We start from the raw sequence: 57218 nt of genomic DNA on the forward strand, positions 1-57218 counted from the left end.
AGAATAGCTCGGCGCAGAAGCCGAAATCGAAAAAGGAGAAGGCATCGTCTTGACCCGCAAATGAAACTCGAAAGATAGTCTAAAGGCGGGTCAGTTCTCGATGGAAACCCCGGGTCAGTTCTCAGCAGAAATCAACAGCCATCCTCCTTGAAGAGAGGCCCGGGCGGGAGCTTGTCGAGCAGGTTCATCACGGCCTCGCTCGGGCGGCACAGGCGCACGCCTTTCGGGCTTGCCACGATGGGCCGGTTTACGAGGACAGGGTGCTCCAGCATGGCGTTGAGGATTGCCTCATCGCTGACGCTCTCGTCCAGCAGGCCAAGGTCCTTCGCCGGAGATTTCGTTTCGCGCAGCGCCGTGCGCGGTGTAAGGCCTGCAGCCGCAAACAGCGCCAGAAGTTGAGGCCGGGTCCAACCTTCCTTGAGATAGTCGATGACGACCGGCGTCTCTCCGCTCGCCTCGATGATGGCGAGAACATTGCGGGAGGTTCCGCAGTCAGGATTGTGATGGATGACGATCATGGCGTGGCCTCGCTGTTTGTGTCCGGATCTGGAAAGGCGTTCCGCGTGCGGTTTGCAAAGGCGACCAGCGAGAGCATGACCGGCACCTCCACCAGCACCCCCACCACGGTCGCAAGCGCGGCTCCGGAATTCAGGCCGAACAGGCTGATCGCAACGGCCACAGCAAGCTCGAAAAAGTTCGATGTGCCGATCATGGCGCAGGGCGCGGCGATTTGGTGCGGCACTTTCCACGCCCACGCCGCTGCATAGGCTAGGGCAAAGATGGCGTAGGATTGGATCAGGATCGGCACCGCGATCAGCGCGATGATGAGGGGTTTGGCGATCAGGGTGTCACTCTGGAACCCGAAGAGCAGCACGACCGTTGCCAGTAAGCCGACAACCGAGATCGGCTTGATCGTTCCCGTCAAGGAAGACACCGCCTCTGCGCCGCCGTGCCGCGTGAGCATGTTCCGTGTCACCACGCCGGCGATCAGCGGGATCACCACATACAGCGCGACCGAAAGGAGCAGCGTCTCCCACGGGACAGCGATCTCTGTGACGCCGAGCAGGAAGGCCACGATCGGGGCGAAGGCGAACACCATGATTGCATCATTCACGCTGACCTGAACCAGCGTGTAATTTGCGTCGCCTCGGGTGAGCTGGGACCAGACAAACACCATGGCCGTGCAGGGCGCCGCGCCCAGCAGGATCAGCCCTGCGATATAGCCTTCCGCGTCGGCGGGCGGGATGAAGTCGGCGAACACATAGCGAAAGAACAGGACGCCGAGCGCGGCCATGGTGAACGGCTTGATCAGCCAGTTTACAACCAGCGTGATGATCAATCCCTTTGGCTTTTCGCCAACCCGCGACATGGCGGAGAAATCCACCCCGATCATCATCGGCCAGACCATTGCCCAGATCAGGATCGCGACAGCAAAATTGACATTGGCGTATTCGAGGCCCGCAAGCGCTTCGAAGACATCGGGAATAAGCAGACCCAGTCCTAGGCCTGCGAGAATACAAAGGCCGACCCAGACGGAGAGATATTTCTCAAAAATGCCCATGAGCTGGTCTTTCTAGAAGGTGAACGTGAGTTGGGCATATCCAAACAGCGTCCTGTTGCCCTCGGGCCCGCCGGGGACGGTTTTTGGATATGCGCCATAGACCAGGGCCGAGGTGCCGAGCTCCAGACGCAGGCTGTCGGGCACGACCCAATAGCGCGCCCGCGCGTCCAGCGCGTGCCCGATAAAACTGCCCGACTGTCCAGTTGGGTCCCGCAGTCGCGCAATGACCCAGCTGTCTGTCTCGGATGCCAGAGAGGCGGCGTGATACTGGAACCAGCCATCCCAGCGCTCACCCGGTGTCACCTGAAGGCGAAACCCAGGTGCGCTAAGGTTTGCTGGCGTTAGAGGACCATGGATCGAGGTGTTGTTCAGATCGGTGCGCCGACCGCCAAACAGGCGCTCATGCTGGTCGAAGGCGAGATCATCCGGATCCTCGTCGCCGCTGGCGTAATAGTATTCGAGAGAGAGGCGCGGCTGCCATGGTGCATCGAATGTGTAACCAAGCGCCGCAATCATCATGGCCGCGTCGACTTCGAGGCTTTGCGTATCTGCCGGGCTCGTGCTGGCATAGCGCGTTCCCTTCCGCAGGGCGGCTTCGAGGTCAATGTCCCATTGACCTACTTGTGGCTTGCGATAGAGCCGGAAGCCGGGCGCGATATAGGAGCGATCCGGAGTCTGGAAGTCTTCTGTGTCTTCTTCTTCGAGGCCATAGACGAATACTTCGCCCCAGAGGTCCGGAACCGCTCCCGGCAGGATGTCGGCGCGGCGATAATGGACGCCCCAGATGCGGCGGCCCCACTGTTCCTCATCGCCTGACAGCCGGTTGTCGTCCAGCTCCGGGCGTGAGTTCGGGAAACGGGCCGTGGGCACGACATAGATGAGGTGCAGTTCATCACCCCGGTCCGCCTCGCTGATGAAATGTGCGCCGGTATAGCTGCGAATGACATTGGCGTATTCGACCCGTTCGATCTGGCGCTTCGAGCCGATGGACACCGTCTGGCGACCAAGAATGAGCTGGCCATTGGCGTTGCCTCCTAGCAAGCCGGGCAGGTCGTCAAACCGGGCGTAAAGCTGGAGGACATCGAGCGGATTGGTGAAGCTGCTCGAAAGTGGCGTGCCGACATCGCCAAGATAAGTCCGGCTATCCTGAAGTTCGACGCCAAAGGAAACGGGTCCAGTATCAGCTTCGGCGAGCAGGAGCGTGCGGATCAATAAAAGCTGATCACTGTCTGCACGGCCTGCACGGAACTGACCGTCAAGGCTTTCATAGCGCACGCGCGTCTCGCCCTTAAGCGTCAGCCAGTCGGGCGCCTTCACGTCCGACTCAAGCCGGAACGGTTCCTCAGCGCCTGCGGAAGCGGCGCAGACGCAGAACAAGAGCGAGGCTATCAGAACAGGTTTCATCGCATCTCCCCACCGCGAGGTAGACGCGGTCACGTGTTCCTAGGGGAGTGCGCGGATTATTTCAACATTCTATCGAATATTGATCTAACAGGACACTTTTGAGAGGCCCGCAAGCGGCGCGCAGACCTCCGGATGACCGTTGCAGCAGGTCTCGACCAGCATGGAGAGCAGGCTGTTCACCGCCTCGATTTCGGCCCGGTAGATCATGCGCCGCCCATCGCGTTCGACACTGACGAGACCGGAATTGACCAGAATGCCGAGGTGACCGGACAGCTTGTTCGGCGCGAGTTCAAGCTGCTCGGCAATTGCCCCGGCCTGAAGACCTTCCTGTCCCGCCTGCATCAAGGCGCGAAATGCCAGGAGCCGCGTTTCCTGCGACAGGGCGGAGAGTTGTTTCAGGGTTTCGGTCAGTTCGGTCAAAGCTATGTTTTCCAACTTGGCACTATGCAGCAATATCGGCGGACAATGCGCGAACGACAAGCTACGTCGAGTCTTTCACCCCACCCTCGGATCAGCTGCATAGACCGCCATGCTCTCCGGGATGATATTCGGCTTGCGGCTTTCGCCGGCAGCCCAGGCGTCGATCATGTAGGCCCATTCCTGCATCATGTGGCGGCGCTGGTCGGCATATTCCGCTTTGTTGTAGACCCCACGCGAAGAACGCCGGTCCTCATGGGCAAGGCTCTTCTCGATCCAGTCGCGATTAAAGCCAAGCTCATTGAGCAGCGTCGATCCGGTACGCCGCAGGTCGTGAACCGTGAACGGCTCCAGCGGCAGCTCCATTTCGCTCGCCAGCTTATGAGCGCTGTCGGTGATCCGGTTGAAGGTCGCGTTAGAGATCGGGCGGAACGTGTCGTAGCGCGACGGGAAGACGTATTTCGATCCGCCTGCGCAGGTTTTCAGCGCCACCAGAATATCGAGCGCTTGGTTCGACAGATAGACATTGTGATCAAGGCCCGTCTTCATCCGCTTCTTTGGGATGGTCCAGACCGCGTCCTGAAAGCTGACTTCATCCCAGGTCGCATGGGCGACCTCGGTCTTGCGCTTCATCGTCAGCAGGATGAATTTCACGCCGAGCTTCAGCGTCGGATTGGCGGTGATGTCTTCGAGAACGCGATAGAGAACCCGGATCTCGAGCGGCGTCAGCGAGCGGTCGCGGGGGCGGACACGTGCGATCGAACGAGGATCGACCTCTTCGGCGGGATTCTCGACGCGAATGCCGTGCAAATTGGCGAAGGCGTAGATGAGCTTGATGAACTCACGGGCGTGGAGCGCCGTTGAAGGCGCGCCCCGCTTCTTGATCCTATCGCAGAGCTGACGGACGTCCTCGCTCGTCACTTCGCGCAAGGTGTAATTGCCCAGCGCCGGGATCAGGTCACGGTCTACAATGTGACGACGCATGTCGCGGGTCGAATCCGACATCTCGCCCTCAGCGAGCCAGCGCTGAGCAAGCTCCCCGAATGTCCCTTCGGATGTCGCCTTGGCCTTGGCCCGTTTCTTTTCCTTGGCAGGTGAGACACCCTCATCCACGAGCTTCTTCGCATCGATCAGCTTCTCGCGGGCAGCCGCCAGCGTGATCCCATACTTGCCATAACGCCCGATGGTCAGCGTCTCGCGGCGCCCGTTCACACGGTAATCGTAGCGAAAGGTCTTGGTGCCCGTCGGGGCGACCGACACATAGAGACCGTCCCTGTCTGCTACCTTGAAAGGTTTATCCTTTGGTTTCAATGACTTGATTGCGATATCGGTCAGCACAGAGCGCCTCCTTCCCATACATTTTACCGTCAGGCCAAAATGGCCGGTTTTCGACAATGAAACGCTTGTTTTTCAATGCGTTACGTCGAAAAAATACCGTCAGGCCGCCAAAATGGGCTGACGGTATTTTGACTTTAGGCAGGAAGAGGCAATTTGTATACCGTCAGGCGATACCGTCAGAATGTTCCGTTGGGCTGCGATAGAAGGCGATAAATAGCGAACGATAATCGGTATCAGGCCATTGTTTTTGTTGGTTTTAATGATCGCCCGCGATAGCCCGCGAGAGACGTGGAATCATTCCCATTCGATCGTGCCGGGTGGCTTTGACGTGATGTCGTAGACGACACGGTTGACGCCTTTAACCTCGTTGATGATGCGCGTGGCGACGCGGCCGAGGAAAGCGTGGTCATAGGGATAGTAATCAGCCGTCATGCCATCGACGCTCGTGACCGCGCGCAGGGCTAGAACGGACTCATATGTCCGCACGTCCCCCATCACACCGACTGTGTTGACGGGCAGCAGAACGCTGAACGCCTGCCAGATCTCGTCGTAGAGACCGGCTTTCCGGATCTCTTCGATATAGATCGCGTCCGCCTTGCGCAGCGTGTCGGCTTTCTCGCGCGTGATCGCGCCCGGAATACGGATCGCGAGGCCGGGCCCCGGGAACGGGTGACGGCCGACGAATGCCTCCGGCAATCCGAGTTCCCGGCCCAGCGCGCGCACTTCGTCCTTGAACAGTTCGCGCAGAGGTTCGACCAGCTTCATCTTCATGCGCGCTGGCAGGCCGCCCACATTGTGGTGGCTCTTGATGGTCATGCTCGGGCCACCGCTCACCGAGACGCTTTCAATGACGTCCGGATAGAGCGTGCCCTGCGCCAGGAAATCCGCGCCGCCGATCTTCTTCGCCTCTTCGTCAAACACGTCGATGAACAGGCCGCCGATGATCTTGCGCTTGGCCTCGGGGTCCGTGACGCCGTCCAGCTTGCCCAGGAACAACTCGGACGCGTCCACATGGACCAGCGGGATGTTGTAATGCTCGCGGAACAGGCTCACGACCTGTTCGCTTTCACCGGCGCGCATCAGGCCGTGGTCAACGTAGACGCAGGTCAACTGGTCGCCGATCGCTTCGTGGATCAGCACAGCGGCCACCGAGGAATCAACGCCGCCCGACAGACCGCAGATCACGCGGCCCTTGCCGACCTGCACGCGGATCTTGTCGACGGCTTCTGCACGGTAGGCCGCCATCGTCCAGTCACCCTTGAGGCCCGCGACACCATGAATGAAGTTGCGCAGGATCTTTGCACCGTGGGTCGTGTGCACGACTTCCGGGTGGAACTGCGTGCCGTAGAAGCGCCGCTCGGGATCTGCGATCACGGCGAACGGGGCGCCGGGCGATTTGGCGATGACGCCGAAGCCGGGCGCCATTTCAGCGACGTGGTCGCCATGGCTCATCCAGACCTGCTCGTGATTGCCGCCTTCAAACAGGCCGTCGAGGAATGGATCCTTCACAACAGGCTCGATGAATGCCCGGCCGAATTCACGGCTGGTGTCACCTTCGATCCGGCCGCCGAGCTGGTGCATCATCACCTGCTGACCGTAGCAGATGCCGAGCACCGGGATGCCGGCCTCGAAGATCGCCATGTCGGCCATAGGGGCATCATCCCAATACACGCTGGATGGACCACCCGACAGGATGATCGCCTTCGGGCCGTAGGCCTTCAGGAATGCGGCGTCCGCCTTGTTATACGGATGGATTTCGCAATAGACGCCGCTTTCGCGCAGGCGCCGTGCGATCAGCTGGGTCACCTGGCTGCCGAAATCGACGATCAGGACGCGTTCGTGGCTTGCTTGAGTCATGCGGCGCCTTAGCCCGGCGCAGCGGATTCGTCCATATGGATCAGACGCGGCGTTCCAGAAGCGCAAAAAAGAAGCCGTCGGTGCCGGCGCGGCGCGGGGTGAGCCGTACGCTGCCTGTCGGCCCGCGGAACTTGCGGACAACGCTGGCACCATGCGCTGTAAGCGCGCCTGATGCGACGGCGGCTTCGGCGGCGTCACGCTCGACGAATTCCGGCGCCCCCGCCAGGAACTCCGCCACGCGGTCCTCGTCCTCTTCGATCAGGAAGCTGCACGTCGCGTAGAGCAGTCTGCCGCCTGGCTTCACGTAGGTTGAGGCCGCCTGCAGGATCTCCCGCTGGTCCTGGATGCGTTTCTCGAGCTGGGCAGGCTTGATGCGCCATTTCGAATCCGGCCGGCGGCGCCAGGTGCCGGTGCCGGTGCACGGCGCATCGACGAACACGAGATCCATCTGGCCGACCAGTGGTTCAAGGCTGTTGCCCTCGCTGGGATGGACCAATTGCACATTGTGGGCGCCGGAACGCTTCAGGCGCGGAATGAGCGCCGACAGCCGCTTTCCGTCGATGTCATAGGCATGGATCTGACCCTTGCCCTCCATCTGCGCGGCCAGGGCCAGCGTCTTGCCACCGCCGCCGGCGCAATAATCCATGACCTGTTCGTCGGGCCTGGCATTCGCCGCCGCAGCCGCGATCTGGCTGCCGGCATCCTGAACTTCGACCCAACCCCTGGAGAAAGCCGGGATGCCCTCGATGCTGTCCTCGCGCATCGTCGGGTCGCGCGCCGGAATGTGGTATGCATTCACCAGCAGCTTCGAGGGTTCGGCTTTCACCGACTTCAGCGGCAGCGCAGCCTTCTCGGCATCAGACTTGAGTGTGTTGACGCGCAGGTCGACGTCCGCCCGCACAGCCATGGCCTGCGCCTCGATCACCATGTCCGGGCCGAACACGCGCTGCATGTAGGGCGTCATCCATTCGGGATAGTCGCCCTGCGCGTGCAGCGGAGCGGCCGGATCCGGCGCCATGATGAGACGGCTGCGCTCGTCATTGGTCAGCGGCGTGGGCCCATGGTCGTCGTAGCAGGCCTGCTCGATATCCCGGGCGTTCCAACCCCAGGCGATGCTGAGCGTGCCAAGCACGAGCGCCCGGGCGTCGCCATGGCCCATATGGTGGGCCGCCGAATTGCGCCGCCGCAACGCATCAAGAACCAGTCCAGATACCCAGGCCCGGTCAGTGGACCCGGCATAGCGCGCCCGCTTGCCCCAGTCGCGCATGGCGACCTTGATCGGCTGGTGCCGCTCCAGCACGTCGCGCAGCACGTCTATTGCTGCGCTGATCCGGCCGCCATTACGCATGGAAAGTCCTCAATCCTGTTTCTGCGCACGCCTTAGCCTCGCCGGGCGCGCAATGAAACCGTTGGACACTGCATTATTCAAACTCTTACGATGCGCGGGCACACGCACTGAGGCCGCGCCATGACCGCTTATATCGTCGCCAGAATCACGATCACGGATCCCGCAACCTACAGCGTTTACGGTGCCGGCTTCATGGAGATCTTCAGCCGCTATGGCGGCAAACTCCTCGCGGTCGACGAGGCGCCCGAGATCATCGAGGGCGAATGGCCCTGCACACGCACCGTGCTGCTCGAGTTCCCGGACAGGGACGTGATGCGCGAATGGTACACCTCGCCGGACTACCAGGCCCTTGCGCAGCACCGTTTCGCGGCCTCCACGGCGAATATCGTGCTGCTCAGCGGCTTCAATCCACCTTCTGCTTAAGGCGTCCCATGGATATCCATCTCCCTGAAGGACTGCGCCCGGCTTCCCGGGCCGACTGGAAACAGCTTGGCGACATCACGGCTGAGGCCTTCTACGAAGACCCAGTGAACCTCTGGATCTTCGGCAATGCCGACGCGATGCCGCCCGTGTTCCGCACGCTGGCGCGCACCGTGTACCTGCCAAGGGGCATCTGCCATCTCAGCGGTGATGATGCTGCGACGATGTGGAGCCATTCCTCGGCGAGCCGTGAACTGTCGGCATTGGCTACGATGCAGCTTGTTTGGGTGTTGCTGCAAAAGGGATCGAAAGGCGCCGCCCGGCGCGCGCTCGCAGCTGGCGAGGCGATGGCGCGGGAACACCCGCATCAGCCGCACATGTATCTGTTCACGATCGGCACGCGTAAGGCGGCGAGGGGGCAGGGCCATGGGAAACGGATCATCCAGCCGATGCTGGACGCAGCCGACCGCTCTGCCCTGCCCTGCTACCTGGAAAACTCCAATCCGGCGAACACGGGTTTCTACATGAGCCACGGGTTCGAGCGGATGAAGCTTTTCGAACTGGGCCCCGGCTCACCTCCGATGGAAGCGATGTGGCGGAAGCCGCGTCAGCCCCGCGGCAGCGAATAGTTCGGAGCTTCGCGCGTCATCATCACGTCGTGGACGTGACTCTCCTGAAGCCCTGCCCCGGTGATCTGCACGAACTGCGCTTTCGCGTGCAACTCCGCAATCGTCTTCGCGCCCACATAGCCCATTGCTGCGCGCAGGCCGCCGACCATCTGGTGTACGATCGGGTTCAGCGAGCCCTTGTACGGCACCTGCCCTTCGATACCTTCCGGCACGAGCTTGTCGGCTGCAGCATCCTTCTGGAAGTAACGGTCGGCCGATCCGCGCGCCATCGCACCAAGCGAACCCATGCCGCGATAGGCCTTGTACGAGCGGCCCTGGTACAGGAACACTTCGCCCGGGCTTTCTTCCGTGCCCGCGAACATCGATCCCATCATCGCGGTGGAGGCGCCGGCGGCGAGCGCCTTGGCAAAGTCGCCAGAGAACTTGATGCCGCCATCAGCGATGATCGGCACGCCCGATGCGGCGGCGGCGTTGGCGCAATCCTCGATCGCGGTGAGCTGCGGCACACCGACACCCGCCACGATGCGCGTGGTGCAGATGGAGCCGGGGCCGATGCCGACCTTCACAGCGTCGGCGCCCGCATCGATCAGGGCCTTGGTGGCCTCAGCGGTCGCGACGTTGCCGGCGATGATCTGCACAGCATTCGAGATTTTCTTGGCGCGCAGCACCGCGTCGGCCACGGCTTTCGAGTGGCCGTGCGCCGTATCGATGATGACCGCATCGACGCCGGCTGCAATCAGCGCCTCGGTGCGCTCGTAGCCCGCATCGCCGACCGTAGAGGCTGCCGCTACGCGCAGGCGTCCGGCGAGGTCCTTGGCGGCGTTCGGGTTGAGCGAGGCCTTGTCCATGTCCTTTACGGTCAGCAGGCCGATGCAGCGCCCGTCATTGTCGACGATCACAAGGCGCTCGATCCGGTGCTTGTGGAGCAGGCGCCGGGCTTCTTCGATCGGTGTATCGATCTTCACCGTCACAACTTCGCGCGTCATCAGGCTGGCGATGGAGGCGTTGGCATCGTCGGCAAAGCGCGTGTCGCGGTTGGTGATGATGCCGGCGATCTTGCCGTTCTTCTCCACGACCGGAATGCCCGAGAAGCCGGTGCGCTGTTTCAGCTCGCGCAGCTCGCGCAGCGTTGCTGTGGGCGCGATCGTGACGGGGTTCATCACCACGCCGCTCTCGTACTTCTTGACCATCGCGACTTCGCCAGCCTGCTGTTCGATCGACAGGTTGCGGTGAATGACGCCAATCCCGCCAGCCTGGGCCATGGCGATGGCGAGACGCGCTTCGGTGACCGTATCCATGGCCGCCGAGAGCAGGGGGATATTCAGCGGAATTGCCTTAGTCAGGAAGGTCGAAACATCGACTTCCGAGGGCATGACCTCACTGGCGCCGGGCTGCAGGAGCACGTCGTCAAACGTAATGGCTTGTCGGATTTTCATGTGGGGAGCTCCCTTTTTGGCCTAGTAAGGGAGTCGCGCTGGCTTGTGAAGCCCCTTCCCCAGCACGTCTCTGCAGAGCTGCTTTGACAGCCCGCACGACGCAATCGATACAGGGAAAAATTGTTACATCTGCAACCATCGCACTCTGGGGAGGAGTTTTGATGAACCTGTCCGATTATGGCATGAGCGCTGAGCGGGGCTTTCTTTCGAGCTTTGATCCAGCTTCCGTTGCCCTTCCGGCCGAGCTGCAGCCCGTCCGCGAGATGGCCCTGCGCCTGCCCGAATTGATCCCGACCGGGCGCCTGCGCAGCTTTCTCGAAACCCTGCCCGAACTGGATCTGGCCGATTTCTGCGCGAATGCAGGCGAGCCTGAACGGCGCATCGCGATGCTGCACTACAGCTTCATGGTACAGGCCTATGTCTGGGGCGAGCCGGAAGCGCCGAACAAGCTGCCCGCCTGTCTTGCCGTTCCAATCTGGCAGATCGGGCAGGCCATCGGTCAGCCGCCCCTCCTCCCCTATTCCAGCTACACGCTCGAGAACTGGGCGCGCTTCGACGAGAAGGGGCCCATCGACCTGTCGAACATCCACACGATCCAGCACTTCGAAGGCGGTATGGATGAGGCCTGGTTCATTCTCGTCCACGTGGCGATCGAGGCGCGTGCGGGCAAAATGTTGATGGAAGCCACTAAGCTCGTCGGCGCCGCGAAAGAGGAAGATGCCGCAGAGATTGAACGCGCGCTCGGTGTGATGAGCGCCGTCTGGGATGACGTCAATGCGATCTTCGACCGGATGCCGGAGCGCTGCGACCCTTACATGTATTTCCACCGCGTGCGCCCGTGGATCCATGGCTGGAAGGACAATCCGGCCCTCGGCGAGGGGTTGGTGTACGAGGGGGTCGCGGAAACCGGCGGCAAACCGCAAGCGTTTCGCGGACAGACCGGCTCCCAGTCCTCGATCGTACCGGCCATGGACGCGCTGCTGGGCATCGGACATGCCGGCGATCCGCTCAGGGCCTTCCTCGACGAGTTGCACGCCTACCGCCCGCCGCTGCACCGGCAGTTCGTCGACGATCTGCGCGCGCAAAGCGTCGTGCGCGAGGTGGTTCAGAAGCTGGGCAATCGGGCGCTGCGCGAGGTCTACAACGACAATATCCGCAAGCTCGCCCGGTTCCGCACGCGTCACCTTGAGTATGCGGCGACCTACATCAACCGGCAGGCCTCAACCGCCGCCGGAAACGATCCGGATGTCGGAACAGGTGGCACGCCGTTCATGCGCTACCTGAAGAAGCATCGCGACGAAGCCGAAGCGCACCTGCTCGCCTGACGACGGATCAGTCCACGCAGAGCGCATGCTGCAGCCGGCCATCCTCGACGGTCGCGTAGCAGCCGAAGGGAACGTCGACGACCTGGCAGGCGCCCGTCACGCGCGTGCCGGGCTCCACCACTTCGCCCTCGTAACGGCAGGTGCCCAGGCAATCGGCTTCACCAGAGCAGGCCTTGCCAGCATCCGGATAGGTCTGCACGCAGTGTTCCCAGCCCAGCATGCCTTCACGGCGGATCGAACCGCCGACGGCCTCGCAGGCGGCGTGCTCGGCCGGTGTCGCGATCTCTCCGGCAACGTCGATATGCGTGTAGCTGGATTCCGCCGCGCCCGGTTCGGGATCCGGCGTGGCCGGTGCGTGGAACCAGGCACAGCCCGAGAGCGTGATGGCTGCGAATAACGCGAAAAGGAATTTCATGCAGGACGCCTCCGAGGATTGATGCCGGTTGGGGGAAGGTAATCGTTGCGCAAGAACGGCTTCAAGCCGTCCATAAGCTGTCCACAACGGACTGTGGACTAGTCCACACAAAGCGTGTGCGCGATCTGGCCGTTTTCGACCACCGTTCGGCAGCCAAAACGGGCGTCGGTTACCTGGCAAGTGCCGGCAACTGGTGTGCCGGGCGCAAGCTCGGCTTCACCCTCGTAGCGGCACTCGCCAAGGCAGTCACGATTGCCTGCGCAAGTCTTGCCGGCGTCGGTGAAGGTCTGAACGCAGTTTTCCCGTTGCAGCCGGCCGCTGGCGACGATTTCGCCGCCAACCGCCGTGCACGCAGCCCGTTCGGAAGTTGCGGCCATTGCGCCTTCGAACTCAATTCGCTGATAGGCCTCGCCCGGCGCCGACACCTCCCCCTTCCCCGGATGAAACAGTGAACATGCGGGCAGGGCGACGAGCGCCAGGCAGAAGAGGGCGGTTCTCATCCGGGAAACCGTTCGAAAGCAGGAACACCCGGCGGGATGTGATGGAAGCTCGGTGCGTCGGCCGTCTGCATGATGACTTGCGGCTGGCCGAACACGCTTGTGTCATCCAGCGAGCCCACCTTGAGAATGACCGCCTGCGGGAGGGCCGGTGCGCGGGTCAGGATCGGCGTGCCGCACGTGCCGCAGAATTCGCGCGTCACGGCATGGGGCAGGTCGGCGCGCGTGTAGGATTTCGGCGTGCCCTTCGTGTAGCGGAAGCCGGCTGCCGGCATGGCCATGAAGTCATTCGCCTGCCCGCCCGTGATGTACTGGCACTCGCGGCAGTGGCACTCCGCTTTCATGATCGGCTCACCCTCGGCTTCGTAGCGAAGCTCTTTGCAATAGCATCCACCTTCCAGTTTCATTTTCTTCCTCCCTTGAAGCCTTTTGCGACGACATAGATTTCTGGGCTACCTGCCCGGCTGGCTGGCGGCTTGATGTGTTTCACCGTCTGGAAATGGGATTTCAGCGTGACGAGCAAGTCGCGCGTCGTGCCGCCCTGAAAGACCTTCGAGCAAAAGGCACCGCCCGGTGCGAGATGCGCGATGGCAAAGTCGACGGCGAGTTCGACCAGCGCCACGGTGCGCAGGTGGTCGGTTTGCTTGTGCCCGGTTGTGTTGGCTGCCATGTCCGACAGGATCAGGTCCGGAGGCCCGCTGAGCGCAGCGAGAACCTTTTCGACATCTGCCGGATCGTTGACGTCTCCCTGGAAGATCGTTGCGCCATCAATCGGCTCGACCGGAAGAAGGTCGATCCCGACAACCTCGCCCGCGCCCCTGTGCAAGGCGACCTGCATCCAGCCGCCCGGCGCACAGCCGAGATCGATCACACGCTGTCCGCGCTTGAGGATGTGCGCCGACTCATCGATTTCGAGCAGCTTGTAGGCCGCCCGCGACCGGTAGCCGGCATCCATGGCCTTGCGGACATAGGGATCCTGAAGCTGGCGCTCGATCCACTTCTTCGAGCTCTCGGTGCGGGCGTTGCGCGCAATGACCTTGCGTTCGGTCGTGCTTCGGCCGGACCCGGGCTTCTCGGTGGTCGGCTTTTTCCAGCGCCGCTTTTCTTCATCCGACATCGCCACCTCCGCCGGCTGGTCTGCGCTTCTTCGGGCGCCTGCGCCGCTGCGGCCGACTCCCATGCATCATGGACAATAGAACGCCTTCGCGCAGTCCGCGATCAGCAACGCGCAGTTTGTGGGCGTCGAACACTTCCCAGACCGCTTCCATGATCGCGCAGCCAGCCAGCATAAGGGGCGCGCGTTCTTCGCCGATCGTGGGCAGTTTTGCGCGCCCGGTGACTCCCAGATCACGCAGCAGGGTCATCGTCGCGGCGCCGTCCGCCCGCGTGAGCCAGCTGCCATCCACCCTGTCGCGCCGATAGCGATCGAGCTTCAGGTGAACCCCAGCCAGGCAGGTGACGGTGCCGGAGGTGCCGATCAGGTAGCCGCCGTCATCGGCGAGCCGCCGGGCAACCGCGGGAAGGCCCTGCCAGCTGCGCACTTCTGTGCGCGCCCGTTCGAGCATGGCCGGCCAGATGGCGGTCTCGTCAGAGAGGTCGAATGCTTCAGACAGCGTGACCACGCCCACCTTGAGGCTGGTCCAATCGATGATGGGTGCATCACGCAGGATGCCGGCCAGGCCGCCGGACTGGATCGGCCGGGCGTCAACCAGCGACAGCTCTGTCGAGCCGCCGCCGACATCCACCACGAGCACCGATTTGGTGTCAGCCTCGATCAGATCGTAGCACCCTATGGTCGCAAGTCGGGCTTCCTCCTTGGCGCCGATCACCTTGAAGGTCAGACCCGTTTCTGTTTGGACGCGGCGGATGAAATCGGCGCCGTTCGAAGCCTTGCGGCAGGCTTCCGTCGCAATGCAGCGCACCCGTCCGACACCATGATGCTTCAGCTTGTTCCGGATCGCGTGCAGGGCGCTCATGGCCCGCTCCACAGCCGCATCCGAGAGACGGCCGGAGTCGTGCAGGCCTTCGCCCAAACGGGCGATCTGGGAGTAGGAATCCACGACGCGAAACGACTGCCCGCGGGGCTCCGCGACCAGCAACCGGCAGTTGTTCGTGCCAAGATCGACCGCTGCATAGAGCGGCCGCACCCTTTGGGAACCGGGCGGGCCACGCCTGCGACCGCCGGTTCCGTCTTTTTTGTCAGCCATGGTGTGGCCCGAAATCGAAACTTGAGGCATTCTCTACCACAGGAGCGGACAATGACCAGTCGACGTGGACCCTCATCATGGCTGCGTGCTTGGTTTGGCCGCAAGCCCGCAGCGCCGCGTGAGCCTTTGGTGCTGACGGACCGCATCGATGAGCGCTACCGGTATGGCGCGATTTCCAAGCACATCGCCAAATTCCAGATCGGGCAGGTTGTACGGCACCGGATTTTCGCGTTCCGGGGGATTATTTTCGACGTCGATCCGCAATTCGCCAATACGGACGAATGGTATGAATCGATCCCGGAAGAAGTCCGCCCGCGCAAGGACCAGCCGTTCTACCATCTTTTCGCCGAGAATGAGCGGACCCATTACATTGCCTATGTGTCCGAACAGAACCTTGTTCCGGACGATTCCGAGCTGCCGCTGAGCCATCCAGACATTCCGGAATGGTTTGATGTGACCGGACGTGGCACGTACGAGCTGAAAAAGCACTCGACCAACTGAACGGCCGGGGCAGGGCCCCTGCCCTAGTTCGGAATTCCGTCCGGATCGTGCTCTCCGGACAATATGGCGGCTACCTCGTCCCAATGCGCCAGGGCCTCGACGTCGCCCATCGCCGCGACTTCGGCTGCGCGCAGCGTGGCAATGACGACGGCATCATCCCCGTATTGCCTGAACAAGGAGGCCGCAACCTGTGCAGCCTGGCTCATGAACCATTCCTCGAGCGGGCAATGGTCGACGTGGTCGAGTGACCCGGCACAATCGGCACGACCACGACGTCGCCGCCTCGGGCTTCGACAAAATCAGCCCCGACAATGGTGTCCCGCGTGTAGTCGCCGCCTTTGATCAGGACGTCGGGTTTCAGTGCCGTGATCAGGTTCAGAGGCGTATCTTCCTCGAAGATCACCACGCCATCGACAGACGCGAGCCCGCACAACACCTGCGCGCGCGACTCCGCATCGTTGATAGGCCGCTGCGGACCCTTGAGGCGTTTGACGGATGTGTCGGAGTTCAGTCCGACGACCAAGCGGTCGCACCGGCTGCGGGAGTCCTCGAGTACGCGGATGTGGCCGGGATGCAGGATGTCGAAGACCCCATTGGTAAAGCCAATGCGCAGCCCCCCTTCCCGCCAGCGCTCGATCTGCCCCACCATCGCATCAACGGAGAGCGTGCCGGCCTTGCCGGACCACTGTTCCAGCGCCGCCGCATCGATCAGTTCGGCGGCGGAGACGGTCGCCGTGCCGGACTTCCCGACGGCGATGCCGGACGCAAGGATCGCGACCTGGACCGCTTCCTGCAGGTTTGCGCCCGCAACGACCGCCATGGCCAGCGCCGCGAGGCTTGTGTCGCCGGCGCCGGACACATCGAAAACCTCGCGCGCCTTTCCGCTGACGTGCTCAAGGACCCCGCCTTCGGCTATGCAGGACATACCTTGCGCTGCGCGGGTGACGACGATGGACTTGGCGGGCAGCGCTGCCTGAGCGGCTTTGAGGGCCCGTTCCACATCGGGCGTCGAACCGGTGGGCAGGCCGGTTGCGGCCGCCAGCTCGCTGGCATTCGGTTTCAGGATATCGACCGCGCCGTATCGCGCGAAATCCTTGCCTTTGGGATCGGCAATGACGGGCAGGTTGTGCTGCGCGGCGCCCGTGAGCACCGCGTTGATAACGGCCTCGGAGAGCAGACCCTTGGCGTAGTCAGAGATCAGGACCGCTGAAACGGTCGGGATCAGGGCGGCAATTTCCGCAATCAAAGCCCGTTCGCTCTCCGGATCCGGCGATCCAACCTCTTCGGCGTCGAGGCGCAACAGTTGCTGGCCGCCGGCGACCATGCGGGTCTTGAGCGTTGTGGGACGGTTCTTGAGGGTCACAAGGTGCGAAGAAATGCCGGTCGAGTGGTCGAGCAGGGCCGCCAGTTCGCGTCCGGCCTCGTCGTCGCCGGCCGCTCCGACAATGACGGCTTCGAGGCCGAGGGAAGCGAGGTTCCGGGCCACGTTGGCAGCGCCGCCGGGCATGCTGGCGGCGCGCGACTGGCGAAGGACCGGCACCGGCGCTTCGGGCGAGATGCGTTCGACCACCCCGTAAACGAATCGGTCGAGCATGACATCGCCGACGCAGAGGACACGCTTGTGTCGCGCCGTTTCAACAATCTGGCGAAGGCGGGCAGGCTGCATGCGGCGCTCTTTCTGGGCTCGGCCGGGGTATAGCGGGCTGCTGGCGGGGTTGAAAGTCCGGCCGGGCAGGCCGGATTGATCCAAAGCCCGTATTGGCTCGTAACAAACGAAACCCGATGACAGGATTCGGCCCCGCTTTATGTCTCTTTCGCCCCCTACCCTCGTCTGGTTCCGCGAAGATCTGCGTCTGGCCGACAATCCGGCGCTGGCCGCTGCGGCGAAGGCCGGCGGCCCTGTTGCATGCGTCTATATCCGCGAAACGGGTCTCGCAGGGGCGCGGGGGATGGGCGGAGCGTCGAAATGGTGGCTCGACAAGAGTTTGAAGGCCCTGGCGGCCGCGCTGGACACCCGAGGCGGCCAGCTGGTGCTACGCACCGGGCCAGCAGAGGCCGTGATCCGGTCACTCGTAGCCGAAACCGGCGCTAGGTCTGTGGTCTGGAACCGGCGCTATGGCGAACCTGAAAAGAGCCATGACGCCGACCTGAAAGCTGTGCTGAAAGCCGACGGCCTGACGGTCCAGAGCTACAATGCGCGCCTGCTGATGGAGCCTTGGGAGCTCAAAACGGGGTCGGGCGGGTACTACCGGGTATTCACCCCGTTCTGGCGCGCCTTGCGCGCGAACTACGCTCCCGCCCCTGCTCTGCCCGCGCCCGCGCGGTTGGAGACGATCAAGGTCGAAAGCGAAGCTTTGGACCACTGGCGGCTGCATCCCGCAGCGCCGGACTGGTCCTCCGGCTTTGCAGAAAACTGGACGCCGGGCGAGGCAGGCGCACAAGCGCGGCTTAAGGCTTTTCTTGCGGGACCGGTCAACGGTTACGCTGAGACCCGCAACCGGCCCGACATTGCCGCTTCGACGTCGCGGCTCTCTCCCTATCTCCGTTTCGGCGAAATCGGTCCGGCGCAGATCTGGCGGGCAGTCACTGCGGGTGTCGAAGCCGGCCGCATCGATGAGCGGAGTGCAGAGGTCTTCCTGTCGGAGATCGCGTGGCGGGAATTCTCGCACGTCCTTCTGAACTTCAATCCAGATCTGGCGCGCGCAAACTACAATCCGAGTTTCGACCGGATGCCCTGGCGCAAGGACCCGGAGGGCTTGCGCGCCTGGCAAAGGGGATTGACCGGTTATCCGATGGTCGACGCCGGCATGCGTGAGCTTTGGCACACGGGCTGGATGCATAACCGTGTACGGATGATCGTTGCTTCGTTCCTGACGAAGCACCTTCTGCTGCCCTGGCAGGCCGGTGAGGACTGGTTCTGGGATACGTTGCTGGACGCGGACCCGGCAGCGAACGCGGCGAGCTGGCAGTGGACGGCAGGCAGCGGCGCAGACGCAGCGCCATATTTCCGCGTGTTCAATCCGATCACGCAAGGCAGCAAGTTCGATGAAACCGGCGCATACGTGCGAAAGTGGTGCCCCGAACTGCGCAAGATGCCGGACAAGTTCCTCCATTCGCCGTTTGACGCACCAGACGCGATTCGGAAGGCTGCGGGCGTGACACTCGGAAAGAATTATCCGAGACCGGTTGTGGATCACAGTTCAGCGCGCGAACGCGCGCTCGATGCTTATAATAAAACTAAAGAGGAGCAGGCGGCGGAATGATGAAAGTAGCCATCATCGGTTCAGGTATTTCCGGGCTCGGCGCCGCCTGGGCCTTGCGCGATACCGCAGACGTCACCGTATTCGAACAGGACGATCGCCTGGGCGGGCATGCCTGTACGCACACGTTCGACTATGACGGCGCGTTGTTGAATGTCGATCTTGGCTTCATCGTCTATAACGGCCTCAACTACCCTAACCTGATCGGCTTCCTCGATGCATTGGACGTCGAGACGGAAGCTTCTGATATGAGCTTTTCCGTATCGGATCCGGCGGGATGGACCTGGGCCTCAACGTTGACAGGCATCTTTGCGCAGAAGCGCAACTTCCTGAATCTGCGCTTCCACAAATTCTGGCGCACGATCCTCACCTTCAACGACCTAGCCCGCACTGATCTTGCTGAAAACAAGATCAATGACACAACCCTGGGCGCATGGCTTGACCGGCACGGGTTCGATAAGGATTTCCGCACGAACTACATCCTGCCGATGGGCGCAGCAATCTGGTCAACGGCAGAAGACCGGATGCTCGATTACCCGGCTCTGAGTTTTTTCCAGTTTTTTGACAATCATCGCCTGATGCACAAGGAGCGCCCCAAATGGCGCACGATAAAGGGGGGCAGCCAGAACTATGTGCGCAAGGTGGGCGAGGCGCTCGGCGAACGGGTTCGCCTCAAGGCAGCGGTATCCCGGGTGCACCCGTTCGGGGAAAAGGTTGCTGTCGTCGCCGGCGCCGGCAAAGCGGAAATATTCGATCACGTCATCTTTACCTGCCATTCGGATCAAGCGCTGAAGTTGGTTGAACGGGATTACGAAACACCAGCCTTCTACCTTCGCTCCGTACGATATCGTCCGAACACGATCTATCTGCACCGCGACCCGTCGCTTATGCCCGCGCGAAAAGCAGCGTGGGCGAGTTGGAACGTGCTCAAGCAATCGAATGGCGATATCTGCCTTACCTATTGGATGAACCGTCTGCAGAACATTGATCGGACGCGGCCCGTGTTCATAACGCTGAACCCTGAGCGCGCCCCTGCCCCGGAGTTCACCTTTCACGAATACCGCTTCGATCATCCACAATTCGATGCGGCGGCCGAAGCGGCAGTCCGTTCGCTCAAGCGGATTCAGGGGCAGGACGGATTGTGGTTCGCCGGCGCCTGGATGGGGCGCGGTTTCCATGAGGATGGGCTCAAATCGGGACTCTCGCCAGCATTGTCACTTGGTGGATCTGTTCCCTGGGAAGCAAAAGGCGTGGACATCGTCACGCCGCGGCGCAACACTTCAGGACCGGATCTGAAGGCCGAGGTAACTGCGTGACACGACCCCCGCTGAGGCTCTGGAAGGGGCGGACTCATCACAAGCGATTTGTCCCCTTCGAAAGAGCGTTCAGCTACGAGATTGCACTGATCGATCTGGACATAGACCGGCTTGCGGAAGCTGGCCGCATGTCCTGGCTGTTTCGCGTCAACAGGCCCGGATTATTTTCGTTTCGGGAAGTCGATCATGGCGCGCTCGATGCGTCGATCAGCCTGCGGCAGTGGGCAGATGGACTGTTTGCAACCGCCGGCGTGGACCTCAAGGGCGGGACTATCCGGCTTGTGACGTTCGCGCGCCATTTATTCTACAAGTTCGCGCCACTCTCCCTTTGGTATGGCTATGCGCAGGACGGACACCTCGCCGGTGTTATTTACGAAGTGCGCAACACGTTCGGCGAACGACATTGCTATGTCGCTGCGATTGCAAGCGCACGGTCGGTGCACGCGGCGCCGAAGGCTTTTCACGTCTCTCCCTTCTTCGATGTCAGCGGCCAATACCGGTTCACGCTGCGTGAACCTGTCTCAACCCTGGATGTAGTGGTCGAAAACATAAAAGATGGCGAGCGCTCACATCTGGCGAACATCAAGGCGCGTATACAGGACGCAACAACGGCCAACCTGATGAAACTCGCCCTCACCAATCCACTTTCCTCCGTCGGCGTGACGTTTGCCATTCATTGGCAGGCCTTGCTTCTTTGGCTGAAGGGCGCAAAATATCATTCACGGCCTTCAAAGCCCGTACCCGTTGCTACCGTTGCTGCTTCAGACCCTCCCGTCACATGACGCCAGAACCGGAAGCCATCGCATGAGTTCAGTTATCCTTGCCGCCCCGCAGACCATCCGCAGCCTCAAGTCTGCGCCTGCAAGCTTTCGTCTGGCTGCAATGGTCTTGCTCCGCACCAGAATTGGCGCGCTGACATTCGTTCTGCCAAACGGCACCCATTTGCAATTCAGGAATGAGGAGGAAGGACCCGAAGCGACGATCTACGTGCACAACTTCCGCTTCGTTAATCGCGCACTGGCGGGCGGCGATGTCGCTTTTGCAGAATCCTACATGGATGGAGATTGGTCCACGCCGGATCTGACAGCAGTGCTGCGCTTCTTCTCAGCCAACTTCGATTCCGCCGCTCGGCTTTCGAAGGGCAACATATTCGTCCGTTCCATGAACATGCTTCGGCATGTCTTCAGCCGGCGGAATTCGAAATCCGGCGCCAGGAAAAACATCATGGCGCATTACGATCTCGGAAATGCGTTCTATGAAAAATGGCTGGATCCGAGCATGACGTACTCGTCTGCTTATTTCCAGAATCCAAACCAGTCGCTCGAACAAGGCCAGACGCACAAGTACAGCGAAATCTGTGATCGCATTCAGGCCGGACCCGACTCCCACATCCTAGAGATCGGTTGCGGCTGGGGCGGCTTTGCCGAATTTGCCGCCAAGAACCGCGGGAGCCGCGTGACCTGCCTCACGATCTCGCCAGCCCAGAAAGCCTATGCGGAGGAGCGCATGCGCCGGAATGGGCTGAGCGACCGCGTCGATATCCGCCTTGAAGACTACCGCGACCATGTTGGCGAATATGACGGCGTGGCGTCCATCGAGATGTTTGAAGCTGTCGGCGAGCCATACTGGCCGAGCTATTTTGCGAAAGTGTTTTCCTCCCTCAAGCAAGGCGCCCGCGCAGCGCTGCAGATCATCACCATCGATGACGATCTCTTTCCGAGCTATCGCAAGCGTGTGGACTTCATTCAGCAGCACATCTTTCCGGGTGGGATGCTGATCAGCGAAAAGGTCCTGAAGGAACAGCTCGGCGCGGCCGGCCTTCGCCATGATGGTGTCGCATATTTCGGTCAGGATTATGCCCGGACGTGCCGCGAGTGGTCGCGGGCGTTCAATGGTCGCTGGGACGATATCCGCGAACTCGGGTTCGACGAACAGTTCCGCCGGCTGTGGAACTTTTACCTGAGCTATTGCGAAGCGGGCTTCAGCGATGGCCGCATCAATGTCGGCCAGTTCCAGCTCACACGTCCCTGACGCGGGCTAGACGAGCCGCGATTGCTTCACCGCTGCTGCGATAAAGCTCGCAAACAACGGATGCGGCTCGAACGGACGCGACTTCAGTTCCGGATGGAACTGCACGCCGATGAACCAGGGATGTTCGGGGATTTCAAATATTTCCGGCAGGGTTCCGTCAGGAGACAGGCCTGAGAACACCACGCCGTGTTTCTCGAGCTCCGGAATATAGGATGCGTTCACTTCGTACCGGTGGCGGTGGCGCTCCGAAATCTCGTTTGCACCATACACCTCGGCTACGCGGCTGCCGTTCTTGAGGCGCGCCGGATAGGCGCCCAAGCGCATCGTGCCGCCCTTGTCGGTGTTCTCGTCGCGCGTGACCTTCTCGTTGCCCTTGGTCCACTCTTCCATGAGGCCGACAAGAGGATGTTTGGTATTGCGGTCATTCTCGGTCGTGTTCGCGTCGGCGAAACCGGCCAGGTTGCGCGCCACTTCGATGACCGACATCTGCATGCCATAGCAGATGCCGAAACAGGGCACACGGCGTTCGCGCGCAAAGCGTGAGGCGCGGATCTTTCCGTGCGCACCGCGCTCGCCGAAGCCGCCCGGCAGAATGATACCGTGCACGCCTTCGAGGATGTCGAGCGGCCGTGCGTCATCGTCGAATTCTTCGGAATTGATCAGGCGGACCGTCACTTTGACATTGTTGGCCACGCCGCCATGGCTGAGTGCTTCGGCGACAGACTTGTAGGCGTCGGGCACGTCCGTGTACTTGCCCACCAGGCCGATGCAGACTTCACCGTCCGGATTGTGGATGGTGTGCGCAATCCGCTGCCAGCCGGACAGGTCTGGCGCCGGAGCATCATTGATCGCGAAATGGCGAAGGACTTCCTTGTCGAGGCCTTCCGCGTGGTAGGCGCCTGGGACATCATAGATGTGGCGCACGTCACGGGCTTCAATCACGCTCGACGGACGAACGTTGCAGAAGCTGGCGATCTTGCCTTTCTCGTTCTCGGGAATCGGCCGGTCGCAGCGACAAAGCAGGATCTGCGGCTGGATGCCGATCGAGCGCAGCTCCTTCACAGAGTGCTGCGTCGGCTTGGTCTTCATCTCGCCGGCGGCCGGAATGTACGGCAGCAGCGTCAGGTGGATGAAGCAGGTGCGTTCCGGCCCCAGCTCCTGACCGAGCTGGCGGATGGCCTCGAAGAAGGGCAGGCCTTCGATATCGCCGACCGTGCCACCAATTTCGCAAAGCACGAAATCTACGCCCTCCCCCGGATCGGAGAGGACGAATTCCTTGATTTCATTGGTGACGTGCGGAATGACCTGAATTGTGGCGCCGAGATAATCGCCGCGGCGCTCTTTCTCTATGATGCGGCTGTAGATCCGCCCGGTTGTGATATTGTCCGACTGGCGCGCGGAAACGCCCGTGAAGCGTTCATAGTGGCCGAGGTCAAGGTCGGTCTCGGCGCCGTCATCTGTCACGTAAACTTCGCCATGCTGGCGCGGGCTCATCGTCCCGGGATCGACGTTCAGATAGGGGTCGAGCTTACGCAACCGCACGCCGTAGCCGCGTGACTGCAACAAGGCGCCCAGCGCTGCCGAGGCGATGCCTTTGCCCAAGGAAGACACCACGCCGCCCGTAATGAAAATATAGCGGATCATGGGATCACACTCTTGCAACGATTCGCGTTGGCGGCTGCCCGCGAAAGCGAGACTGGCCAAATTTACTGGGGATTTGTCTCGGTGGGGGCGGTTTCAGGCGCCGTTTCGGGCGTTGGGGGCAGCGGAACTTCCACGGCCGTCGCGTCAGCCTGCGGGGCCGTTACAACGGGGGTGTCGGAGGTTGAAGCGGGGGCCGGATCGCTTTCGACGAGCGAGACAGACGGGTCGAACAGATCGACCGGATCGCCCGAGGCGCCGGCGGGCGCCGTCTCTTCCAAGGCCTTTTCGATGCCGGAACGGTTGTCGCTGTTCCGGTTCGCAATCGAGGTCAGCGCGAGGCTGGTCGCGAAAAAGATACCGCCGATGATGATCGTGGTCCGCACGATGGCCCCGGCTGCGCCGCGGCCGGACATGAGCGAATTTGCGCCGCCACCGCCGATTCCGAGCCCGCCACCTTCCGATTTCTGGACCAGCACGAGGCCGATCATGGCCAGACAGGCAAGAATATGGATGACGAGGATGACGTTCTGCATGGATCAGGACCCGGCTATTTCAGGATTTCGCGCTCGCTTATCCCTGTTAGGGGCTTTCGCCAAGCCGGTCGTCTCACTCTGTCAGAGCGCACGCCGTCATACAGATGGAGAGAAAGTCCGCTGCCTTCAAGCTTGCGCCGCCGATGAGGCCGCCGTCCACATTGGAAATGGGCAGGATTTCGGCTGCATTTCCGGGGTTCAGGCTGCCGCCATAGAGGATCCGGACGGCATCGCCGGCTTGCCCGTAGCGGCCCATGAGGAACCGGCGGACAAAATCGTGAACTTCGGCAATCTGGTCCGGCGTGGCGACCTTTCCGGTCCCGATCGCCCACAGCGGCTCATAGGCCAGAACAAAGGCCGCAGCGTCCGTCAGGCCGCTGAGAGACCCGCCAAGCTGCTTTTCGATGACCTTCAGGGTCTCGCCCGAGGTCCGCTCATCGAGCGTTTCGCCGATACAGATGATGGGTGTCAGCCCAGAATTGATTGCGCTGAGCGCCTGGGCTGCGACAATTTCGTCGGTCTCACCGTGCAAGGTTCGCCGCTCGGAGTGGCCCACGATGACGTGGGTTGCCCCTGCTTCCTGTAGCATTTGAGCCGAAATATCGCCCGTATAAGCCCCTTTGACCTGCAAATGGCACGTCTGGCCACCGATTTTCAACGCTGAACCTTCTGCGGCAACAGCCGCCTGGGCCAGCAGCGTTGCCGGCACACACAGAAGCACGTCCGGCGCAGTTGCCGTTTTGTTGATGGCGGCGGCGACATCACGCACCGTTTGGAGGTCGGCGCGAAGGCCGTTCATCTTCCAGTTTCCCGCGATAAGCTTCCGGTTCATGCCGCGTTCCCTGTCTTGCAAGTGACCGGATGGTCGCCTAGCAAGCTGTGAGCCAACCGGCAAACCCTATCCAAAAGAGCCGCTGACCATGATTGCCTTTATGAAACGATTGACCAATTCGGTCTTCGGCAAAATCGTGCTTATGGTTGTCATCGTTGGCATGGCCTTTTTCGGCGTCGATCAGGTGTTCAACGTCATCCGTGGCGGTCTGGGCTCCAACATCGCGCAGGCTGGTACGCGCGGTTTCGATTTTGCCGATCTGGATCGCCGGGTCGAGACCGTGCTTCGAAACATGAACCAGACGTCCGAACAGCCGGTCACGAAGACCGAAGCGCTGACGAACGGGCTGATTGACCAAATCTACGCGTCGGAATCGGCCCGCATTACAGTGCTCGGCTATGGCGCCAGCCTTGGCGTGTCACCCAGCACCGAAGCCGTTCTGCAACAGACCAAGTCGATCGAGGCTTTTCAAAACCCGCTGACCGGTGAGCTGGATCCCACGCTCCTGCGCCAGCGCCTGCAGCAACTCGGCTACACGTTGCACGAGTTCGAGGAACAGATCAGCGACGACCTGACAATCCAGACCATGCAATCGGCGGCGACCGCAGCGGTGTCAGCCCCCAAGGTGCTGAGCGACTTGCAGATTCTGTACTTCGGCGAATCCCGCAACGTTTCATGGTTTTTCTTCGATGCGCTCAAAGGCGCGCCGGACAACACGCCGACGACTGAAGAAGTCCGGGCATATTATGACACCCATCTGGATGACCTGAAGCAGCCTGAGCGCCGCGGGATAGACCTGCTCCTCATGTCGGCAGAGGACTTCATCGGCGAAGTCGTTGTAACCGATCAGGAAGTTGCAACGATCTACGAAGCAACAAAATCAGAACGTTTCTCAGATCCGGACCAGCGCACATATGCGGAACTGGCATTCGATAACCGCGATGCGGCCCGAGCAGCGTTTGGCGTACTTGCCGGCGGCGGAGATCCGACTGCCGTCACGGGGGCGGTTTCAAACACACTTAAAACAAGCCGCGCCGCTGAAGTCTCTGACGAAGCGCTCCGCGATGCGATGTTCGGAGCCGGCAAGCAGAGCGGCGCCATGTTCGGCCCACGCGAAGTCAACGGCCAGTGGGTCGTCGCCCGTCTGATTTCGGTTCAGCCTGGCGCCGTGAAACCGCTCGAAGAAGTTTCAGATATCATTCACGACGAATTGGCCCGTGAGCGCGCGCAACTCCTTTTCTCCGAGAAGATGGAAGCGCTCGATCAAGCCCTGGCAGCAGGTTACGACCTCGGCCAGATCGCCAGCGAACTGAAGGTTCCGGTGATGAGTTTCGCCGAAGTCGATGCCACCGGCATGACCAAGACCGGTCGGCAGTTCGGCATGCTCAACGAAGCCAAGGACGCGCTCGCACAAGCCTTCAGACTGAAGGCTGGCGAATTGACGAGCCGGTTCGATACGCCGACGGCCATCTTCGTTGCGGCGACCCGCAACATCGTGCCCGCTTCGACCCCGGCGTTCGAGGAAATTGAGACAGGTGTCCGCGCGCTGCTGCTTTCCGAACGCAAAAGCTCTGCCGCCCAAGCGGCGGTCACCGATCTGATCGACCGCATTTCTGCCGGCACCGAGAGTTTCGACGCGGCAGCCGCCAAGGCCGACACCAATGTCGAGACCCTTCCGCAGCCGGTCACGCGCTCGAACGCAAGCCAGGCTGGCATTCCGGGTCCGATCCTGCAGGCGATGTTCAGCACGCAGCTCGGCAAGGTCGTGAACCTGCCCACGGGCACCACCGGGTTGTACGTGATCCTGAAGGTCGACAGCATCGAGCCGCCAAGCGAATCCGCGATGGCAGGAATCGGCGCCGAACTTTCAGCAGCGATGTCGAACACGCTCGGTCAAGACCTCGTGCAGGCCTTGCAGGGCGAGATCGCCACAGCGATGAAGCTGCGCACCAACCAGGCGGCACTTGCGGCTTACAAACGGTCGATTTCGGAGATACAATGACCGCGCGTCTGATCGTCCGGCGCCGGATTGGAGACATCGAAACACCCGTCGGCGCGATGCTCAAACTCGGCGCAGAATTGCCCGGAAGTTTCCTGTTCGAGTCCATTGCAGGCGGCGAGCGGCTAGGCCGCTATTCCTTCATCGGCATCGAGCCGGGACGGTGGTTCCGCATCAAGAACGGTATCGCAGAGACCAGCGCGTCGGCGGACTTCGCGGACGCCAAGCCTGAGCCTGGCACTCCTATCGAAGCCCTCCGCCAGTTTGTGAATGCCGCGCGCGCCGAAGCCCCCGACGGCATGCCGCCGATGGCATCCGGCGCGTTCGGCTATATCGGCTATGACATGATCCAGTATGTTGAACCGGTCGTCATCACCAAACCAGATGTGTTGGGCGTGCCGGAGACGATACTGATCGTCCCGCGCGTGGTCGTGATTTTCGATCATCTGTATCAGGAACTCCTGATCGTCGGCCGTCAGGAAAACGACGACCTTGAGCAGGTCGATCGATTGCTGGACGAGGTGGAGACACGTCTGGAGCGCCTTGCCTCGATACCGCCAAAGGACAGCGCGGCGGAACCAGTGGAATTAACGTCGGACACCAGCAAGCAGCGCTATTTCGAGATCGTTGAACATTGCCGGGATTACATCAAGGCGGGCGACATATTCCAGGTTGTTCCCAGCCAACGCTTCTCGACGCCATTCAAACGCAAGCCGATCAGCTTCTATCGCGCCCTGCGCCGGCTCAATCCGTCGGCCTTCATGTTCCATATGAATCTCGGCGAAGTCTGTCTCGTCGGCTCCAGCCCCGAAATTCTTGTGCGCGTGCGCGACGGCCGCGTCGCCATCCGGCCGATTGCCGGCACACGGCCGCGCAGCGGCGATGTCGAAGAAGACGCGCGTCGGGCCGAAGACCTGCTCGGCGACCCTAAGGAACGCGCTGAACACCTGATGCTGCTGGACCTCGGCCGCAACGATGTTGGACGCGTTGCCGCCTATGGCAGCGTAACCGTCACGGAGAGCTTTGTCGTGGAGCGCTATAGCCACGTCATGCATATCGTCAGCCATGTGGAGGGCGATCTGCGCGAAGGCCTGGATGCCGTCGATGCGCTGCTCGCCGGGTTCCCGGCAGGTACAGTTTCCGGCGCGCCGAAGATCCGTGCTATGCAGATCATCAATGAGATGGAAACCTCGCGCCGCGGCATCTATGGCGGCGCAGTCGGCTATTTCGGCTGGAATGGCGATCTCGACACCTGCATCGCGCTGCGCACAGCCGTGATCAAGGATGGACAGCTGCACATCCAGGCCGGTGGCGGCGTGGTGCTCGATTCCGTTCCGCAGTACGAATATGACGAGACAGTCCACAAGTCGGGTGCATTGCGCCGCGCGGCTGAGCTGTCGGCGGCTTATGAGTTCGACCAATGATCCTCGTCGTGGACAACTATGACAGCTTCACCTGGAACCTCGTGCACTATCTCGAGGAACTTGGAAGCCGCACGCATGTCATCCGCAATGACGAGTTGACCGTCGCCGAAGCACTAGCACTTAAGCCGGACGCCATTCTTCTTTCGCCGGGGCCTTGCACGCCGAACGAAGCTGGAATCTGCCTCGATTTGATCCGCGGCGCGCCGGACGACATGCCTATTCTTGGCGTTTGCCTTGGCCATCAGGCCATTGGCCAGGCGTTCGGCGGCGAAGTCGTGGGCGCCCGCGAGATCCGGCATGGAAAACTTTCGCGGATCCGCCACGAAGGCGGCGTTCTGTTTCAAGGATTGCCATCGGAGTACGGCGTTGTCCGCTATCACTCCCTCGCCGTTCAAGCTTCGTCGCTGCCGGTTGACCTTATGGCCGATGCGTACACGGAGGATGGAGAGATCATGGCGTTGCACCATCGCTCGCGCCCCATTTTTGGCGTTCAATTTCATCCGGAGAGCATCCTGACCGAGCACGGCCACGCCCTGCTCAAGAACTTCCTGTCGCAGATACCGAAATGACAGAAGGACCACTTTCAACCACACTGAAGGCCATTGCCAGGGGCGAGCCGCTGCAGGACGAACTGCTTGAGCAGGCTTTCGATGCCTTGTTAACCGGCGAAGCCGCGCCCGAAGAAACGGGCGCCTTTCTGATGGGCCTCGCTGTGCGGGGAGAGACGTCTAGCGAGCTCGTCGCAGGGGCCCGCATCATGCGCCGCCACGCCCGCCGAGTGAGCATCGAAGGTCCTTTGCTCGATACGTGCGGAACCGGCGGTCTGCCCTGGAAGAGCCTCAACACATCGACCGCTAGCGCACTGGTGATCGCAGCGGCTGGCGGACGTGTCGCCAAGCACGGCAACCGCTCCGTTCCGCCCAAGTCAGGATCGGCTGATGTTCTAGAAGCTCTGGGGGTCAACCTGGAAATCGACGAACGCACTCTGCAGGATTGCCTTACGCGCGCGGGGGTCGGTTTCATGTTTGCGCGTACCCACCACAGCGCAATGCGCCATGTTGCGCCGATCCGCACGAAGCTCGGTATCCGGACGATCTTCAACCTGCTCGGCCCTCTGACCAACCCTGCAGGCGCGCAGCATCAGGTGTTGGGCGTTTTTTCCCCGCACTGGGTGCGCCCGATGGCTGAAGCGCTGCATGCATTGGGAACAGCGAAGTCCTGGGTCGTGCACGGGATTGACGGCATCGACGAAATCTCGATTTCGGGCACCACGAGGATCTGCGAGGTGACACCGGCGGGACTTCATGAGTTCGTGATCGAACCCGGCGAAGCCGGCTTGCCCAGCCATCCGCTCTCGATGATCGAAGGCGTCGATGTGCAAGGCAATGCGCAAGCCATCCTCGACCTGTTTGACGGCCATCAAGGGCCCTTCCGGGACATGGTGCTGCTCAACGCAGCAGCTGGCCTGCATGTGCTGGGCCGCGCAGAAGACCTCAAGCAAGGCGCCGTGATGGCAGCTGCTGCCATCGACTCCGGCAAGGCCCGAGCGACCCTGCAAACACTCCGGGACGCCTCGAACGAGGTGCCCGCGAAATGACGACCGCTCTCGACCGCATCCTGGCCTACAAGTCAGACGAAGTCCGCGCGCTCAAGGCGCAGCGTTCGGTGTCAGACCTTCTGGCGGACGCCAAGGCGCAAGCTTCAACGCGCGGGTTCTGTGCCGGGCTCGATGCGGTGGCCGCCTCCGGCGAAAACGCTCTGATCTGTGAAATCAAGCGCAAGTCACCCAGCGCAGGCGACATTCTTCCGGGTGCGGTCGCCAGCGAAATCGCGCGCGATTACGAGAAAGGCGGTGCAGCCTGCCTTTCGGTTTTGACCGACGGGCCCAGTTTCGGTGGTTCGCTGTCAGACTTCGAAGACATACGAAATTCTGTCCAGCTACCGATGCTGCGCAAGGACTTCATGATTGATCCTTATCAGATCATCGAGTCGCGTGCGCATGGGGCCGACTGCATCCTGATCATCCTCAGCGCCGTCGATGACGCTTGCGCGCGCGATCTGGGGCAGACCGCAACGGACCTCGGTATGGATGTCCTCGTCGAAACGCACGACGAACCGGAAATCGAGCGTGCGTTGCGCCTATCCTTCCCGCTTATCGGCGTGAACAATCGCGACCTGAAGCGAATGGTAACCGACCTCGGCACAAGCGAGCGGCTTTCGCCTCTGGTACCGGGTGACCGGCAGATCGTTTCCGAAAGCGGAATTTCCGATCCTGAGCACATCATCCGGCTGCGCTCATTCGGTCTTCGCCGGTTCCTGATCGGCGAAAGTCTGATGAAACGTCCGGACCGAACGGCGTTCACGGAGGCTCTTCGGACGGCCAATTAGGCTGGAATCGGACGGAAATGGCTCTCCGGCACCCGCAAACGGTTGACCCGAAACGAGAACACACATAGAACACAAGTGAACATAGAATCACTGGGAAGGCCCCGCCATGCTCACAAGTAAGCAGAAAGAACTGCTTCTCTTCATCAACGACAGGATCCTGGAAACAGGGGTGTCGCCCTCTTTTGATGAAATGAAGGAAGCGCTCGACCTCGCTTCGAAGTCTGGGATCCACCGCCTGATCACTGCACTTGAGGAGCGCGGCTTCATCCGCCGGCTCGCGAACCGGGCCCGGGCACTCGAAGTGCTGAAACTGCCCGACTCCGCTGCGCCGCTTCCGGCAGCACGCCAGAGACGGGATTTCAAGCCAGCCCTGGTCGCAAACCAGGTCACCGAAAGCTACAGACCCGGCATGATCCCGCTCGTTGGTCGCATTGCTGCGGGCTCACCGATTTCCGCTATCCAGCAGGACAACGGCCACGTGCCGGCGCCGACCGAAGTGTCGGATGGCGACGACTATTTTGCGCTGGAAGTCCAGGGCGACTCGATGATCCAGGCCGGCATCCTGAATGGTGACATAGTGGTCCTGAAACGCACAAACAGCGCCCAGACCGGCGATATTGTTGTGGCGCTTATCGACGGCGAAGAAGCGACGTTGAAGCGTCTGCGGCGCAAAGGAGCCTCTGTGGCGCTTGAGGCAGCTAACCCAGCCTATGAGACCCGGATTTTCGGACCCGATCGGGTTGAGGTTCAGGGTCGCCTTGTGTCGCTGGTGCGCAAGTACGACTGAGACGAACCGGCATTGCGGGGCTCGGCGGTGGGCGTGAAACGGACCAGCAACGGACAAACTTCCCGGGCGCGAGTTCAAATCGTCTGGTATTCGTAATCCGGACGAATTGCGGCCAGGACCCGGTCGCACGGCCTGCTGTAGAGTGGGCCCGCAAAAGCAGGCGTGCGCCGCGATTGCCAGGCTCGGTCTTCTGGACCCAATCCTCCAGCATGACCGGTCCGGCTTCTAAGGCGATCACAGGCGCACTGACAAGGCGCATACGAAGACGCGCGGCTGCTAAGCCGAGCGAGATGCCGAACGTGCCCCGAACGAGCGTACTGGCAATGTCGGACGTCCAACATCGCAGAGCGCCACCCTCAAAACAAGCAATGCGGCCGAAGCCCCCGCAATCAGCAGGAAATCCGGTTCGTATGACAGCGAACATAGAGCGCTGCGCCGCCGCAGATTGCGAACGCCGAGGCAAGCGCGCGCCCTTCGATCCCCATGAGAGCATCCAAGACCCTGAGCAACCCGGATCGCGCGCCCCCTCCCCCTTGCACTTGCGGTCACCTTCGTGTTTCTGCACCCCGTCGGCGGCGCTTGCGTTGCCTTTTCGGAGAGTGCCCTGATCATGCGCGTTGTGACGCGGTTCGCCCCCTCCCCTACGGGGATGCTTCATATTGGAGGGGCACGCACCGCACTTTTCAACTACCTGTTCGCGAAAAGATTCGCGGGGCGGTTCCTGTTGAGAATCGAAGACACCGACCGTGAGCGGTCCACGCCCGAAGCGACCGCCGCTATTCTGGATGCGATGAACTGGCTCGGACTGGATGCCGACGAACCGCCGGTGATGCAGTCTGCGCAAGTTGATCGTCATGCGGCCGTGGCCTGCGATATGGTTGAGCGCGGAACGGCCTTCCGTTGTTATGTGAGCGCTGAAGAACTGCAGGCCCGGCGCGACCTGGGCGAAGAAAAGCGTCTCGCCGCGCGCGCTGAGGGACTTGGTGACGCCGAGCGGGCTTCGCTGCTCGAAGAAGCCGGCGCCTTGCTGGCACCGTTTCGCTCGCCTTGGCGCGATGGTGGCTCGCCGCCTTCGGCCGACGCGCCCTACGTTGTGCGTTTGCGGGCACCCGATGGCGACGACCAGATTGTCGAGGACGGCGTCCAGGGAACGGTGAAGGTTCACGCCAGCGAAATCGACGACCTCATTCTGCTGCGCACCGATGGTACACCGACCTACATGCTGGCCGTCGTGGTGGATGACCATGACATGGGCGTCACGCATGTGATCCGCGGCGACGATCACCTGCGCAATACATTCCGTCAGATCCCGATCTATCGGGCGATGGGATGGGATGTGCCGGAGTTTGCGCATTTGCCCATGATCCATGGCAATGACGGCGCAAAGCTCTCGAAGCGCCATGGCGCGCTGTCCACAACGGTCTATCGCGACCTTGGCTATCTGCCGGAAGGCCTGAAGGCTTATCTTCTGCGCCTTGGCTGGAGCCATGGTGATCAGGAGATCTTTACCGAGGAAGAGGCGATCCAGCTCTTTGACCTCGGAGGAATCAACAAGGCACCGGCCCGCCTGGATCTCGAAAAGCTCGGCACAGTGAATGCCCACTTCATTCGCTTGGCCGATGATGAGCGGCTGTTCGGCCTGCTGCAGCCTTTCCTAGAAGCAGATGGCAAGTTGGACGCCGAGACCCAGGAACGAATCCGGCGCGCATTGCCCTTCATGAAGGATCGTGGTTCGACTCTCGTTGAGCTGGCGGCTGCATTCGGGTTCCTGCGAGCTGCTCGCCCCCTTGAGCTCGCCAAAAACGCTCGAAAAGCCCTGTCCGAAGACGGGATTGCCCGTCTGGAGGGATTTTTGCCTGAATTGCGCAAGCTTACAGAGTGGTCCACCGCTAGCATTTCTGAAACGATCGCGACATATTGCGCTGCAACAGGCCTATCTATGGGGCAGATAGGCCCTCCCTTGCGGGCGGCATTGACGGGCGGTTTACCCGCTCCCGATCTGGCGCCGGTAATGGACTGGCTCGGGCGCGACGAAACGCTGGGCCGGATCGGGGATCAGATACAAACACGCGCCGGCTCCGGCGCGACGGGCAATTGAACGAACAGGAAGAGAGCTGATGGAAAACAAGGTAAAGAACGCGGGAACGGCGAAGCTTGAAGTGGCTGGGAAGTCTGTAGACTTACCAGTTTATTCCGGCACACACGGCCCGAACGTCATCGATATCCGAAAGCTCTACGCCGAAACGGACCATTTCACGCTCGATCCGGGCTTTACCTCCACCGGCAGCTGCGAAAGCCAGATCACCTTTATCGATGGCGACGAAGGCATTCTGTTGCACCGCGGATATCCGATCGAGCAACTCGCTGAGAAGTCCAACTACCTCGAGCTCTGCTACCTGCTTCTCAATGGCGAACTGCCGAACCAGGCTCAGGCCGACACCTTCTCGAAGGAAGTGCGCCAGCACACCCTGCTTCACACCCAGCAGGACAAGTTCTTCGAAGGCTTCCGCCGTGACAGCCACCCGATGGCGATGCTGACCGGCGCTGTGGGCGGCATGGCGGCTTTCTACCCCGGTGCCATGGGCAATGAAGACCCCGAAGAGCGCCGCATCAGCTCGATCCGGCTTATCGCGAAAATGCCGACGATTGCGGCCCGCTGCATGAAGTACAATCTCGGCCAGCGGTTCGTGGATCCGCTGAACAAGCTTTCCTACTCGGAGAACTTCCTCAACATGTGTTTCTCGGTCACCGCCGAGGAGTACGAAATCAGCCCGATCCTTTCCCGCGCAATGGACCGGTTCTTCATGCTCCACGCGGACCACGAACAGAACGCATCAACATCGACTGTGCGCCTCGTCGCTTCGTCCGGCGCACACCCGTTTGCCGCCATCGCCGCCGGCGTGGCAAGCCTCTGGGGACCGAGCCATGGCGGCGCCAACGAAGCCGCGCTTCGCCAGCTCCGTGAGATCGGCTCTCTCGATAAGGTGCCCGAGTTCGTCAAGATGGCGAAAGACAAGTCCAGCGGCATCCGCCTGATGGGCTTCGGACACCGCGTCTACAAGAACTACGATCCACGCGCCAAGGTCATGCAGAAAACCTGCTACGAAGTGCTCGACGCGCTCGACCTGCACGACTCGCCGCTGCTGAAGACTGCCATGGAGCTTGAGCGTATCGCGCTTCAGGATGACTACTTCATCGAGAAGAAGCTCTATCCGAACGTCGATTTCTATTCGGGCATCATTCTCGAAGCGATGGGCTTCCCGACCAAGATGTTCACGGTGCTGTTCGCGGTCGCCCGCACGGTGGGTTGGGTTTCACAGCTCAACGAGATGCTTGAGGACCCGACGCAAAAGATCGGTCGTCCGCGCCAGATCTACACCGGCGCCGCGAAGCGCGACTACTCGCCGATCACGAGCCGCTAAGGCCGCCCAATTCTTCGATGATGGCGTCTGCCGCGATTTCTGCGGCGGGCGCTCCGTTGCGGACCAGCGCACGCAAGGCCGCTTGCTGCCGGGCTTTCTGCGCGGCCAATTCAGCCGGGTGATTGATCCAGGTCATCGCTTTGTCGGCGATCAGACGAGCGTCCAGACGCGTCTGGACAAACTCCGGCACGATTTCCGTGTCGTCGTTGAGAATGTTGAGCAAGGTGATGTGCGTCTTCTTGTAAAGCAGGCCGCGCGCTAGCGCCCAGGTGATCCAGCCCGTCTTGTAGCCGACAACCATCGGCGTGCCCTGCATCGCCACCTCACTCGTAACCGTGCCCGAGCAAGCCAAGGCAAGGGTGGAAGCCGCCATGGCGTCATAGCGCTCGGCCGGATTAGTATTCACGTTGGACCAGTCGCCAGCGTCAGGAAAACGTGCGCGAAATTCCAGTTGGATGGATGAGGCCGGCTGAACAACAATGCGCACGTCCGGGCGCCGCGACTTGATCGCCCGGGCCGCTTCCATCAATACGGGCGCCACGCTGGCCACTTCGCTTCTTCGGCTACCCGGGAGCACCAACACAACCGGCGCTGCGTCTCCTATCCCATGCGCCGCGCGGAAGCTTGCGCCGTCGCCCTTCTCGCCCCGCGCAAGGGCCGGATTGCCGATCACAGTCACCTTGAGCCCGAAAGGGTCGTAAAACGGCACCTCAATGTCATGCATACACAGCAGGTGGTCCACGGTTGCAGCAAGCGTTTTGGCCCGGCCAGGCCGCGTGGCCCAGACCTGCGGCCCGATCAGCTTGATAAGCCGGATAGAAGGATCACGCGCACGCACGCGCTGGGCAACCCGCAGCATGAAGCCCCATGAGTCCACAAGCACCACGACGCTCGGTTTCTTCGTGCAGATGTCATCGGCAGCCACGTCTGCGAGTTCGACGACGTTGCTGTAGGCCCTGATGCCTTCGATAAATCCGAGCACGGACAATGGCGCAATATCGATCGGAGACTGTATTCCGAGCGATGCAAGCTCAGCGCCACCAATTCCGTCGAGCGCTGTTCCGGGTGCCTTTTTGAGAACGGCCTCAGCAACCTCCCGGGCCAGAAGGTCTCCGGATGCTTCGGCGGCTACGAAGTAGATCGACATCAGACGGCCGAGCCCAATTCCGGAGCAAATCCGTACAGGAACAGTCCAAGTGACTCGGCTGCCTCGATCATCGCGGGCCGATTCAACATCAACGCGCCGCCAGCTTCGATCCCGATCCCAGCCAATCCGGCCGCGGCGGCGAGTTCAACCGTCGAAACGCCCGTCGTCGGAAGATCGATGCGGCGCTCCTGTAACGGCTTCGGCCGCTTGACCAGCACACCGCGCCGGGCGCCTTCGCGCCCCCGGATTGCCTCAGGCAGGTTGGCGCACCGCCGCAGCATTTCATCGGTGCCTTCCTGGGCTTCGACAGCCAGAACGAGTCCATCGCAAACCACGCAGGCCTGCCCGATATCAAGCGCCCCGCTGGCCGTTGCAACGCGCGCCGCGATCTCCAGGTCTGCGAGCGAAGCCTCCGACGGTGGAGCGCCGGCAATCAGACCCGCAGGCGCCAAAAGGCTCGCATGAGCTTTTTCGCTTCCGATGACCTTGAAGCCATTCTTCTCGAACTCGTTGACCAGCACACGCAGGAGCGCGTCATCGCCCTTGCGGGCTTCGCTAAGCACCTTGGGCAGCAGAGCCGCGCCCTTGAAATCAAGCTTGAGATCCGAAAAGTTCGGACGTTTCACGATGCCGGCAAACACAACGTCCCGGCACCCGGCTGCACGCAAGCGGGTGATCACGGCGCCAATTTCGCCGAGGCCGACCACACTACCTGGATAGGATGCCAGTCGCGGCTCTTCAAAGCCTTTGAGCCTGAGAACGTGGATACCCTGTCCGGTTGCTACGGCATTTTCAGCGATGGCTACTGGCAAGTCGCCCAAGCCCGCGATCAAGCCTAAGGGTTCCGGCATCGGCTCAGCCCGGCTTGCAGATGGGGCGGTCGCCGCCCTCGCGAATGAAGTTGATCAACTCCATGGCCAGCGGCTTGTCCGCAAACGTCTCTGCCGCAGTGTCGAGCCGTTGCTTGAACAGGCCGCCACCTTCAAACACCGCTTTGTAAGCCGCGCGGATTTCATGCAGGTCCGCCTTGGTAAATCCGCGCCGCTTCAAGCCGACCGTGTTTAGCCCGGCCAACTTGGCATGGTTGCCGACCACCGAGCCAAACGGAATGACGTCTTCTACGACGATGGCGCCGCCACCGATGAAAGCGTTGCGGCCAATTCGGCTGAACTGGTGAACTGCCGACAGACCGCCGAACCAGACGTTGTCGCCGACCTCAATATGACCAGCGAGCGAAACGTTGTTGGCCATCACGATGTTGTTGCCGAGGCGGCAGTCGTGCGCCACGTGCGCGCCGATCATGATGTAGCAATTTGTGCCCATCACCGTGAGACCGCCGGTTTTGGGAAGTCCGGTGTGTGCGGTCGCATACTCCCGGAACACGCATCCGTCGCCAACTTCGAGCCGCGACTCCGGATGCTCGGTCATCCCGATCACCTGGGGCAGGCCGCCCAAGGCGGCGTTGGGATGCAGCACGCAGTTCTTTCCGACGCGCGTGTTACCGATGACGCTGGCGTGCGAGATCAGACGCGTGCCCGCGCCCAGTTCGACATTCGGACCGACATGGCAGAACGGGCCAATGCTTACGCCGTCATGAAGTTGAGCGCCGGATTCGACGACTGCAGAAGGATGGACGGTCACTGTCATGGCGCTTCGTTACCAGTGGATCAGCGGCAGCGCCACTGTTCAATCTTTCTTCTTCGGACGGGTCTGCTTGCTGAGCCAGGCCACTTCACGCATCCATTCGCGGATCGGCTTGGCGGGCGTGCCACCCCATGTTTCGCCGGCTGCGACATCCCGGAAAAGGCCGGACGATCCGGCCAGACTGACGCCCTCACCGACCTTGACGTGATCCGCAATGCCGACCCGGCCACCCAGCATCGAGCCATCGCCGACCTTGACCGATCCCGATATACCGCCAAAGGCGGCCACAATCACGGACCGGCCGAGCACTACATTGTGCGCGATCTGGCAGAGATTATCGATCTTCGTACGTTCACCGACGATGGTGTCCGCGAATACGCCGCGATCGATGCAGGTGTTCGCGCCTACCGTCACGTGATCCTGCAAGATCACCCGGCCGAAATGCGGGGCATCCTCAAGGCCGACTGGACCGGGGATGACACCGAATCCGGTTTCTCCGATCCGGGCCCCGGCAAGTAACGTGACGAAATCCCCGACCAGGGCGCAGTTCAGGCTTGCGCCAGCGCCGATATGGCAATGACGCCCGATCTGAACGCCTGGCCCGATTACAGCGTTGGGACCAATGACGGTACCCTCGCCGACGGCAGCCCCTGCCCCGATCACGGCGCCTGGCCCGACAATCGCTTCCGGATGGACCCGCGCGCTTGCGGATATGGCTTGCGTGTCGGCTGGCCCGAGATACCGCGGCCGCAGCAATGCCCTCGCAATCTGACTGTGCGCGTGTCTCGGTCGCTTTGCGATCAGGCAAGACACGCCGGCAGGCATCTGTGGACGCACAGCCTCGCGCACGACAGCCATCTGCAAGTGAGGACTCAGTGTGAGTTGCGCGATGCTGTCGCCTTCGACAAAGGCGAGTTCACCTGCGCCAGCAGTATCAGCAGATGCGACGCCCGAGATTTCGAGCGAAGCATCGCCTTCAAGTGGTGCAGCGGTGAGTGCCGCAGCCGATTCCAGCGTCAAAGCCCCCAATGGCGCGTAAAATCGGCTGTCGACTGCCACCGCTCCAGATCCTGCGACTTACTTCTGCGGAGCCGGTGCGCGTTGACGCACGACGTTGATCGCCGCCGTCTTGGAGTCGAGCTTGCTCACAACATCCGCGCTGACATCAACCGAATCCGCAGAAAATACAGCCTGGCTTTTCGACAGCACGACCTGCGCGCCCTTCGCCTTGATCACGTCGAGCAGGGCCGGCTCCAGAGCCGCGTTGAATTCCGAAAAGGCTTTCTGTTCGGTTGCCGCATATTCCTGGGAGACGGTATTGCGCTTCTGGGCAAAGTCGTTGGACTTCTTCTGGAAGTCTTCGATCTGCTTCACCAGCGCAGTGTCGGCGACAACGGCATCCCGCGTCTTGCCTTGCAGCTTGCCGGCCAGTGCCTGGCGCTCTGTTTCAAGGGAATCGCGCGTCGGCTTCAGCTCGGCGTTGATCTGGTTTTCGATATTCTTCAGTTTGGTGAGCATGTCTTTGCCCGCCTTGCTATCGCCAAGGATGCGGCCTTCATCGATGACGACGACCACCGAACCTTGCGCCATTGCCACAGGGGCAGCGACGAAGAACGATGCCAACGCCAGCGTGAACGCGGCGAGAATGGATTTCATGAGTTTCATTGGAGTTTCCTCTCTGGGGCTATCGAGATCAGAAGTTGGTTGATGTCGAGAAGCGGAATGTCTCTGTACGGTCATATTCTTCCTTGCGGAGAATCTGCGAGAAGTCGAAGCGGATGGGGCCGAACGGCGAATCCCAGAACACGCTGAGACCGGTCGAGGCGCGAAGGCCAGCGCCATCCTTGGGAATACGGACTGCGGATAGTGCCGGAAAACCAAGCTGCGATGCGTCGTTGATAAACACCGGCACGCCCTTGTCCACATCTTCGAGATCGCCAAGTGACCCGACATCTACGAACAACGCGCTCTTGATACCGTATTCTTCCGGCAGGAAGTTGGGCACCGTAAGCTCGAACGTACCTTGGTAATACATGTTGCCGCCAAGGGAGTTGAGACGGCTGGTCTTGACGACCTCGCCGGTATTCGGATCGAACACACGCACGATTTCGCGCGGCCCGAGACCTGCAACATCGAAACCCCGGAACGAGTTGCCACCGCGGAAGAAGCGGTTGTTGATCCGCACGCCCTGCTCGCTGTCGAGCGGCAGCACATATCCCGCCGAGAATTTTGCGCTTGCGATCACATCGCGCCAGATGCCGCGATAGAGCGAGGCGCCCGTCTCCGTGCGCACGTATTGGACGTCGCCCCCGAGGCCGGCAATGTCCTGGCTGATCCTGAAATCGAATCCACGAGTTGGCGTGATCGGATCGTTCGTCTGATCCCAAAAGAAATTATAACCGATGATGCTCGAAATATCGTTGCGCTCAGAGCGGCAGATCGTGTCGCGGAGCAAGTAAGCGGGATCGCAACGATCGACCACAAACTCTCCGGCACCGGCATCGCCTGGCTGCGGCAGCCGGTAGACGTCATCCGAAATATCGTCCGGCGTATCCTGCCCGGCAATCTGCGTTGCGGTGCGCAAGAGCGCGCCGTTTGCATCAATGATGTAGTTGACGTCTGTGATGTTCACGTCGTCAGCCTGCAGACGATAGCTGAGACCCAGCTGCATCCGATCGGTCAGCGGGAACGCGACGCGGAGCCCTCCCCCAATCGTTTCGCTTGTGAAGCCTGTGAACTCTTCAAAGTCCTGACGTGTCGCAAACAGATCTACACCTGCCGAGAGATTCCGGTCGAGGAAGCGCGGCTCAGTGAAGCGCATGTCGACGATCTGCTGCCGGCTGGAAAGAGATGTACGGGCGACGACGGATTGGCCTCTGCCGCGCAGGTTGCGCTGCGATGCACTCAGATCGAACAGGTAGGAGTCGACAGACGAGAAGCCTGCTGCAAACGTCAGTTCGCCAGTCGACTGCTCCGTGACTTTGATATCGACTGTGGTGCGATCCGGCTCTTCCGACGGTGTTTCGACGACTTCCACATCCTTGAAGAAGCCGAGCGCGCGGATGCGATTGCGCGAACGGTCCAGCAGGATGCGGTTGAAGGCATCGCCCTCGGAGATCCGCAACTCGCGGCGGATGACGCGGTCAAGCGTCTGGGTGTTCCCGACGATATTGATCCGGTCGATATAGACGCGCGGACCTTCATCGATGGCAAAGGTAATATCAATCGCGCCTGTCTGTTCGTTGACACTGATCTGCGGACGGATGTCGACGAAGGCATAGCCGGCAACACCTGCAGCGTAAGTCAGGGCGTCGATGGTCGACTCAATCATGTCGCCTCGGAACAGCTCGCCCTGCTTGATCGGCACAACAGCCTGCAGCACTTCACCGTTCAGCTTTTCGAGCGCCGTTTCGACCCTGATCTCTCCGAAGTCGTACTGGCGCCCTTCGTCCACCGTGAAGGTGATGTAGAAGTCCTTCTGGTCCGGTGTCAGTTCGGCGACGGCCGAAGTCACGCGGAAATCGTAATAGCCGTTGTTCTGATAGAACTCGCGCAGCTGCTCGCGGTCATATTCAAGACGGCCGGAATCGTAGTTGTCGTTCGAGCTAAAGAAGCGCCAGGCGCGCGACTGGCGCGTAACGATCTCACTCCGCAGGCGGGAGTCTGAATATTCCCTGTTGCCGATGAAGTTGATCGCGCGAACGCCCGTCACTGGGCCCTCGGTGATCTCGAAGATCAGATCGACGCGGTTCTGCTCCAGTGGCTTGTATTGCGGCTCTACCTTGGCGGCGAAGCGACCGGAGCGGCGGTACATTTCGAGCACGCGCTGCACGTCGGCCTGCACGCGGGCAGCCGTGAAGACACCTCGCGGCGAAGCCTGAATCTCTTCGCGCAGCTTGTCGTCCTTCAAGGCGCGGTTGCCCTCAAAAATGACGCGGTTGATGATGGGGTTTTCGACGACGCGCACGACGAGGTCGTCGTCCCGGCGGTCAATCGACACGTCCGCAAACAGGTTCGTCGCAAAGAGGGTCTTCAGCGACAGATCGATCCGATCCGGATCAAATGCATCACCCGGTTCCACAAGCAGATAGGACTGAACCGTGCGCGCTTCGATGCGCTTGTTGCCCTCGACAATGATCGAGCGGATTGTTCCGCCATAACGCGCATCTTCCTGAGCGTGGGCGGTTGAGAGCTGACCGCTTGATCCAAGTGCAAAAGCACTGGTAGCGAAAACTGTCGCTGCGAGGAATTTACGCATTCTCGAATACTCTTTCGTTCCTGGAGCTGAACCGCGTCAGCTGCTTCCCCGTGTGAAAACGCCGGTCTCGAGAATATCTCCCCACGTGATCACGATGACCATCAAGAGCAACACTCCCATACTCAGCGCCACCGCCTCTTTCTGGCCTGGCATTTTCGAGCCTAACACTGCCTCGTATGCATGAAAGACAACCCGCCCGCCATCCAGCACTGGCAGTGGCAGAAGGTTGAAGAAGCCGACGCCGACCGAGATTGCGGCGCACAGGCTCAGCAGCACCCAAAACAGGCGCTCGAACCGTGCCGTCAGCGGCACTTCCGGTTGATCCATCACCCGGTTCACGACCCGGCGCGATACGTCCGCAACGCCAACCGGGCCTGAAAGGGTGTTGAATGACATTTTGCCGGTCACGATCCGGCCAAGCATTGTGACCGTCCGGTCAATGGTCACACCGGTTTCGCGCACGCCCGCCACAACCGATTCGACCGGTCCGTAATGAACGGTCTCGAATGTGTCTGCGAGATACATCTGCACCCCGATCGTGCTCTGGGCGACCATTTGACCAAATTCGTTCTCGCGAACGACCTCCTGCGGCGTAACGGTCACCAAAGTTTCTGCCCCGTTCCGGTCGAGCGTGAGTTCAACAGGCGTTTTAGGGCTGAGCAGGACCGCGACCGTGACATCGGATGCATTGGTGACAGGCTTGCCGTTTACGCTGACGATCTGATCGTCGGCCAGGATTCCAACCTGTTCAGCAGGGCTTCCGGCGATCGTACCTGCCACCTTCACGACCTGCACCGTGACGCCGTGCACACCAATTGTGGCCGAAAAGATCATGGCTGCGAGCACGAAATTGGCAAAAGGGCCCGCAAGGCTGACGATGATCTTCTTGAGCGGTCCGATCTCATCGAACGGCACCCCAGCTGGCGGCGCTTCGCCTTCTTCGAGAGCGTCCATCGACTGGCGATCTCCAAAGTTCACGAAGCCGCCCAGCGGAATCCAGTTCAGGCGCCAGCGTGTCCCGCGCTTGTCCCGGATCTCGGCCACGGGGCGCCCAAATCCCACCGCGAACGATTCAACGGCCACGCCAAAGCAGCGCCCGGCAAGATAGTGCCCCAACTCATGAATCACGATCACGATGCCCATCAAGAAGATCAGGCACGCGAGAAACAAAGGACCCTGGCTGATCACCCCTTCCAAGCTGGCATCCCTCCTGCCCGGCTTGGGGCGCGTTTCAGTGCTTCTTCAGCGAATCGGCGCCCCATCTGGTCCAGAAAGGCCACTTCATCCAACGTTGTGCACTTGGTAGAGGCGAATTCCGAGGATGAAAAGCGGTCGAGTGCGTCTTCAACAGCCCATCCGATGTCCAAGAAACCGCATTCATCCCTCACGAACGCAGAAACCGCTGATTCATTAGCAGAATTTAATATCACAGGGCCTGACGAACCCATGCCACACGCTCGTCGGGCGAGTTCGATCGAACGGAAGCGGCGGGTATCCACCGGAGCAAAGTCAAGCTGCCCCACCATAGCGAGATCGAGCCGCTCCACGAGTGTTTCGACCCGGTCCGGCCAGCCGAGTGCCAGCGAGATCGGGGTGCGCATGTCGGGCATCCCCAGCTGCGCCATCACTGTGCCGTCGGTGAAGTGCGCCATTCCATGAATGATCGACTGGGGATGCACCAGCACGTCGATCCGCTCGGCCTGCACGCGGAAAAGAATGGCCGCTTCAATCAGCTCCAGCGCCTTGTTCATCAGGCTGGCGCTATCGATCGATATCTTCAGACCCATGCTCCATTTCGGATGCGCGGCCGCTTGCGCGGGCGTGGCCGCCGCCATCTCTTCAAGAGTCGCCAGTCGGAACGGCCCACCTGAAGCCGTCAGGGTCAGCTTTTCGAGCGACCGGCCATCCCCCAGGCATTGGAAGATCGCGCTATGCTCTGAATCCACCGGCATGATCGAAACACCGGCGCGATCGGCGGCGTCGAGCAGGATCGATCCTGCGCAAACGAGGCTTTCCTTGTTGGCCAATGCCAGCGGATTGCCGGCTTCCACCGCCGCCATGGTCGACTTGAGGCCCGCAGCGCCGACAATTGCCGCCAGGAAACGGTCGCACCGGCGCGCCGCCGCTTCGACCATGGCCGCCTCACCCGCTGCGCAGGCTATGCCGGTGCCGTTCAAACGGGCGCGCAGCTCTGGCAAGCAGGACTCGTCGGCAATAACCGCGATTTCGGGGCGCATTTCCAGCGCCTGAGCCGCCAGCGCAGCCACATTGCGGCCAGCCGCCAAAGCAACCAGTTCGAAACGGGGCTCAGAACGGTTCGCGTGCCGGATCACTTCGAGCGTCGACTGCCCGACCGATCCGGTCGACCCGAATATGGAAATGCGGCGCGGCGCTGTCATGGATCAGAGACCTAGCAGGCCCGGCAGGCTCGGAACACTCAGAAATATCAAGGTGGACAGGATACTCACAGCCCCCAGACCATCGACGCGGTCCAGGAGGCCGCCATGCCCCGGAAGGATCGTGCCGGAATCCTTGACTTTGAACCGCCGCTTCAGCCCGCTTTCAAAAAGGTCCCCGATCTGGGCCCCGATCGATATCAGCATACCGGCGATCATCCAGGGCGCCACGGCGGCCTCTTCCCATCCCGCTGCGATATAGCCGCACAGCGACGTGGCGACCACGCCCGCAATGGCGCCGCTCCAGGTCTTGTTGGGGCTTTCCTTGGGCAGGAGACGCGGGCCTTTGAGCATGCGTCCGAAAAAGTAGGCTGCAGCATCTGACGCCCAGACGAACGACATGAAGTACATCGCCGTAAGTTGACCGTTCCATGGGCCTTCCCGCAGCATGAACAGCCCGAACACCATCCCAAAGACATAGATCACACCAAAGCCGGCCGAGATCCTCGCTTCGGTGTCTTTGGGCGCGCACAGAACCGCCATAACGATGGTGGCGGCAAACACTCCAACGCAAATCCGGTCGTCACCGATCGCGAGGCTGAGCCCGAAGAGTGCTGACAGGACTGCCAGCAGGGTTTCGTTCGGAGTGGCGCTCATCCGGCACCATTCCAGCATCATCACGGCGCAAAACGCGCTACAGCCAGCGGCAAGCCACCAGCCCCCCATCCATACCGCAAACAAGGCGAACGGTATCAGCACGAGGGCGGTGAGCAGACGGCGTGGTAATTCGGAGAACCGCTTGTCCGGCGGTGTCCAATCGCCCATCAGGTCGCTCCAGGTGTCACCGCACCAAAGCGGCGCTCCCGCTCGTGAAAACGCTGGATGGCGTTCTCGAGATCGGCGCGCCCGAAATCGGGCCAGAGCACATCAAGGAAAAGGAGTTCAGCATAAGCCGCCTGCCAGAGCAGGAAATTGCTGATCCGGTACTCTCCACTCGTCCGGATGACCAGGTCTGGATCGGGCAGTTCCCGGGTATCAAGGAAGGCTTCGAAGCCGGCTTCGGTTGCCGGCCCTTTGCACGTTCCGTCTGCGAGTGCCTGGGCGTACGCAGTGGCGGCACGAACGATCTCGTTCCGTGACCCGTAATTGAAGGCGATGGTCAGATGAAACCGCGTGTTGTGCACTGTCTCGGCTTCAGCGCGTTCCACGAGCGCTTCGATGTCAGACGGCAGGCCTTCGCGCTGACCGATGACGCGGACCCGGACACCATCCTGTTTCAGGCGCTGCAGATCCCGCTGCACGTAAGCTTTCAGAAGCGCAAACAGCGTGTTGACCTCAGCCGCCGGGCGGCGCCAGTTTTCGGTCGAAAACGAGAAAACGGTCAGATAGGAAATGCCGAGGTCGCGGGCCGCCTCGACTGTACGACGCAAGGCCTCAACGCCGCGTTCATGGCCGGCCGTTCGCGGCAGGCCTTTCGCGCTCGCCCAGCGGCCATTTCCATCCATGATGATGGCGATATGCCGAGGGGCCGGAGGCTCGCCGCCGGAATGTGAAGGATCAGGGGAAATGCCTGGACGGGCCATTACACCTGCATGATCTCCGCTTCTTTGGCTTTCACGGCCTCATCAACGCGGTGGACGAACGCATCCGTCAGCTTCTGGACTTCTTCAGCCAGTCCGCGCGCTGCGTCTTCACTGATTTCGCCGGCCTTTTCCATTTTCTTCAGCGTATCCATGCCGTCGCGGCGCACATTGCGCACCGCAATCCGGGCCGCTTCTGCATATTTCCCGGCGATTTTCGTCAGTTCCACGCGGCGCTCCTCGTTCAGCGCCGGGATCGGAATACGCAGAGTCTGGCCGTCCATGATCGGGTTGAGCCCCAAGCCGGATTCTCGGATGGCACGGTCGACCGCACCGACCACCGACTTATCCCAGACATTGACGGACAGCATGCGCGTGTCGGTCACGGTCACGGATGCGACCTGGCTCAGCGGCGCGACGCTGCCATAGGCCGGCACGTTAATCGAATCCAGCAAGTTCACCGAGGCCCGGCCCGTACGTAGCCCGGAGAATTCGGTGGCAAGCGACGCGAGCGCGCCTTCCATTCTCCGCTCTAGATCCTGTTTGCTGTAGCTCATTCGCTCGCCCCTCCGGTTTTGGAGATCGTCGTTGAAGTGCCGCGCCCGTGCAACACGTTAAGCAGCGAACCTTCTTCCTTCAGGGAGAATACGACGATCGGAATGTTGTTGTCCCGCATCAGGCTGACCGCAGACGGGTCCATGACGCGCAGGTTCTTGATCAGCAGCTCATCGTAGGCGACCTGATTGTAGCGGGTCGCATTGGAATCCAGCTTCGGATCCGCTGTGTAAACCCCGTCCACCTGGGTTCCCTTCAGCAGCGCATCACAGTTCATCTCGATGGCGCGCAGGGCCGCGCCGGTATCGGTCGTGAAGAACGGGTTGCCGATTCCGGCCGCAAAGATCACGACCCGCCCCTTCTCCATATGGCGCTGGGCCCGGCGGCGAATGTACGGCTCACAAACGGCATCCATGCTCAAGGCGGATTGGACCCGCGTCGGCACACCGATGCTCTCAAGGACGCTCTGCATCGCGAGCGCGTTCATGACCGTCGCCAACATACCCATGGAGTCGGCCTGCGCGCGTTCCATACCCTTTGCGGCTCCGGCCACGCCGCGGAAGATGTTTCCGCCGCCGATGACAAGGCAAATCTCGGCGCCGGCGGCACGCGCGGCGGCAATCGCCTGAGCGAAGGTGATGCAGGTGGGAATATCAATTCCGAACTGGCCGGGGCCCATCAAGGCCTCACCGGACAGTTTCAGAAGCACACGCTTGTACTTCAACTGGCTCTTTTCAGGCGCATCTGCCGGCATCGTTTCCACCGATCTCTCTCTACCAAGAACCAAAAAAAGTCCCGGCTGGGCGAAACCGCCAGCCGGGACTGTCAAAGCCCGTCACGGGCTGAAACGCAAGCCTGATCAGGTGCCTTTTGTCATCGAAGCGACTTCTGCAGCGAAGTCGGTTTCTTCCTTTTCAACGCCTTCACCGAGCTTGAAGTGGACAAACGACTTCAGCTCCGCACCTTGCGCCTTCAGGAATTCGCCAACCGTCTTGTCAGGGTCCATGATGAAGGGCTGCTCGTTAAGCACAACTTCCTTGTAGAACTTCTGCATACGGCCAACGATCATCTTCTCGATCACGGCGTCCGGCTTGCCGCTTTCGCGGGCCTGCTCGGTCAGCACGCGCTTTTCCGATTCGATCAGCGCCGGATCAAGTTCTGCAGTCGTTGCGGCAGCCGGCGACGTGGCGGCGATGTGCATCGCAACCTTGCGGCCCGCATCTTCCAGATCGCCCGAACCTTCCAGCGCCACCAGCACGCCGACCTTGCCCATACCGGGCGCAGCCGCGTTGTGGATGTAGGACGACACGCGGCCCGAGGTCAAAATCTTGGCCGAGCGGCGCAGAGTCATGTTTTCGCCAATCGTGGCGATCATGCGCTTGATCATGTCGTCGACCGAGCCTTCGCCGTCCGGCGCGGGCGCACCCGCCACCGCAGCGACCGAACCATCGGTGGTCAGCGCGACCGAGCTGATGCCGTCGAGCGCTTTCTGGAAGTTCTCGTTGCGCGACACGAAGTCAGTCTCGGCGTTGAGTTCGACGATCGTGCCCGACTTGCCGTCATCCGACAGTTTGACGGCCACGAGGCCCTCTGCAGCCGCACGGCCCGACTTTTTCGCAGCCTTCGACAGGCCTTTCGCGCGCAGCCATTCAATGGCGGCGGCTTCGTCGCCGTCGTTTTCGACGAGCGCTTTTTTCGCATCCATCATGCCTGCGCCGGTCTTCTCGCGCAGTTGTTTCACAAGTGCCGCTGTAATCTCAGCCATGGCTTTGATCCTTCAGTTGAATTGTTGCGCCAGAGGCGACGTATCAGGCTTCGCCTGCCGCCGCTTCACCAGCAACCTGGACATCCGCATCGGCCAGTGCCGACACATCCGACATCGCGCCGAGGTCAACGCCCAGACCGGCGGTCGATTCGGCGAGACCGTCGAGCACGGCATCGGCGAACAGGTTGCAGTAGAGCGAGATGGCGCGGGCAGCGTCGTCGTTGCCCGGGAAGCCGTAATCAGCGTCCGCCGGATCGCAGTTCGTATCAAGAACGGCCACGACCGGGATACCCAGTTTGCGGGCTTCCTGAACAGCAATGGCTTCCTTGTTCGTGTCGATCACGATGATCGCAGCCGGCAGGCCGCCCATATTGGCAATACCGCCAAGGGCGCGCTGAAGCTTCTCACGGCGGCGCTGGAGGTCCAGAAGCTCTTTCTTGGTGAGGCCCGAGCCGCCGCCGGCTTCGAACATCGCCGTCAGTTCGCGCAGTTGCTTGATCGAGTTGGACACGGTGGACCAGTTCGTCAGCGTGCCGCCGAGCCAGCGATGGTTCATGTAGTACTGGGCGCAGCGCTGAGCCGCTTCAGCGACCGGGTCCTGAGCCTGACGCTTGGTGCCGACGAAGAGGATGCGGCCGCCTTTGGCCACGGTGTCGCGCACAAAGACGAGCGCCTGGTGCAGCGAAGGCACCGTGTGGGACAGGTCCATGATGTGGATGCCGGAGCGCTCGCCGTAGATGTACGGCTTCATGCGCGGGTTCCAGCGGTGGGTCTGGTGACCAAAGTGAACACCAGCTTCAAGCAGCTGACGCATCGAAAAGTCAGGTAGGGCCATCGATTTTCTCCATCCGGTTGGCCGTCGCAGGGTGGAACTACGGGACTCGCCCGTCGCACCGGATGCACCCGCGACATGGTTTAGAAGTGGGCTCCTATACAGCTTTTGCCGCTCGGGGCAAGCTCAAAGAGCGGCCGCTGCGCCCGTTCAGGCGGCCCGGCGCGGTACAACCCGCTCAACCCCCGGAATTTCCTTCAGGGCGCGCTGGGCCCGCAAGCTGATCGTATAGGTCTGCGGCAGCCGGACGGTAACCAATCGGCCGTCCTCTAGGGGCATTTCCAGCAGGATGGCCCCCCGGTCCGGATCGGGAAGGCCTTCCAGGCGGTTCACAACCCGCGCGATCTCGGTGGGATTGGCCCCCGCCGAAAGGCGCACGATGAGGGAACCGGACGGTTTGGAGATCCGGGCAGATTCCAGCTCTACGGCCCGTTCGAGAAGGAGCCGCGTTTCTTCGCCATTCTGCTTCACAGACACCGTCACCGCGACGGCCTTGCCGGGCTTCAGCAGCTCACCGAACTGCAAAAGCCCCTCCGAATAGACCGTGATCTCGCACTCACCGGTAGGATCCGACATGGTCAGGAAGGCAAACTTGTTTCCGTTCCGGCTCGTCTTGTCATTGCGCGCCCGGACGATCCCGATCATTTCCAGCGGCCGTCCGTCGCCGGCCCGCTCGGCAATCTCCATCACCAGCGTGATCCGGTCCCTGTCGAGCGAGGTCAGCACGTCATCGAGGGGGTGGCCGGAGAAGTAGAACCCGATGGAACGAAACTCTTCATCCAGCTTCTGTTGCGCAGTCCAGGGCCGCGGCGATGGCAAAGGTGGGCGCAAAGCCGGCTCGGCGTCGGCAAACAGGCCGCCCTGCCCGCCTTGCCGGTCTCCGGCGGAGCTGGTGGCATGCTGCGAAAGCACTCCCGCAGATTCGAGTACCTTGAACCGATTGGGCTCAAGCGTATCCAGCGCGCCGGCTCTGGCCAGCGATTCAAACGCCTTCTTGTTGACCTGCCGCGGATCGATCCGCTCTGCAAAATCGTAGAGGTCGGTGAATAGTCCGCCCTCCCCGCGCACGGCGACAACGTGGCGCATCGCCTCGACGCCAACGCCCTTGAGCGCTCCGAGCGCATAGACGATGGCGCCGTCGCGCACATCGAAATCGGCGGCAGAAGAATTGATGTCGGCGGGAAGAACTTTGATCCGCAACCGCTTCGCCTCCTGAAAAAAGGCGGCCAGCTTGTCGGTGTTGCCAATATCGAGGCTCATCGAAGCTGCGAGGAACTCGACCGGGAAGTGGCACTTAAGGAATGCTGTCTGGTATCCGATCAGCGCATAGGCGGCCGCGTGCGACTTGTTGAAACCGTAACCCGCGAATTTCTCCATCGTATCGAAGATTTCGTCCGCAAGGCCCTCCGCCATGCCCTTGGTCTTGGCGGCCCCCTCAACGAAGCGTTTGCGCTGGGCGACCATCTCTTCGAGCTTTTTCTTGCCCATGGCGCGGCGCAAAAGGTCTGCTTCGCCGAGCGAATACCCGGCGATCTCCTGTGCCATCCGCATCACCTGCTCCTGGTAAACCGGGACGCCGTAGGTGGCTTCCAGAACCGGCCGCAGGTCGGGGTGCTGGTAGGTCACCGACGAGGGATCTTCCTTGCCCTGAACGTAGACCGGAATGTTCTCCATAGGTCCGGGGCGATAGAGGGAGATGATCGCGATCACGTCTTCGATGTTGTTCGGGCGCACACGCTTCAGCGTGTCGCGCATCCCCGCGCCTTCGAGCTGGAAGACACCCAGCGTCTCACCGCTTGCCATGAGGTCGTAGGAGGCGGAATCATCCAGGCTGCGCCAGCCTGGGCCCACTTCCTTGCCGCCCGCGGCTATGAACCTAAGCGCGCGATCGATAACCGTGAGGGTCTTGAGGCCGAGAAAATCGAACTTCACCAGACCCGCCATCTCGGCGTATTTCATGTTGAACTGCGAGGCGGGCAACTCCGCACGCGGATCGTTATAGAGCGGAACGAGGTTCACAAGCGGACGGTCGGCGATCACCACGCCCGCGGCATGTGTGCCGGCGTTCCTGTAGAGACCTTCCAATGCCCGGGCGATCTCGATCAGTTCGCCGACCCGTGGATCCGCTGCAATCTCGTCGTCGAATTTCGGCTCGCCGGCGATGGCTTCGTCCAGAGTCGGCGGTTTTGCAGGGTTGAAGGGAATAAGCTTGGCGAGCCGATCAACCTGCCCGTAAGGCATCTGCATAACACGGCCGACATCGCGCACCACGGCCTTGGCCTGCAATGTACCGAACGTGATGATCATCGCGACGCTGTCGGCGCCGTATTTGTCCCGGACATATTTGATCACTTCGCCACGGCGTTCCTGGCAGAAGTCGACATCGAAGTCCGGCATCGACACACGTTCCGGATTCAGGAAGCGTTCGAACAGCAGATCAAAACGGATCGGGTCCAGGTCCGTGATCAGCAGCGACCAGGCGACAAGCGAGCCAGCGCCCGAACCGCGTCCTGGACCCACGGGGATGTCGTGCTGCTTTGCCCATTTGATGAAGTCCGAAACGATCAGGAAGTAGCCTGGAAACCCCATCCGCTCGATAACACCGAGCTCGAACTCAAGACGCTCGGCATAGACTTCACGCTCCGCATAGAGACGGTCGGCTTCCTTCAGCCGGAACTCAAGGCCTTCGCGAGCCTGCCGCTTGAGCTCTTCCGCTTCAGAGCCACCATCGCGCACGAAGTTGGGCAGGATCGGGCTGCGGGTTTCAGCCCGGATGGCGCAGCGCCGAGCGATTTCACTGGTGGATTCAATTGCCTCGGGCAAATCTGCAAAAAGCTCGACCATTTCGGCCGGCGATTTGAGATATTGAGACGGCTCGACGCGCTTGCGGTCATCCTGGCCGAGATATTCGCCGTTCGCGATACACATCAGGGCATCATGGGCGATCACGTCGCCGGGGTTCATGAATCTCGCATCGTGCGTTCCCACGATCGGCAGCCCCAGCTCATACGCCAGATCAAGAAGGCCAGCCTCGCATTTCAACTCGGCGCTCGTGCCATGGCGCGTGATCTCGACGTAACACCGCCTCGGATAGGCCGCTGCGAGGGTCGACAGCTCCGTCCGGGCATCGCCGGTGCGCCCCTTCTGGATGTGCCGGGCAACTTCGCCTTCGGCCCCGCCGGTCAGCAGGATCAGACCATCCGTATCTTCCAGCAGAAGCCTGCGGTGCAGCTTCGGGATGCCATCCGGCGCATCGAGGAACGACCGCGACGACAGGAACATCAGCCGCTGGTAGCCAGCCTCGTTCTGCGCGTAGAGCGAAACCCGGGTCGGCTCCGACCTCGGCACCCCGTCCGTTATGTCAAAGCAGCAAGCCATGATCGGCTGAACGCCCGACTCAGCAAGCTTTAGGGACAGCTCGAGCGCGCCGAACAGGTTGTTCCGGTCCGTCACGGCGGCCGCCGGCACCTCGTGCCGCTTGCACCATTTGGCGATGTCGCCGGGCGTAATCATGCTCTCGAGCAGTGAATAGCTCGAGCGGATCGCAAGAGGGATGAAAACCGGTTGGCCCATGGTGCTTACCTCGCAAGCCGTCAGACTCTCACCGAATCACCCCTGGCGCCAATGGGGAATGGACGTGTTCCACAGGGTGTTACTCTGTGTAGTCGACCAATTTGCCGTCCTGAAGGGTCAAGACGCGGTCCATATGGCGGATCAGCGCCAGATTGTGGGTCGCGACAAGGACACCAGCCCCCTCTTCCCGCACCATCTTGATCAGGGTTGCAAACACGCGCTCGGTGGTGGCGGGGTCGAGGTTCCCGGTCGGTTCATCGGCGATCACTAGCCGTGGATCATTGGCCAGCGCACGGGCAATTGCTACCCGTTGCTGCTCACCGCCGGACAGCTGGGCCGGCTGGTGGAACAGACGCTCGGACAGCCCCATCTCGTCCAGCAGCGCCGCGGCCCGCTCACGCGCTGCTTTCCGGCCTTTGCCGGCGATCATCAGCGGCATGGCCACGTTGTCTACCGCATTGAACTCCGGCAGCAGGTGGTGGAACTGGTAGACGAACCCGATCTTCTTGCGCCGGATCGCAGTGCGCCCGTTCTCGTTCAGTTTCAGGCAATCGATGCCGTCCAGCAGGACATCACCGTCCTCCGGACGCTCCAGCAGGCCTGCCGTATGCAGGAGCGTGGATTTACCCGAGCCGGACGGGCCGACCAGTCCGACGAGTTCGCCGGGCGCGATGCACAGATCCGTGCCCCGCAACACATGCAACGCGCCCGCGCTGGTGTTGTAGGTGCGCTCAATCGCTTTCAGTTCCAGAACAGGAGCGGCGGTCATTCGAACCTCAGCGCTTTGACAGGGTCCTGGGACGAGGCCCAGATCGCCGGAATCATCGAAACGAACATGGACATCAGCAGCGCGTAGGAACCGGTGCTGAACACCTCGCCCCAGTCCAGAATGGCCGGAAGGTGATCAAGACCGTATTGCTCGGCCGGGAAGACTTCGCCGTCGATTGCCAGATTGATCAGGGCTTCGATGGGACCGATGTTCACGATGAACAGGACGCCAACCATCATACCCAGCAACGCACCGAGTGATCCGAGGGCTGTGCCCACCATCAGGAATACCCGGAGCACGCCCGACCGGCTAAGCCCGATGGTGCGCAAGATAGCTATGTCGCGCGTCTTGTTCTTCACCAGCATCACCACTCCGACGATGATATTGAGGGTGGCGATCATCATGATGATGGTCACGAGCAGCCGCACCATGACCCGCTCTGTCCGCAGAGCGCCGAGATAGGTCCGGTTCTTGGTCTTCCAGTCACGAAGCAGCAGGCCGTAGCCGGCAGCGTCCGGGATCTTCTGCATCACGATTTCCGTGTTGTCGGGATTCTTCACGCGGACGTCGAGATACTGGAAACGCCCCTTGGACTGGAAGAGAATCTGCGCCTGCTGCATGGGCATGAATACGTAGACGTTATCGAGCTGGGCACTCCCGGTACGGAAGATGTCGCCAACCACATAGGATTTGCTGATCGGTGTCTGACCGACGGGGCCGGATCGCATCTGCGTCGTCACGATCTCGACCTGGTCGCCGATACCTAATCCGAGGTTCGCAGCGAGGTACTGGCCAATCATGATCACATTGCCGCCATTTCGGCCGGCCCCGAAACCGTTTCCGATGGCCGTCGAACCGCCATCCTTCAAGATCGGCATCGTGGCGAGGTCAGCCGGCGGAATGGCGCGAACGACACCGCCCGTGCGCACACCATTGGCCGACAGCAACACGAACTGCTCGATATAAGGCGAAACACTGACGACGTCTGGAACGGTCTTTATGTCGGCCGCAATTCGCGTCGCTTCTGCCTCGGGCAAACCATCGACGGCGACCGCGATATGCGGCTCCCCGCCCAGCAACGCATCCAGGAGGGTCGCCCGGAAACCGCTCATGATCGACATGGTGATGATCAGCGCGGCCACGGCAAAGAAGATACCGACGAAAGATATGATCGCGATCAGGCTGGCGCCGCCATGTTCGCGGCGCGCCAACAAATATCGCCAGGCGAGCGTGCGCTCGAGACGCCCGAAGGGAGCCGCCGCTTTCGCTTCGCCATTGCTCACGAAGCAATCCTCCGCACGGCGTCCCCGGCCGACATCTCTGTCTTTTCACCCGTCTTGCGGCGTTTCAGCTCCACTACGCCTTTTTCAAGCCCTTTGGGACCAATCACGATCTGCCAGGGCAATCCAATCAGATCCATACGCGCAAACTTCGCGCCGGCGCGGTCCTCGGTGTCGTCGTACAAGGCTTCGATACCGGCCTTTTCAAGCTGGGCGTAGAGCTCAGCGCAAGCCGCGTCACAGGCGGCATCGCCCACGCGCATGTTGATGAGACCGACCTTAAAGGGCGCGACAGCGTCGGGCCAGATGATGCCGTTCTCGTCGTGGCTGGCTTCGATGATCCCGCCGACCAGACGCGACACGCCGATGCCATAGCTGCCCATCTGCACCGGAACCATCTGGCTGTCGGGGCCCTGCACCACGGCATTCATCGGCGCCGAATACTTGGTCCCGAAATAAAAGATGTGGCCCACTTCGATACCGCGCGCAGAAACGCGCCGGTCTTCCGGCAATGCGTTGAACGCGGCTTCGTCGTGCATCTCCTCAGTCGCCGCATAGTGGCGTGTGCGTGCCTCAACGACTGGCACAAGATCGCCGTTGAAATCGAGGTCGAGCCCCGGCGCCGGCATGTCCAACAATGCGCGGTCGCAAAACACCGCGCTTTCGCCCGTATCCGCAAGAATGATGAACTCATGGCTGAGGTCGCCTCCGATCGGGCCGGTATCGGCCCGCATGGGAATTGCGGTCAGTCCCATCCGGTCAAAGGCGTTCAGGTAGGCGCAGAACATCTTGCGGTAAGACTGGCGCGCGCCCTCTTCAGTCAGATCGAACGAGTAAGCGTCTTTCATCAAGAATTCCCGGCCGCGCATCACACCGAAACGGGGACGCACTTCATCCCGGAACTTCCACTGCTGGTGATACAGGTTCACCGGCAGCTGCTTGTAGCTTTTCACATAGGTACGGAACACGTCCGTGATGAGCTCTTCATTGGTCGGCCCGTAGAGCATCTCGCGGTCGTGCCGGTCCCTGATCCGCAGCATTTCCTTGCCATAGGCCTCATACCGGCCAGACTCGCGCCAGAGGTCCGCCTGTTGCAGCGTCGGCATCAGCATTTCAACAGCGCCGGCGCGGTTCATCTCCTCGCGCACGATCTGCTCGATACGCTTCAGAACCTTGAAGCCGAGCGGCAACCAGGAATAGATCCCGGCGCCGTTCTGTCGGATCATGCCGGTGCGCAGCATAAGCTGGTGCGAAACGATTGAAGCGTCCGCCGGCGCTTCCTTGGAGACCGGCAAAAAGTAGTTCGACAGACGCATTTAGGGCTCTCTTTCGGGCTTTCCTGACGGGCCTCACCTAGCCGGTCAGCCCCCTATTGCGCAAGCAGGCGGGGGATGATCAGCGCAGCCAGCCCCGTGATGACGGCCGCGCCGATCGATGCCCAGAGCACTTTCTTGAGCAGCATCGGGTTAACCGGTGCGGCCTCTTCGGTACCGGGAATGGTCGAGTCGTTCTCCCATTGCCCCTTCACACCGATTGGCAAGACGGCGAGGAAACTGATCCACCAGCCGAGGACAAATACGATGACTGCGCCTGTGATGGACATCAGTGGTGACCTTTGGGGGTTTCCATCAGCTCAACGAGGACGCCGTTGGAGTTCTTGGGATGAACGAAGATGATGAGAGTGCCATGGGCGCCAATCCGGGGCTTGCCCAGTACGGTCGCGCCGCGTTTTTCCATCTCGGTGACGGCCTCGTGGATATCTGCCACTTCGAAACAGACATGGTGCTGGCCGCCGGACGGGTTCTTCTTGATGAAGTTCGCGATGGGCGACGCTTCGTTCAAAGGCTCTATCAGCTCAATCTGGCTGTTGGGCAGGTTGACGAAACAGACCTTCACCCCCTGCTCCGGCATGTCGAAGGGCGTCGTGATATCCGTGGCGCCATAAAGGTCACGATAGGTCTGGCAGGCCTGCTCGAGGTTCGGCACGGCCACGCCGACATGGTTCAAAGGGCCAATCTTGAATTCACTCATGATGCTTCAGCTCCTCAACACGATCACTTCAATCAGGGGACGGATCCCGAATTCTGCTTCACAGGCCTTCCGCAGAGCGCGGCCGACAACCTTTTCAATCACCTCGTCGTCATCCCGGTCCCGGCGCTTGATCCCTTCAAGCGCGCGTGCCGCGGCTTCGTCCAGGGGCTCGAGACTTTCATCGGCAATCCGGCCATCGGACTCTGACAAGCCCTTTACCGCAATCACCGGTCCATCGACGACCGCACCTGTTTCATCCAGGCAAAGTGTCGCCATGATCAATCCGCTGACCGACAGCCTCCGGCGTTGGATCAAGCCTTCGGCCGCTTCCGGAACAAGTCGGGAGCCATCCAGCAAGAGCCGCCCAGACGGCACTTCATCAATGATTTCCGGCTCA

The 57218-nt window shown here is 61.3% G+C and carries 55 protein-coding genes (1 of these 55 running past the window's edge); 16 read left to right on the plus strand and 39 right to left on the minus strand.

All coding sequences use genetic code 11. The features are described 5' to 3' along the window. Positions 1–131: 131 nt before the first annotated feature. The 7 genes from arsC to GC148_RS11105 form a co-directional block, all read right to left on the minus strand. Complete coding sequence (gene arsC, locus GC148_RS11075; RefSeq protein WP_291070816.1) at positions 132–518, minus strand: arsenate reductase (glutaredoxin); 387 nt, start codon at positions 516–518, stop codon at positions 132–134. Then, the gene (gene arsB / locus GC148_RS11080; RefSeq protein WP_291070817.1) at positions 515–1561 is read right to left on the minus strand and encodes an ACR3 family arsenite efflux transporter; all 1047 of its coding nucleotides are present in this window, start codon (positions 1559–1561) and stop codon (positions 515–517) included. Before arsB ends, arsC begins: the two co-directional genes overlap by 4 nt. 12 nt (positions 1562–1573) lie before the next feature. Beyond that, positions 1574–2965, minus strand: a complete 1392-nt coding sequence (locus GC148_RS11085) for an alginate export family protein (protein WP_291070818.1) — start codon at positions 2963–2965, stop codon at positions 1574–1576. An 84-nt stretch (positions 2966–3049) separates the two neighbouring features. Further along, entirely contained in the window at positions 3050–3385 is a 336-nt protein-coding gene (locus GC148_RS11090) for a metalloregulator ArsR/SmtB family transcription factor (protein WP_291070819.1), read from the minus strand. Between the two features lie 75 nt (positions 3386–3460). After that, positions 3461–4720, minus strand: a complete 1260-nt coding sequence (locus tag GC148_RS11095) for an integrase arm-type DNA-binding domain-containing protein (protein ID WP_291070820.1) — start codon at positions 4718–4720, stop codon at positions 3461–3463. A 294-nt stretch (positions 4721–5014) separates the two neighbouring features. After that, positions 5015–6577, minus strand: coding sequence for a glutamine-hydrolyzing GMP synthase (guaA, locus tag GC148_RS11100; RefSeq protein ID WP_291070821.1), 1563 nt, complete (start codon positions 6575–6577; stop codon positions 5015–5017). Positions 6578–6617: 40 nt separating this feature from the next. Further along, positions 6618–7925 (minus strand): RsmB/NOP family class I SAM-dependent RNA methyltransferase, encoded by a 1308-nt coding sequence (locus GC148_RS11105; protein WP_291070822.1) that lies wholly within the window; start codon positions 7923–7925, stop codon positions 6618–6620. A gap of 120 nt (positions 7926–8045) precedes the next feature. Between GC148_RS11105 and GC148_RS11110 the strand changes: the two genes are divergently transcribed. Both GC148_RS11110 and GC148_RS11115 read left to right on the plus strand, forming a co-directional pair. Further along, positions 8046–8348 (plus strand): DUF1330 domain-containing protein, encoded by a 303-nt coding sequence (locus GC148_RS11110; RefSeq protein ID WP_291070823.1) that lies wholly within the window; start codon positions 8046–8048, stop codon positions 8346–8348. Between the two features lie 8 nt (positions 8349–8356). Further along, positions 8357–8974: a GNAT family N-acetyltransferase gene (locus GC148_RS11115; protein ID WP_291070824.1), complete on the plus strand. Its 618-nt coding sequence runs from the start codon at positions 8357–8359 to the stop codon at positions 8972–8974. Here GC148_RS11115 and guaB read toward each other — a convergent pair. Then, positions 8953–10410, minus strand: a complete 1458-nt coding sequence (gene guaB, locus GC148_RS11120) for an IMP dehydrogenase (RefSeq protein WP_291070825.1) — start codon at positions 10408–10410, stop codon at positions 8953–8955. The genes GC148_RS11115 and guaB overlap by 22 nt on opposite strands. Before the next feature lie 161 nt (positions 10411–10571). On the opposite strand from guaB, the gene GC148_RS11125 reads away from it, so the two are divergent. Beyond that, a complete protein-coding gene (locus tag GC148_RS11125; RefSeq protein ID WP_291070826.1) occupies positions 10572–11735 on the plus strand; it encodes an indoleamine 2,3-dioxygenase in 1164 nt (387 codons plus the stop codon). A gap of 7 nt (positions 11736–11742) precedes the next feature. On the opposite strand, the gene GC148_RS11130 is transcribed toward GC148_RS11125, so the two are convergent. The 5 genes from GC148_RS11130 to GC148_RS11150 all read right to left on the minus strand — a co-directional run bounded on the left by GC148_RS11130 (position 11743) and on the right by GC148_RS11150 (position 14884). Next, positions 11743–12150, minus strand: coding sequence for a hypothetical protein (locus tag GC148_RS11130; RefSeq protein ID WP_291070827.1), 408 nt, complete (start codon positions 12148–12150; stop codon positions 11743–11745). Positions 12151–12248: 98 nt separating this feature from the next. Continuing rightward, the gene (locus tag GC148_RS11135; RefSeq protein ID WP_291070828.1) at positions 12249–12650 is read right to left on the minus strand and encodes a hypothetical protein; all 402 of its coding nucleotides are present in this window, start codon (positions 12648–12650) and stop codon (positions 12249–12251) included. Continuing rightward, complete coding sequence (locus tag GC148_RS11140; protein WP_291070829.1) at positions 12647–13054, minus strand: GFA family protein; 408 nt, start codon at positions 13052–13054, stop codon at positions 12647–12649. Before GC148_RS11140 ends, GC148_RS11135 begins: the two co-directional genes overlap by 4 nt. Then, positions 13051–13764, minus strand: coding sequence for an RlmE family RNA methyltransferase (locus GC148_RS11145; protein WP_291070830.1), 714 nt, complete (start codon positions 13762–13764; stop codon positions 13051–13053). Before GC148_RS11145 ends, GC148_RS11140 begins: the two co-directional genes overlap by 4 nt. Next, positions 13754–14884, minus strand: a complete 1131-nt coding sequence (locus GC148_RS11150; protein ID WP_366063707.1) for a Ppx/GppA phosphatase family protein — start codon at positions 14882–14884, stop codon at positions 13754–13756. Before GC148_RS11150 ends, GC148_RS11145 begins: the two co-directional genes overlap by 11 nt. Before the next feature lie 141 nt (positions 14885–15025). Here GC148_RS11150 and hspQ point away from each other — a divergent pair, with 141 nt between their 5' ends. Next, on the plus strand, positions 15026–15355 hold the full coding sequence (gene hspQ, locus GC148_RS11155) for a heat shock protein HspQ (RefSeq protein ID WP_366063733.1): 330 nt from the start codon (positions 15026–15028) through the stop codon (positions 15353–15355). A gap of 23 nt (positions 15356–15378) precedes the next feature. Here the strand turns inward: hspQ and GC148_RS11160 are convergent, their stop codons facing one another. Further along, complete coding sequence (locus GC148_RS11160; RefSeq protein WP_291070833.1) at positions 15379–15561, minus strand: hypothetical protein; 183 nt, start codon at positions 15559–15561, stop codon at positions 15379–15381. After that, on the minus strand, positions 15558–17021 hold the full coding sequence (gene rfaE2, locus GC148_RS11165; protein ID WP_291070834.1) for a D-glycero-beta-D-manno-heptose 1-phosphate adenylyltransferase: 1464 nt from the start codon (positions 17019–17021) through the stop codon (positions 15558–15560). Before rfaE2 ends, GC148_RS11160 begins: the two co-directional genes overlap by 4 nt. A gap of 139 nt (positions 17022–17160) precedes the next feature. Here rfaE2 and GC148_RS11170 point away from each other — a divergent pair, with 139 nt between their 5' ends. Genes GC148_RS11170 through GC148_RS11185 form a run of 4 tightly spaced genes read left to right on the plus strand, consistent with a single transcriptional unit; the run spans position 17161 to position 21962 of the window. After that, positions 17161–18618, plus strand: a complete 1458-nt coding sequence (locus GC148_RS11170) for a deoxyribodipyrimidine photo-lyase (protein ID WP_291070835.1) — start codon at positions 17161–17163, stop codon at positions 18616–18618. Beyond that, the gene (locus GC148_RS11175) at positions 18618–19931 is read left to right on the plus strand and encodes an FAD-dependent oxidoreductase (protein ID WP_291070836.1); all 1314 of its coding nucleotides are present in this window, start codon (positions 18618–18620) and stop codon (positions 19929–19931) included. Before GC148_RS11170 ends, GC148_RS11175 begins: the two co-directional genes overlap by 1 nt. Next, positions 19928–20713 carry a DUF1365 domain-containing protein gene (locus tag GC148_RS11180; protein ID WP_291070837.1) on the plus strand — a complete coding sequence of 262 codons (786 nt, stop codon included), beginning with the start codon at positions 19928–19930 and terminating at the stop codon, positions 20711–20713. Before GC148_RS11175 ends, GC148_RS11180 begins: the two co-directional genes overlap by 4 nt. Positions 20714–20735: 22 nt before the next feature. Beyond that, on the plus strand, positions 20736–21962 hold the full coding sequence (locus tag GC148_RS11185) for a cyclopropane-fatty-acyl-phospholipid synthase family protein (RefSeq protein WP_291070838.1): 1227 nt from the start codon (positions 20736–20738) through the stop codon (positions 21960–21962). Positions 21963–21968: 6 nt separating this feature from the next. On the opposite strand, the gene GC148_RS11190 is transcribed toward GC148_RS11185, so the two are convergent. The 3 genes from GC148_RS11190 to tpiA all read right to left on the minus strand — a co-directional run bounded on the left by GC148_RS11190 (position 21969) and on the right by tpiA (position 24971). Beyond that, the gene (locus GC148_RS11190) at positions 21969–23606 is read right to left on the minus strand and encodes a CTP synthase (protein WP_291070839.1); all 1638 of its coding nucleotides are present in this window, start codon (positions 23604–23606) and stop codon (positions 21969–21971) included. A 62-nt stretch (positions 23607–23668) separates the two neighbouring features. Then, the gene (gene secG / locus GC148_RS11195; RefSeq protein ID WP_291070840.1) at positions 23669–24139 is read right to left on the minus strand and encodes a preprotein translocase subunit SecG; all 471 of its coding nucleotides are present in this window, start codon (positions 24137–24139) and stop codon (positions 23669–23671) included. A 73-nt stretch (positions 24140–24212) separates the two neighbouring features. Then, positions 24213–24971, minus strand: a complete 759-nt coding sequence (tpiA, locus tag GC148_RS11200; protein ID WP_291070841.1) for a triose-phosphate isomerase — start codon at positions 24969–24971, stop codon at positions 24213–24215. 100 nt (positions 24972–25071) lie between these two features. On the opposite strand from tpiA, the gene GC148_RS11205 reads away from it, so the two are divergent. The 8 genes from GC148_RS11205 (at position 25072) to gltA (ending at position 34991) form a co-directional block, all read left to right on the plus strand. Further along, positions 25072–26973, plus strand: a complete 1902-nt coding sequence (locus GC148_RS11205; protein WP_291070842.1) for a peptidylprolyl isomerase — start codon at positions 25072–25074, stop codon at positions 26971–26973. Then, positions 26970–28394, plus strand: coding sequence for an anthranilate synthase component I (gene trpE / locus GC148_RS11210; protein ID WP_291070843.1), 1425 nt, complete (start codon positions 26970–26972; stop codon positions 28392–28394). The genes GC148_RS11205 and trpE overlap by 4 nt, the downstream gene beginning before the upstream one ends. Next, entirely contained in the window at positions 28391–28963 is a 573-nt protein-coding gene (locus GC148_RS11215) for an aminodeoxychorismate/anthranilate synthase component II (RefSeq protein WP_291070844.1), read from the plus strand. Before trpE ends, GC148_RS11215 begins: the two co-directional genes overlap by 4 nt. Next, positions 28960–29991 (plus strand): anthranilate phosphoribosyltransferase, encoded by a 1032-nt coding sequence (gene trpD / locus GC148_RS11220; protein WP_291070845.1) that lies wholly within the window; start codon positions 28960–28962, stop codon positions 29989–29991. The genes GC148_RS11215 and trpD overlap by 4 nt, the downstream gene beginning before the upstream one ends. Further along, complete coding sequence (gene trpC, locus GC148_RS11225; protein WP_291070846.1) at positions 29988–30782, plus strand: indole-3-glycerol phosphate synthase TrpC; 795 nt, start codon at positions 29988–29990, stop codon at positions 30780–30782. Before trpD ends, trpC begins: the two co-directional genes overlap by 4 nt. 106 nt (positions 30783–30888) lie before the next feature. Beyond that, complete coding sequence (gene lexA, locus GC148_RS11230; RefSeq protein WP_291070847.1) at positions 30889–31569, plus strand: transcriptional repressor LexA; 681 nt, start codon at positions 30889–30891, stop codon at positions 31567–31569. A 610-nt stretch (positions 31570–32179) separates the two neighbouring features. Further along, a complete protein-coding gene (gltX, locus tag GC148_RS11235; protein ID WP_291070848.1) occupies positions 32180–33667 on the plus strand; it encodes a glutamate--tRNA ligase in 1488 nt (495 codons plus the stop codon). A 19-nt stretch (positions 33668–33686) separates the two neighbouring features. Next, the gene (gltA, locus tag GC148_RS11240; protein WP_291070849.1) at positions 33687–34991 is read left to right on the plus strand and encodes a citrate synthase; all 1305 of its coding nucleotides are present in this window, start codon (positions 33687–33689) and stop codon (positions 34989–34991) included. On the opposite strand, the gene GC148_RS11245 is transcribed toward gltA, so the two are convergent. From GC148_RS11245 to GC148_RS11345, 21 genes are all read right to left on the minus strand, one after another. Continuing rightward, entirely contained in the window at positions 34978–36138 is a 1161-nt protein-coding gene (locus GC148_RS11245) for a lipid-A-disaccharide synthase (protein WP_291070850.1), read from the minus strand. The two genes, gltA and GC148_RS11245, sit on opposite strands and share 14 nt — an antisense overlap. Continuing rightward, positions 36138–36989 (minus strand): UDP-2,3-diacylglucosamine diphosphatase LpxI, encoded by an 852-nt coding sequence (gene lpxI / locus GC148_RS11250; RefSeq protein WP_291070851.1) that lies wholly within the window; start codon positions 36987–36989, stop codon positions 36138–36140. The genes GC148_RS11245 and lpxI overlap by 1 nt, the downstream gene beginning before the upstream one ends. A 4-nt stretch (positions 36990–36993) precedes the next feature. Continuing rightward, the gene (lpxA, locus tag GC148_RS11255) at positions 36994–37785 is read right to left on the minus strand and encodes an acyl-ACP--UDP-N-acetylglucosamine O-acyltransferase (protein ID WP_291070852.1); all 792 of its coding nucleotides are present in this window, start codon (positions 37783–37785) and stop codon (positions 36994–36996) included. A 39-nt stretch (positions 37786–37824) separates the two neighbouring features. Next, the gene (gene lpxD / locus GC148_RS11260; RefSeq protein WP_291070853.1) at positions 37825–38841 is read right to left on the minus strand and encodes a UDP-3-O-(3-hydroxymyristoyl)glucosamine N-acyltransferase; all 1017 of its coding nucleotides are present in this window, start codon (positions 38839–38841) and stop codon (positions 37825–37827) included. Between the two features lie 18 nt (positions 38842–38859). Continuing rightward, positions 38860–39447, minus strand: coding sequence for an OmpH family outer membrane protein (locus GC148_RS11265; protein WP_291070854.1), 588 nt, complete (start codon positions 39445–39447; stop codon positions 38860–38862). A gap of 28 nt (positions 39448–39475) precedes the next feature. Further along, on the minus strand, positions 39476–42040 hold the full coding sequence (bamA, locus tag GC148_RS11270) for an outer membrane protein assembly factor BamA (protein ID WP_291070855.1): 2565 nt from the start codon (positions 42038–42040) through the stop codon (positions 39476–39478). Positions 42041–42076: 36 nt separating this feature from the next. Further along, complete coding sequence (locus GC148_RS11275) at positions 42077–43228, minus strand: M50 family metallopeptidase (protein WP_291070896.1); 1152 nt, start codon at positions 43226–43228, stop codon at positions 42077–42079. Then, positions 43225–44439 (minus strand): 1-deoxy-D-xylulose-5-phosphate reductoisomerase, encoded by a 1215-nt coding sequence (dxr, locus tag GC148_RS11280; RefSeq protein ID WP_291070856.1) that lies wholly within the window; start codon positions 44437–44439, stop codon positions 43225–43227. Before dxr ends, GC148_RS11275 begins: the two co-directional genes overlap by 4 nt. Positions 44440–44442: 3 nt before the next feature. After that, positions 44443–45261, minus strand: coding sequence for a CDP-archaeol synthase (locus GC148_RS11285; protein ID WP_291070857.1), 819 nt, complete (start codon positions 45259–45261; stop codon positions 44443–44445). Beyond that, positions 45261–46019 (minus strand): isoprenyl transferase, encoded by a 759-nt coding sequence (locus GC148_RS11290; protein ID WP_291070858.1) that lies wholly within the window; start codon positions 46017–46019, stop codon positions 45261–45263. The genes GC148_RS11285 and GC148_RS11290 overlap by 1 nt, the downstream gene beginning before the upstream one ends. Next, entirely contained in the window at positions 46019–46573 is a 555-nt protein-coding gene (frr, locus tag GC148_RS11295; protein ID WP_291070859.1) for a ribosome recycling factor, read from the minus strand. Before frr ends, GC148_RS11290 begins: the two co-directional genes overlap by 1 nt. Then, positions 46570–47325, minus strand: coding sequence for a UMP kinase (pyrH, locus tag GC148_RS11300; protein WP_291070897.1), 756 nt, complete (start codon positions 47323–47325; stop codon positions 46570–46572). The genes frr and pyrH overlap by 4 nt, the downstream gene beginning before the upstream one ends. A 105-nt stretch (positions 47326–47430) precedes the next feature. After that, on the minus strand, positions 47431–48336 hold the full coding sequence (gene tsf / locus GC148_RS11305; RefSeq protein WP_291070860.1) for a translation elongation factor Ts: 906 nt from the start codon (positions 48334–48336) through the stop codon (positions 47431–47433). Positions 48337–48379: 43 nt separating this feature from the next. Next, complete coding sequence (gene rpsB / locus GC148_RS11310) at positions 48380–49171, minus strand: 30S ribosomal protein S2 (protein WP_291070861.1); 792 nt, start codon at positions 49169–49171, stop codon at positions 48380–48382. 147 nt (positions 49172–49318) lie between these two features. Then, positions 49319–52741, minus strand: a complete 3423-nt coding sequence (dnaE, locus tag GC148_RS11315; protein ID WP_291070862.1) for a DNA polymerase III subunit alpha — start codon at positions 52739–52741, stop codon at positions 49319–49321. 79 nt (positions 52742–52820) lie between these two features. Then, on the minus strand, positions 52821–53510 hold the full coding sequence (locus GC148_RS11320; protein WP_291070863.1) for an ABC transporter ATP-binding protein: 690 nt from the start codon (positions 53508–53510) through the stop codon (positions 52821–52823). Further along, positions 53507–54793: an ABC transporter permease gene (locus tag GC148_RS11325; RefSeq protein WP_291070864.1), complete on the minus strand. Its 1287-nt coding sequence runs from the start codon at positions 54791–54793 to the stop codon at positions 53507–53509. Before GC148_RS11325 ends, GC148_RS11320 begins: the two co-directional genes overlap by 4 nt. Then, positions 54790–56106, minus strand: a complete 1317-nt coding sequence (proS, locus tag GC148_RS11330; RefSeq protein ID WP_291070865.1) for a proline--tRNA ligase — start codon at positions 56104–56106, stop codon at positions 54790–54792. Before proS ends, GC148_RS11325 begins: the two co-directional genes overlap by 4 nt. Before the next feature lie 53 nt (positions 56107–56159). Next, on the minus strand, positions 56160–56393 hold the full coding sequence (locus tag GC148_RS11335; RefSeq protein WP_291070866.1) for a DUF1467 family protein: 234 nt from the start codon (positions 56391–56393) through the stop codon (positions 56160–56162). Then, on the minus strand, positions 56393–56821 hold the full coding sequence (mce, locus tag GC148_RS11340; protein ID WP_291070867.1) for a methylmalonyl-CoA epimerase: 429 nt from the start codon (positions 56819–56821) through the stop codon (positions 56393–56395). The genes GC148_RS11335 and mce overlap by 1 nt, the downstream gene beginning before the upstream one ends. Positions 56822–56827: 6 nt before the next feature. Further along, on the minus strand, positions 56828–57218 hold the final stretch of the coding sequence (locus tag GC148_RS11345) for a ribonuclease J (RefSeq protein ID WP_291070868.1). Its footprint extends 1295 nt past the window's final position; only the last 391 of its 1686 coding nucleotides appear in the window; its start codon lies beyond the right edge, outside the window; it ends in the stop codon at positions 56828–56830.

The sequence above is a fragment of the Hyphomonas sp. genome (assembly GCF_016125515.1).
Taxonomy (GTDB): Bacteria; Pseudomonadota; Alphaproteobacteria; order Caulobacterales; family Hyphomonadaceae; genus Hyphomonas.

Bases quoted from the DNA above. Each gene is read 5' to 3' on its own strand.
- arsC (WP_291070816.1), bottom strand. From the start codon at position 518: ATGATCGTCATCCATCACAATCCTGACTGCGGAACCTCCCGCAATGTT.
- arsB (WP_291070817.1), bottom strand. From the start codon at position 1,561: ATGGGCATTTTTGAGAAATATCTCTCCGTCTGGGTCGGCCTTTGTATT.
- GC148_RS11085 (WP_291070818.1), bottom strand. From the start codon at position 2,965: ATGAAACCTGTTCTGATAGCCTCGCTCTTGTTCTGCGTCTGCGCCGCT.
- guaA (WP_291070821.1), bottom strand. From the start codon at position 6,577: ATGACTCAAGCAAGCCACGAACGCGTCCTGATCGTCGATTTCGGCAGC.
- GC148_RS11105 (WP_291070822.1), bottom strand. From the start codon at position 7,925: ATGCGTAATGGCGGCCGGATCAGCGCAGCAATAGACGTGCTGCGCGAC.
- GC148_RS11110 (WP_291070823.1), top strand. From the start codon at position 8,046: ATGACCGCTTATATCGTCGCCAGAATCACGATCACGGATCCCGCAACC.
- GC148_RS11115 (WP_291070824.1), top strand. From the start codon at position 8,357: ATGGATATCCATCTCCCTGAAGGACTGCGCCCGGCTTCCCGGGCCGAC.
- guaB (WP_291070825.1), bottom strand. From the start codon at position 10,410: ATGAAAATCCGACAAGCCATTACGTTTGACGACGTGCTCCTGCAGCCC.
- GC148_RS11125 (WP_291070826.1), top strand. From the start codon at position 10,572: ATGAACCTGTCCGATTATGGCATGAGCGCTGAGCGGGGCTTTCTTTCG.
- GC148_RS11130 (WP_291070827.1), bottom strand. From the start codon at position 12,150: ATGAAATTCCTTTTCGCGTTATTCGCAGCCATCACGCTCTCGGGCTGT.
- GC148_RS11135 (WP_291070828.1), bottom strand. From the start codon at position 12,650: ATGAGAACCGCCCTCTTCTGCCTGGCGCTCGTCGCCCTGCCCGCATGT.
- GC148_RS11140 (WP_291070829.1), bottom strand. From the start codon at position 13,054: ATGAAACTGGAAGGTGGATGCTATTGCAAAGAGCTTCGCTACGAAGCC.
- GC148_RS11145 (WP_291070830.1), bottom strand. From the start codon at position 13,764: ATGTCGGATGAAGAAAAGCGGCGCTGGAAAAAGCCGACCACCGAGAAG.
- GC148_RS11150 (WP_366063707.1), bottom strand. From the start codon at position 14,884: ATGCCTCAAGTTTCGATTTCGGGCCACACCATGGCTGACAAAAAAGAC.
- GC148_RS11160 (WP_291070833.1), bottom strand. From the start codon at position 15,561: ATGAGCCAGGCTGCACAGGTTGCGGCCTCCTTGTTCAGGCAATACGGG.
- rfaE2 (WP_291070834.1), bottom strand. From the start codon at position 17,021: ATGCAGCCTGCCCGCCTTCGCCAGATTGTTGAAACGGCGCGACACAAG.
- GC148_RS11170 (WP_291070835.1), top strand. From the start codon at position 17,161: ATGTCTCTTTCGCCCCCTACCCTCGTCTGGTTCCGCGAAGATCTGCGT.
- GC148_RS11175 (WP_291070836.1), top strand. From the start codon at position 18,618: ATGAAAGTAGCCATCATCGGTTCAGGTATTTCCGGGCTCGGCGCCGCC.
- GC148_RS11185 (WP_291070838.1), top strand. From the start codon at position 20,736: ATGAGTTCAGTTATCCTTGCCGCCCCGCAGACCATCCGCAGCCTCAAG.
- GC148_RS11190 (WP_291070839.1), bottom strand. From the start codon at position 23,606: ATGATCCGCTATATTTTCATTACGGGCGGCGTGGTGTCTTCCTTGGGC.
- secG (WP_291070840.1), bottom strand. From the start codon at position 24,139: ATGCAGAACGTCATCCTCGTCATCCATATTCTTGCCTGTCTGGCCATG.
- tpiA (WP_291070841.1), bottom strand. From the start codon at position 24,971: ATGAACCGGAAGCTTATCGCGGGAAACTGGAAGATGAACGGCCTTCGC.
- GC148_RS11205 (WP_291070842.1), top strand. From the start codon at position 25,072: ATGAAACGATTGACCAATTCGGTCTTCGGCAAAATCGTGCTTATGGTT.
- trpE (WP_291070843.1), top strand. From the start codon at position 26,970: ATGACCGCGCGTCTGATCGTCCGGCGCCGGATTGGAGACATCGAAACA.
- GC148_RS11215 (WP_291070844.1), top strand. From the start codon at position 28,391: ATGATCCTCGTCGTGGACAACTATGACAGCTTCACCTGGAACCTCGTG.
- trpD (WP_291070845.1), top strand. From the start codon at position 28,960: ATGACAGAAGGACCACTTTCAACCACACTGAAGGCCATTGCCAGGGGC.
- trpC (WP_291070846.1), top strand. From the start codon at position 29,988: ATGACGACCGCTCTCGACCGCATCCTGGCCTACAAGTCAGACGAAGTC.
- lexA (WP_291070847.1), top strand. From the start codon at position 30,889: ATGCTCACAAGTAAGCAGAAAGAACTGCTTCTCTTCATCAACGACAGG.
- gltX (WP_291070848.1), top strand. From the start codon at position 32,180: ATGCGCGTTGTGACGCGGTTCGCCCCCTCCCCTACGGGGATGCTTCAT.
- gltA (WP_291070849.1), top strand. From the start codon at position 33,687: ATGGAAAACAAGGTAAAGAACGCGGGAACGGCGAAGCTTGAAGTGGCT.
- GC148_RS11245 (WP_291070850.1), bottom strand. From the start codon at position 36,138: ATGTCGATCTACTTCGTAGCCGCCGAAGCATCCGGAGACCTTCTGGCC.
- lpxI (WP_291070851.1), bottom strand. From the start codon at position 36,989: ATGCCGGAACCCTTAGGCTTGATCGCGGGCTTGGGCGACTTGCCAGTA.
- lpxA (WP_291070852.1), bottom strand. From the start codon at position 37,785: ATGACAGTGACCGTCCATCCTTCTGCAGTCGTCGAATCCGGCGCTCAA.
- GC148_RS11265 (WP_291070854.1), bottom strand. From the start codon at position 39,447: ATGAAACTCATGAAATCCATTCTCGCCGCGTTCACGCTGGCGTTGGCA.
- bamA (WP_291070855.1), bottom strand. From the start codon at position 42,040: ATGCGTAAATTCCTCGCAGCGACAGTTTTCGCTACCAGTGCTTTTGCA.
- dxr (WP_291070856.1), bottom strand. From the start codon at position 44,439: ATGACAGCGCCGCGCCGCATTTCCATATTCGGGTCGACCGGATCGGTC.
- GC148_RS11285 (WP_291070857.1), bottom strand. From the start codon at position 45,261: ATGGGCGATTGGACACCGCCGGACAAGCGGTTCTCCGAATTACCACGC.
- GC148_RS11290 (WP_291070858.1), bottom strand. From the start codon at position 46,019: ATGGCCCGTCCAGGCATTTCCCCTGATCCTTCACATTCCGGCGGCGAG.
- frr (WP_291070859.1), bottom strand. From the start codon at position 46,573: ATGAGCTACAGCAAACAGGATCTAGAGCGGAGAATGGAAGGCGCGCTC.
- pyrH (WP_291070897.1), bottom strand. From the start codon at position 47,325: ATGCCGGCAGATGCGCCTGAAAAGAGCCAGTTGAAGTACAAGCGTGTG.
- tsf (WP_291070860.1), bottom strand. From the start codon at position 48,336: ATGGCTGAGATTACAGCGGCACTTGTGAAACAACTGCGCGAGAAGACC.
- rpsB (WP_291070861.1), bottom strand. From the start codon at position 49,171: ATGGCCCTACCTGACTTTTCGATGCGTCAGCTGCTTGAAGCTGGTGTT.
- dnaE (WP_291070862.1), bottom strand. From the start codon at position 52,741: ATGGGCCAACCGGTTTTCATCCCTCTTGCGATCCGCTCGAGCTATTCA.
- GC148_RS11320 (WP_291070863.1), bottom strand. From the start codon at position 53,510: ATGACCGCCGCTCCTGTTCTGGAACTGAAAGCGATTGAGCGCACCTAC.
- proS (WP_291070865.1), bottom strand. From the start codon at position 56,106: ATGCGTCTGTCGAACTACTTTTTGCCGGTCTCCAAGGAAGCGCCGGCG.
- GC148_RS11335 (WP_291070866.1), bottom strand. From the start codon at position 56,393: ATGTCCATCACAGGCGCAGTCATCGTATTTGTCCTCGGCTGGTGGATC.
- mce (WP_291070867.1), bottom strand. From the start codon at position 56,821: ATGAGTGAATTCAAGATTGGCCCTTTGAACCATGTCGGCGTGGCCGTG.